This is a genomic window from Mucilaginibacter sp. 3215 (assembly GCF_050433785.1).
Classification (GTDB): domain Bacteria; phylum Bacteroidota; class Bacteroidia; order Sphingobacteriales; family Sphingobacteriaceae; genus Mucilaginibacter.
Genome location: NZ_JBNPWO010000004.1, coordinates 403,698 through 459,531, shown reverse-complemented (window position 1 = coordinate 459,531; position 55,834 = coordinate 403,698). Strand labels below are relative to the sequence as shown.

The 55,834-nt window shown below is 42.3% G+C and carries 66 protein-coding genes and 1 pseudogene (2 of these 67 only partly in view); 18 read left to right on the top strand and 49 right to left on the bottom strand.

What is annotated here, in order from left to right; all coding sequences use genetic code 11:
- Positions 1–834: the 5' end (the start) of a molecular chaperone DnaK gene (dnaK, locus tag ABIC84_RS10690; RefSeq protein WP_429263555.1), read on the bottom strand. Its footprint begins 1,062 nt before the window's first position; the window shows 834 of its 1,896 coding nt (coding positions 1–834); it begins with the start codon at positions 832–834; the stop codon falls past the left edge of the window.
- 260 nt (positions 835–1,094) lie between these two features.
- Between dnaK and ABIC84_RS10685 the strand changes: the two genes are divergently transcribed.
- The 4 genes and pseudogenes from ABIC84_RS10685 to ABIC84_RS10670 all read left to right on the top strand — a co-directional run bounded on the left by ABIC84_RS10685 (position 1,095) and on the right by ABIC84_RS10670 (position 2,821).
- Positions 1,095–1,385: a hypothetical protein gene (locus ABIC84_RS10685; protein ID WP_426584832.1), complete on the top strand. Its 291-nt coding sequence runs from the start codon at positions 1,095–1,097 to the stop codon at positions 1,383–1,385.
- Positions 1,386–1,481: 96 nt separating this feature from the next.
- Complete coding sequence (locus ABIC84_RS10680; RefSeq protein WP_426584830.1) at positions 1,482–1,688, top strand: DUF2683 family protein; 207 nt, start codon at positions 1,482–1,484, stop codon at positions 1,686–1,688.
- Positions 1,676–1,936, top strand: a pseudogene (locus ABIC84_RS10675) (Txe/YoeB family addiction module toxin). Before ABIC84_RS10680 ends, ABIC84_RS10675 begins: the two are co-directional and overlap by 13 nt.
- 390 nt (positions 1,937–2,326) lie before the next feature.
- Positions 2,327–2,821, top strand: coding sequence for a GNAT family N-acetyltransferase (locus tag ABIC84_RS10670; RefSeq protein ID WP_429263554.1), 495 nt, complete (start codon positions 2,327–2,329; stop codon positions 2,819–2,821).
- Positions 2,822–2,931: 110 nt separating this feature from the next.
- Here ABIC84_RS10670 and rplQ read toward each other — a convergent pair whose 3' ends face one another.
- The 29 genes from rplQ to rplC form a co-directional block, all read right to left on the bottom strand.
- The gene (gene rplQ, locus ABIC84_RS10665) at positions 2,932–3,483 is read right to left on the bottom strand and encodes a 50S ribosomal protein L17 (protein ID WP_429263553.1); all 552 of its coding nucleotides are present in this window, start codon (positions 3,481–3,483) and stop codon (positions 2,932–2,934) included.
- A 159-nt stretch (positions 3,484–3,642) separates the two neighbouring features.
- The gene (locus ABIC84_RS10660) at positions 3,643–4,635 is read right to left on the bottom strand and encodes a DNA-directed RNA polymerase subunit alpha (protein ID WP_321557256.1); all 993 of its coding nucleotides are present in this window, start codon (positions 4,633–4,635) and stop codon (positions 3,643–3,645) included.
- A gap of 178 nt (positions 4,636–4,813) precedes the next feature.
- Positions 4,814–5,422, bottom strand: a complete 609-nt coding sequence (rpsD, locus tag ABIC84_RS10655) for a 30S ribosomal protein S4 (RefSeq protein WP_091215997.1) — start codon at positions 5,420–5,422, stop codon at positions 4,814–4,816.
- 67 nt (positions 5,423–5,489) lie between these two features.
- Positions 5,490–5,879, bottom strand: a complete 390-nt coding sequence (gene rpsK / locus ABIC84_RS10650; protein ID WP_090529224.1) for a 30S ribosomal protein S11 — start codon at positions 5,877–5,879, stop codon at positions 5,490–5,492.
- Positions 5,880–6,014: 135 nt separating this feature from the next.
- Positions 6,015–6,392, bottom strand: a complete 378-nt coding sequence (rpsM, locus tag ABIC84_RS10645) for a 30S ribosomal protein S13 (protein WP_090529226.1) — start codon at positions 6,390–6,392, stop codon at positions 6,015–6,017.
- Between the two features lie 91 nt (positions 6,393–6,483).
- Complete coding sequence (gene ykgO / locus ABIC84_RS10640; RefSeq protein WP_022833269.1) at positions 6,484–6,600, bottom strand: type B 50S ribosomal protein L36; 117 nt, start codon at positions 6,598–6,600, stop codon at positions 6,484–6,486.
- Positions 6,601–6,604: 4 nt separating this feature from the next.
- Entirely contained in the window at positions 6,605–6,823 is a 219-nt protein-coding gene (gene infA, locus ABIC84_RS10635; RefSeq protein WP_022833270.1) for a translation initiation factor IF-1, read from the bottom strand.
- Positions 6,824–6,887: 64 nt separating this feature from the next.
- Positions 6,888–7,679 (bottom strand): type I methionyl aminopeptidase, encoded by a 792-nt coding sequence (map, locus tag ABIC84_RS10630; protein WP_112653531.1) that lies wholly within the window; start codon positions 7,677–7,679, stop codon positions 6,888–6,890.
- A 6-nt stretch (positions 7,680–7,685) separates the two neighbouring features.
- Positions 7,686–9,029, bottom strand: coding sequence for a preprotein translocase subunit SecY (secY, locus tag ABIC84_RS10625; RefSeq protein WP_274990025.1), 1,344 nt, complete (start codon positions 9,027–9,029; stop codon positions 7,686–7,688).
- Positions 9,030–9,034: 5 nt separating this feature from the next.
- Positions 9,035–9,481, bottom strand: a complete 447-nt coding sequence (rplO, locus tag ABIC84_RS10620; RefSeq protein WP_090529235.1) for a 50S ribosomal protein L15 — start codon at positions 9,479–9,481, stop codon at positions 9,035–9,037.
- 4 nt (positions 9,482–9,485) lie between these two features.
- The gene (gene rpmD, locus ABIC84_RS10615; RefSeq protein WP_022833274.1) at positions 9,486–9,665 is read right to left on the bottom strand and encodes a 50S ribosomal protein L30; all 180 of its coding nucleotides are present in this window, start codon (positions 9,663–9,665) and stop codon (positions 9,486–9,488) included.
- 6 nt (positions 9,666–9,671) lie between these two features.
- Positions 9,672–10,190, bottom strand: coding sequence for a 30S ribosomal protein S5 (gene rpsE / locus ABIC84_RS10610; RefSeq protein WP_090529238.1), 519 nt, complete (start codon positions 10,188–10,190; stop codon positions 9,672–9,674).
- Between the two features lie 12 nt (positions 10,191–10,202).
- Entirely contained in the window at positions 10,203–10,553 is a 351-nt protein-coding gene (gene rplR / locus ABIC84_RS10605) for a 50S ribosomal protein L18 (protein WP_090529241.1), read from the bottom strand.
- A gap of 5 nt (positions 10,554–10,558) precedes the next feature.
- A complete protein-coding gene (gene rplF, locus ABIC84_RS10600) occupies positions 10,559–11,116 on the bottom strand; it encodes a 50S ribosomal protein L6 (protein ID WP_426584817.1) in 558 nt (185 codons plus the stop codon).
- A gap of 18 nt (positions 11,117–11,134) precedes the next feature.
- Positions 11,135–11,533, bottom strand: a complete 399-nt coding sequence (rpsH, locus tag ABIC84_RS10595; RefSeq protein WP_090529247.1) for a 30S ribosomal protein S8 — start codon at positions 11,531–11,533, stop codon at positions 11,135–11,137.
- 148 nt (positions 11,534–11,681) lie between these two features.
- Positions 11,682–11,951 (bottom strand): 30S ribosomal protein S14, encoded by a 270-nt coding sequence (gene rpsN / locus ABIC84_RS10590; protein WP_090529250.1) that lies wholly within the window; start codon positions 11,949–11,951, stop codon positions 11,682–11,684.
- A complete protein-coding gene (rplE, locus tag ABIC84_RS10585) occupies positions 11,944–12,507 on the bottom strand; it encodes a 50S ribosomal protein L5 (protein ID WP_091215970.1) in 564 nt (187 codons plus the stop codon). The genes rpsN and rplE overlap by 8 nt, the downstream gene beginning before the upstream one ends.
- Positions 12,507–12,836 carry a 50S ribosomal protein L24 gene (gene rplX, locus ABIC84_RS10580; protein WP_090529257.1) on the bottom strand — a complete coding sequence of 110 codons (330 nt, stop codon included), beginning with the start codon at positions 12,834–12,836 and terminating at the stop codon, positions 12,507–12,509. Before rplX ends, rplE begins: the two co-directional genes overlap by 1 nt.
- Position 12,837: 1 nt before the next feature.
- The gene (gene rplN, locus ABIC84_RS10575) at positions 12,838–13,206 is read right to left on the bottom strand and encodes a 50S ribosomal protein L14 (RefSeq protein WP_090529260.1); all 369 of its coding nucleotides are present in this window, start codon (positions 13,204–13,206) and stop codon (positions 12,838–12,840) included.
- 1 nt (position 13,207) lies between these two features.
- Positions 13,208–13,462 (bottom strand): 30S ribosomal protein S17, encoded by a 255-nt coding sequence (rpsQ, locus tag ABIC84_RS10570; protein ID WP_091166929.1) that lies wholly within the window; start codon positions 13,460–13,462, stop codon positions 13,208–13,210.
- A 25-nt stretch (positions 13,463–13,487) separates the two neighbouring features.
- Positions 13,488–13,697, bottom strand: coding sequence for a 50S ribosomal protein L29 (gene rpmC, locus ABIC84_RS10565; RefSeq protein WP_090529266.1), 210 nt, complete (start codon positions 13,695–13,697; stop codon positions 13,488–13,490).
- Positions 13,698–13,821: 124 nt separating this feature from the next.
- Positions 13,822–14,244, bottom strand: a complete 423-nt coding sequence (gene rplP / locus ABIC84_RS10560) for a 50S ribosomal protein L16 (RefSeq protein WP_090529269.1) — start codon at positions 14,242–14,244, stop codon at positions 13,822–13,824.
- Between the two features lie 50 nt (positions 14,245–14,294).
- A complete protein-coding gene (rpsC, locus tag ABIC84_RS10555; protein WP_090529273.1) occupies positions 14,295–15,167 on the bottom strand; it encodes a 30S ribosomal protein S3 in 873 nt (290 codons plus the stop codon).
- Positions 15,168–15,173: 6 nt separating this feature from the next.
- Positions 15,174–15,602, bottom strand: coding sequence for a 50S ribosomal protein L22 (gene rplV / locus ABIC84_RS10550; protein ID WP_090529276.1), 429 nt, complete (start codon positions 15,600–15,602; stop codon positions 15,174–15,176).
- A gap of 6 nt (positions 15,603–15,608) precedes the next feature.
- On the bottom strand, positions 15,609–15,875 hold the full coding sequence (rpsS, locus tag ABIC84_RS10545; RefSeq protein WP_022832979.1) for a 30S ribosomal protein S19: 267 nt from the start codon (positions 15,873–15,875) through the stop codon (positions 15,609–15,611).
- The gene (gene rplB, locus ABIC84_RS10540; RefSeq protein ID WP_090529279.1) at positions 15,875–16,702 is read right to left on the bottom strand and encodes a 50S ribosomal protein L2; all 828 of its coding nucleotides are present in this window, start codon (positions 16,700–16,702) and stop codon (positions 15,875–15,877) included. Before rplB ends, rpsS begins: the two co-directional genes overlap by 1 nt.
- 8 nt (positions 16,703–16,710) lie before the next feature.
- On the bottom strand, positions 16,711–17,001 hold the full coding sequence (rplW, locus tag ABIC84_RS10535; RefSeq protein WP_090529282.1) for a 50S ribosomal protein L23: 291 nt from the start codon (positions 16,999–17,001) through the stop codon (positions 16,711–16,713).
- A 2-nt stretch (positions 17,002–17,003) separates the two neighbouring features.
- Positions 17,004–17,636, bottom strand: a complete 633-nt coding sequence (gene rplD, locus ABIC84_RS10530) for a 50S ribosomal protein L4 (RefSeq protein WP_090529285.1) — start codon at positions 17,634–17,636, stop codon at positions 17,004–17,006.
- A 1-nt stretch (position 17,637) separates the two neighbouring features.
- Positions 17,638–18,255, bottom strand: coding sequence for a 50S ribosomal protein L3 (gene rplC, locus ABIC84_RS10525; RefSeq protein WP_090529696.1), 618 nt, complete (start codon positions 18,253–18,255; stop codon positions 17,638–17,640).
- A 416-nt stretch (positions 18,256–18,671) separates the two neighbouring features.
- Between rplC and ABIC84_RS10520 the strand changes: the two genes are divergently transcribed.
- Positions 18,672–18,878, top strand: coding sequence for a hypothetical protein (locus ABIC84_RS10520; protein WP_426584810.1), 207 nt, complete (start codon positions 18,672–18,674; stop codon positions 18,876–18,878).
- 165 nt (positions 18,879–19,043) lie between these two features.
- Here ABIC84_RS10520 and ABIC84_RS10515 read toward each other — a convergent pair whose 3' ends face one another.
- The 4 genes from ABIC84_RS10515 to ABIC84_RS10500 all read right to left on the bottom strand — a co-directional run bounded on the left by ABIC84_RS10515 (position 19,044) and on the right by ABIC84_RS10500 (position 24,417).
- Positions 19,044–20,510, bottom strand: coding sequence for a hypothetical protein (locus tag ABIC84_RS10515; RefSeq protein WP_429263552.1), 1,467 nt, complete (start codon positions 20,508–20,510; stop codon positions 19,044–19,046).
- A gap of 115 nt (positions 20,511–20,625) precedes the next feature.
- Positions 20,626–22,338: a hypothetical protein gene (locus tag ABIC84_RS10510; protein WP_429263551.1), complete on the bottom strand. Its 1,713-nt coding sequence runs from the start codon at positions 22,336–22,338 to the stop codon at positions 20,626–20,628.
- 275 nt (positions 22,339–22,613) lie between these two features.
- Complete coding sequence (locus ABIC84_RS10505; RefSeq protein WP_426584802.1) at positions 22,614–23,033, bottom strand: OsmC family protein; 420 nt, start codon at positions 23,031–23,033, stop codon at positions 22,614–22,616.
- Positions 23,034–23,238: 205 nt separating this feature from the next.
- A complete protein-coding gene (locus ABIC84_RS10500; protein ID WP_429263550.1) occupies positions 23,239–24,417 on the bottom strand; it encodes a hypothetical protein in 1,179 nt (392 codons plus the stop codon).
- 255 nt (positions 24,418–24,672) lie between these two features.
- Between ABIC84_RS10500 and ABIC84_RS10495 the strand changes: the two genes are divergently transcribed.
- Positions 24,673–25,140: an SRPBCC family protein gene (locus ABIC84_RS10495; RefSeq protein WP_429263549.1), complete on the top strand. Its 468-nt coding sequence runs from the start codon at positions 24,673–24,675 to the stop codon at positions 25,138–25,140.
- Positions 25,141–25,372: 232 nt separating this feature from the next.
- Here the strand turns inward: ABIC84_RS10495 and ABIC84_RS10490 are convergent, their stop codons facing one another.
- Positions 25,373–26,647, bottom strand: a complete 1,275-nt coding sequence (locus ABIC84_RS10490) for an IPT/TIG domain-containing protein (protein WP_429263548.1) — start codon at positions 26,645–26,647, stop codon at positions 25,373–25,375.
- Positions 26,648–26,971: 324 nt separating this feature from the next.
- The gene (locus ABIC84_RS10485; protein ID WP_429263547.1) at positions 26,972–28,231 is read right to left on the bottom strand and encodes a prephenate dehydrogenase/arogenate dehydrogenase family protein; all 1,260 of its coding nucleotides are present in this window, start codon (positions 28,229–28,231) and stop codon (positions 26,972–26,974) included.
- 130 nt (positions 28,232–28,361) lie between these two features.
- On the opposite strand from ABIC84_RS10485, the gene ABIC84_RS10480 reads away from it, so the two are divergent.
- Both ABIC84_RS10480 and ABIC84_RS10475 read left to right on the top strand, forming a co-directional pair.
- On the top strand, positions 28,362–29,108 hold the full coding sequence (locus ABIC84_RS10480) for a hypothetical protein (RefSeq protein WP_429263546.1): 747 nt from the start codon (positions 28,362–28,364) through the stop codon (positions 29,106–29,108).
- 171 nt (positions 29,109–29,279) lie between these two features.
- Entirely contained in the window at positions 29,280–29,903 is a 624-nt protein-coding gene (locus ABIC84_RS10475; RefSeq protein WP_429263545.1) for an NUDIX hydrolase, read from the top strand.
- Between the two features lie 69 nt (positions 29,904–29,972).
- Here ABIC84_RS10475 and ABIC84_RS10470 read toward each other — a convergent pair whose 3' ends face one another.
- From ABIC84_RS10470 to ABIC84_RS10455, 4 genes are all read right to left on the bottom strand, one after another.
- Entirely contained in the window at positions 29,973–30,656 is a 684-nt protein-coding gene (locus tag ABIC84_RS10470; RefSeq protein WP_429263544.1) for a carboxypeptidase-like regulatory domain-containing protein, read from the bottom strand.
- Between the two features lie 210 nt (positions 30,657–30,866).
- The gene (locus ABIC84_RS10465) at positions 30,867–31,856 is read right to left on the bottom strand and encodes a LiaI-LiaF-like domain-containing protein (protein WP_426584782.1); all 990 of its coding nucleotides are present in this window, start codon (positions 31,854–31,856) and stop codon (positions 30,867–30,869) included.
- 4 nt (positions 31,857–31,860) lie between these two features.
- Complete coding sequence (locus ABIC84_RS10460; RefSeq protein WP_426584780.1) at positions 31,861–32,457, bottom strand: PspC domain-containing protein; 597 nt, start codon at positions 32,455–32,457, stop codon at positions 31,861–31,863.
- A gap of 34 nt (positions 32,458–32,491) precedes the next feature.
- Positions 32,492–33,196, bottom strand: coding sequence for an SDR family oxidoreductase (locus tag ABIC84_RS10455; protein ID WP_426584778.1), 705 nt, complete (start codon positions 33,194–33,196; stop codon positions 32,492–32,494).
- Between the two features lie 164 nt (positions 33,197–33,360).
- Here ABIC84_RS10455 and ABIC84_RS10450 point away from each other — a divergent pair, with 164 nt between their 5' ends.
- The 5 genes from ABIC84_RS10450 (at position 33,361) to ABIC84_RS10430 (ending at position 38,161) form a co-directional block, all read left to right on the top strand.
- Positions 33,361–34,092, top strand: coding sequence for an MlaE family ABC transporter permease (locus tag ABIC84_RS10450; protein ID WP_426584776.1), 732 nt, complete (start codon positions 33,361–33,363; stop codon positions 34,090–34,092).
- Positions 34,089–34,841, top strand: coding sequence for an ABC transporter ATP-binding protein (locus ABIC84_RS10445; RefSeq protein WP_426584774.1), 753 nt, complete (start codon positions 34,089–34,091; stop codon positions 34,839–34,841). The genes ABIC84_RS10450 and ABIC84_RS10445 overlap by 4 nt, the downstream gene beginning before the upstream one ends.
- A gap of 117 nt (positions 34,842–34,958) precedes the next feature.
- Complete coding sequence (locus ABIC84_RS10440; protein WP_429263543.1) at positions 34,959–35,849, top strand: class I SAM-dependent methyltransferase; 891 nt, start codon at positions 34,959–34,961, stop codon at positions 35,847–35,849.
- Between the two features lie 116 nt (positions 35,850–35,965).
- The gene (locus tag ABIC84_RS10435; protein WP_429263542.1) at positions 35,966–37,039 is read left to right on the top strand and encodes a hypothetical protein; all 1,074 of its coding nucleotides are present in this window, start codon (positions 35,966–35,968) and stop codon (positions 37,037–37,039) included.
- A gap of 156 nt (positions 37,040–37,195) precedes the next feature.
- Entirely contained in the window at positions 37,196–38,161 is a 966-nt protein-coding gene (locus tag ABIC84_RS10430; protein WP_429263541.1) for a Gfo/Idh/MocA family protein, read from the top strand.
- 94 nt (positions 38,162–38,255) lie between these two features.
- On the opposite strand, the gene ABIC84_RS10425 is transcribed toward ABIC84_RS10430, so the two are convergent.
- The 7 genes from ABIC84_RS10425 to ABIC84_RS10395 form a co-directional block, all read right to left on the bottom strand.
- Entirely contained in the window at positions 38,256–39,101 is an 846-nt protein-coding gene (locus tag ABIC84_RS10425) for a metallophosphoesterase family protein (protein ID WP_429263540.1), read from the bottom strand.
- A gap of 94 nt (positions 39,102–39,195) precedes the next feature.
- Positions 39,196–39,762 (bottom strand): cupin domain-containing protein, encoded by a 567-nt coding sequence (locus ABIC84_RS10420; RefSeq protein ID WP_429263539.1) that lies wholly within the window; start codon positions 39,760–39,762, stop codon positions 39,196–39,198.
- Between the two features lie 372 nt (positions 39,763–40,134).
- The gene (locus tag ABIC84_RS10415; RefSeq protein WP_429263538.1) at positions 40,135–40,956 is read right to left on the bottom strand and encodes a glycerophosphodiester phosphodiesterase family protein; all 822 of its coding nucleotides are present in this window, start codon (positions 40,954–40,956) and stop codon (positions 40,135–40,137) included.
- A 6-nt stretch (positions 40,957–40,962) separates the two neighbouring features.
- The gene (locus tag ABIC84_RS10410) at positions 40,963–42,057 is read right to left on the bottom strand and encodes an alkaline phosphatase family protein (RefSeq protein WP_429263537.1); all 1,095 of its coding nucleotides are present in this window, start codon (positions 42,055–42,057) and stop codon (positions 40,963–40,965) included.
- Positions 42,058–42,133: 76 nt separating this feature from the next.
- Complete coding sequence (locus tag ABIC84_RS10405) at positions 42,134–43,708, bottom strand: SusD/RagB family nutrient-binding outer membrane lipoprotein (RefSeq protein WP_429263536.1); 1,575 nt, start codon at positions 43,706–43,708, stop codon at positions 42,134–42,136.
- A 13-nt stretch (positions 43,709–43,721) separates the two neighbouring features.
- Positions 43,722–47,000: a SusC/RagA family TonB-linked outer membrane protein gene (locus ABIC84_RS10400; protein WP_429263535.1), complete on the bottom strand. Its 3,279-nt coding sequence runs from the start codon at positions 46,998–47,000 to the stop codon at positions 43,722–43,724.
- Between the two features lie 177 nt (positions 47,001–47,177).
- On the bottom strand, positions 47,178–47,762 hold the full coding sequence (locus ABIC84_RS10395; protein WP_188833425.1) for a phosphonate degradation HD-domain oxygenase: 585 nt from the start codon (positions 47,760–47,762) through the stop codon (positions 47,178–47,180).
- 298 nt (positions 47,763–48,060) lie between these two features.
- On the opposite strand from ABIC84_RS10395, the gene ABIC84_RS10390 reads away from it, so the two are divergent.
- Entirely contained in the window at positions 48,061–48,639 is a 579-nt protein-coding gene (locus tag ABIC84_RS10390) for a helix-turn-helix domain-containing protein (protein ID WP_429263534.1), read from the top strand.
- Positions 48,640–48,694: 55 nt separating this feature from the next.
- Here ABIC84_RS10390 and ABIC84_RS10385 read toward each other — a convergent pair whose 3' ends face one another.
- Positions 48,695–49,450 (bottom strand): helix-turn-helix domain-containing protein, encoded by a 756-nt coding sequence (locus ABIC84_RS10385; protein ID WP_429263533.1) that lies wholly within the window; start codon positions 49,448–49,450, stop codon positions 48,695–48,697.
- A gap of 102 nt (positions 49,451–49,552) precedes the next feature.
- Positions 49,553–50,524 (bottom strand): aldo/keto reductase, encoded by a 972-nt coding sequence (locus ABIC84_RS10380; protein WP_429263532.1) that lies wholly within the window; start codon positions 50,522–50,524, stop codon positions 49,553–49,555.
- A 234-nt stretch (positions 50,525–50,758) separates the two neighbouring features.
- Here ABIC84_RS10380 and ABIC84_RS10375 point away from each other — a divergent pair, with 234 nt between their 5' ends.
- The 4 genes from ABIC84_RS10375 to ABIC84_RS10360 all read left to right on the top strand — a co-directional run.
- Positions 50,759–51,445 carry an HAD hydrolase-like protein gene (locus tag ABIC84_RS10375; RefSeq protein WP_429263531.1) on the top strand — a complete coding sequence of 229 codons (687 nt, stop codon included), beginning with the start codon at positions 50,759–50,761 and terminating at the stop codon, positions 51,443–51,445.
- A 4-nt stretch (positions 51,446–51,449) separates the two neighbouring features.
- Positions 51,450–52,790 (top strand): DUF5690 family protein, encoded by a 1,341-nt coding sequence (locus ABIC84_RS10370; RefSeq protein ID WP_429263530.1) that lies wholly within the window; start codon positions 51,450–51,452, stop codon positions 52,788–52,790.
- A 49-nt stretch (positions 52,791–52,839) separates the two neighbouring features.
- Positions 52,840–54,012, top strand: a complete 1,173-nt coding sequence (locus tag ABIC84_RS10365; protein ID WP_429263529.1) for a TIGR03364 family FAD-dependent oxidoreductase — start codon at positions 52,840–52,842, stop codon at positions 54,010–54,012.
- A 164-nt stretch (positions 54,013–54,176) separates the two neighbouring features.
- On the top strand, positions 54,177–55,834 hold the 5' portion of the coding sequence (locus ABIC84_RS10360; protein WP_429263528.1) for a phosphocholine-specific phospholipase C. Its footprint extends 931 nt past the window's final position; 1,658 of the gene's 2,589 nt are visible here — the first part of the coding sequence; its start codon is at positions 54,177–54,179; the stop codon falls past the right edge of the window.

Below are 55,834 nucleotides of genomic sequence, written 5' to 3'. Positions count from 1 at the left end.
TGGCAGGTTAACTTCAGTTTGAGCAGAGCTTGATAACTCAATTTTAGCCTTCTCAGCCGATTCTTTTAAACGTTGTAAAGCCATTGGGTCTTTACGCAGGTCTAAACCTTCGTCGTTTTTAAACTCGTCGGCTAACCAGTCAATAATTACCTGATCAAAGTCGTCACCACCTAAGTGAGTATCACCATCGGTAGCTTTTACTTCAAATACACCGTCGCCTAATTCCAATACGGATACGTCATGAGTACCGCCACCGCAGTCAAACACAACTATCTTCATATCTTTATGAGCTTTATCAAAACCGTAAGCTAATGCAGCAGCAGTAGGTTCGTTAATGATACGGCGTACTTTTAAACCAGCAATTTCACCGGCTTCTTTAGTAGCCTGGCGCTGAGCATCGTTAAAGTAGGCAGGAACGGTAATAACCGCTTCGGTTACTTCAGTACCTAAGAAATCTTCGGCAGTTTTCTTCATTTTCTGAAGGATCATTGCAGAAATTTCTTGCGGGGTATATTTACGGTCGCCAATTTCAACACGTGGGGTGTTGTTGTCGCCTTTAACTACTTTATAAGGTACACGTGCTGCTTCACTTGTAACTTCACTAAACTGGTTACCCATAAAGCGTTTGATTGAAGAAATGGTTTTTGTAGGGTTAGTAATAGCCTGACGTTTTGCAGGATCACCAACTTTACGTTCGCCATTATCAATAAAAGCTACTACAGACGGCGTAGTACGTTTACCCTCGCTGTTAGCTATAACAACAGGCTCGTTACCTTCCATTACAGCAACGCAGGAGTTTGTTGTTCCTAAGTCGATTCCAATTATTTTAGACATATATGATTGTTTTTTCTTTTTGATTATTGTTTACTTACCACTGCTGTTTATCAATGCCTGTGCCAATATGCCAATGGCAGTAAAAATTGCCTGTAATTGTCAGTTCGTGAACAAGGCGACAGGATAACTTACTTTGTGATGACAGGTTGGCAGGACTGTTTGAGGTAAAAGGCGAAAGGTTAAAGGCAAAAGGTTATTATTTGGTTTGTTAATTGGCAGGATATCGACTAACTTGAAACTTCGAATCACAGGTATCAATCATGAAGTACATCAGGGAGGGCAATAATAAATTTGGAACAATATTATACACCATCGATGGCAGCTATGTGCGAAAAGGCCAGGGCAGGTTTGGCGATATTTTATATACCATAGATGGCAAAATAGTAAAAAAGGGTCAGGGAATGTTTGGCGATGTGGTTTGTAACCTTGACGATAACCTGATCAGGAAAGGCCGTACCCTTTTTGGCGATGTGTTGTATAATATCGAGGGACAGTTTGTACGGGAAGGCCGCAGCCGGTTTGGTGATATTAAGTTTTATATTGATGAGTGATGGAAGCGTTTACATAGCAAAGTTTTATTTTATCAATTAACTTTTTATTCAACAATCACTTTCAAAATTTGTATTTAATAAAGTGTAAATTTGTATATGGAGACATTGATTGTACTGCCGAAGGATAAAGAGCAGTTAGCTGCATTAAAAGCAATTATGAAAGCTCTTAAAGTTGATTACAAAACCGAAAAAGGTGAAAAAGCCTATAATAAGGATTTTGTAAAGAAAATGAAGCAAAGTGAAGATGATTTAAAGGCCGGTAGAACTACACAAATAACACCTGCCGATATATGGAACTTGTAATAACCGACACTGCTAAAGAAGATATTAGATTTTTCTTAAAAAGTGGCCAGAGTTCTATAGTAAAGAAAATTGAACGTCTACTCATTGCTATAAAAGAATCACCATTTATTGGTGTTGGCAAACCGGAGCCATTAAAACATGAATATTCGGGTAAATGATCAAGGCGAATTGATAACCAGCACCGCATCATCTACGAAGTGATAGACAATAGTATTATTATTTATTCCTTAAAAGGGCATTACGCCTAATCATTTAATTACGTTGCTATAATGTGTGATCATCAACTGCAAACTGTGTACTCAAAACTGCCAACCGATACGGGCGTTGCCTGCGGCCGGGCTATGCGCTCCTACTACACAGGGCATTAGCCACAGGCCGGTAGCCGCTCCTATCCCTAACGCACTTCTCGGTTTTATAAAATGCCATGGATTTTCAACTAAAATCCCTTATATTTATCCTAACAAAACAAACGCCTCTGTTACTTAACACCGTCAACAGGCTCATCACATTGCCTGGAATTGCTTAACAAACAGCCATAGCACACCGGCTGTACCTTCACTTTAAAAAAGCGAACTGGTTTCTTATTGTTATTTAATTCCAAACATTAAATGTTTTTTATCCAATCACAACGGTTAAAGATGATACCGTTAACACACGCGCAATTATTATTGCTTAAACAAAACCGCAATCTGCTGGAGCTATCATTAGGCTTAACACCTTCAGCTATGCTGATCGATCCGTTATATATCAAAGAAATTGATGATGCCTTTGACAGTTTCTGGCTGCCTAATACGCTCGCTTTCCCTGATAAATACCTATGGTATACCAGCTGGGAGATCGTTCTTAAAAGCACCAATACCGTTATTGGCGGCATGGGCTTTGCCGGCTATCCTAATGATTTAGGCGAAGCGGAGATTGGCTATATGATCGACGCCAACCAGCATAACAAAGGTTATGCTACAGAAGCTTTACAATTAATTTCACAATGGGCATTTATACATGAATTTGTGAAAGCTATCATAGTGCATACTTATGCAGATAACCTGCCATCGCGAAGGATATTGGAAAAGTGTGGTTTCACTTTGATGAATGATGTTGAATGCTTATTGACTTATAGTCTAAATCGCGAGTAACAGATTAGGGAATTGCCATGCTTTTACCTAAATCGGTAGTTAATTACATAAAAAAACGGCACCGATCATAGATCAGTGCCGTTTTTGGTATCTGTTAAACGAATAATTAATTATTCGCCTTTTTCAGCGTTTTCTTCGTTTTCAGAAGGTGCAGGTGCTTCAGCAGCCGGCTCTTCTTTAACGTCTTCAACTACTACAGCTTCTTCTGCGGCTACAGGAGCAGCAGTTTTAGCTTTTGCACCAGAACCACCACGACGACGGGTTGATTTCTTAGCAGGAGCAGCAGCGTCAGCACCGTAAACAGTGTTGTAATCAACAAGCTCGATGATTGCCATTTCAGCGTTATCGCCTAAACGGTTTTCTAACTTGATGATACGGGTGTAACCACCCGGACGGTTAGCAATTTTTTCAGCGATTTCGCGGAAAACGATTGATGTTGCGTCTTTATCCTGCAGGTAGCTGAATACTGTACGACGTGACTGCGTAGTATCGTTTTTTGATTTTGTTAAAAGTGGCTCAACATAACCGCGTAAAACTTTTGCTTTTGCTAATGTTGTAGTGATACGCTTGTGTAAAATAAGCGAAGATGCCATGTTAGCCAGCATCGCTTTGCGGTGGCTGGTAGTACGGCCTAAGTGATTGTTTTTGTTTCCGTGTCTCATTGTTTTATATATTTCACGTGCATACCGTTGGGCGATAGGCTCAAGCCCTCGGAATTATGCTTTCGCTTAATGTTTGCAACAAGAATCAAGAGTCAAGAAATCAAGATGCAAGATCTAAAATCTATCTTGCCTCTTGCTTCTCACAGTCTTGCTCCTCTATTATTCTTCGTCTAACTTAAATTTAGACAGGTTCATGCCAAAAGATAAACCTTTTGATTTAACCAGGTCCTGGATCTCAGTTAATGATTTTTTACCAAAGTTCCTGAATTTTAACATGTCAGCAACATCGTACGATACCAGATCAGCCAGGCTGCGGATATCAGCAGCTTTAAGGCAGTTAAGGGCACGTACAGAAAGGTCAAGATCTACCAGTTCGGTTTTAAGGATCTTGCGCATGTGCAGGATCTCTTCATCAACTTCTTTGGTTTCTTCTTTAGCCTGTGCTTCAAGCATCATGTTTTCATCACTGAACAGCATGAAGTGCTGGATCAGGATCTTAGCTGCTTCTTTCAAAGCATCTTCAGGATGGATTGAACCATCGGTAGCAATATCCAATACTAATTTTTCATAGTCGGTTTTTTGCTCAACACGATAGTTTTCGATGGTATATTTTACGTTTTTGATTGGCGTATAGATCGAATCTATAGCTATAACACCAACATTAGCGTCAGGATTTTTATTTTCCTCGCTTGGTACGTAACCACGGCCCTTGCCTACAGTAAGCTCAACTTCAAGCGTTACAGCAGGGTCCATGTTGCAAAGTACCAAATCAGGATTTAATACAGTAAAGTTATTAGAGAATTTGGTAATATCTCCTGCTCTAAATGCATCCTGGCCATTTACAATAACAAATATTTTCTCGCTGTCGCCAGATTCACCTGTTTTCTTAAAACGAACTTGTTTAAGGTTCAGGATGATCTCGGTTACGTCTTCAACAACACCTTTGATGGTCGAAAATTCATGAGTTACCCCCGAAAAACGTACGGAAGTAATTGCATAACCCTCAAGTGATGAAAGTAAGATACGACGCAGAGCATTACCAATGGTTACACCAAAGCCTGGTTCTAAGGGACGAAATTCAAACGTACCATCAAAATCATTTGCTTTTTGCATGATAACCTTGTCTGGTTTTTGAAATGCTAAAATTGCCATTTATATCCTTTATTTATTGTTTACTTGATAATTGATTTGAGATATGGGATTTGAGATGTGAGATTTCCTCTGCTGTTCAAACGCTTATTCAAATCTTTTGTTTGTGATTTGCATATATACGAAAACCAGAAATGAGATTTGAAAAAACTCTCAAATCTCACATCTGATATCTCATATCTTATTTAGAGTACAACTCGACGATCAGGTTTTCCTTGATATTTTCAGGGATCTCATCGCGGTTAGGATAGTTGAGGAATTTACCTGTAAGGTTGTTCGCATCCCACTCTAACCAGCTGTATTTGTTGATTCTTCTTCCGGCTACTGAAGTAGTGATAGCTTCTAATGATTTAGATTTTTCACGTACTGCAACCACGTCGCCTGCTTTCAATGCATAGGAAGCGATGTTTACAACAGCACCGTTAACAGTGATGTGCTTGTGGTTAACCAACTGACGTGCTGCTGAACGTGTAGGAGCAATGCCTAAACGGAAAACAGCGTTGTCTAAACGTGCTTCTAAGAATTTTAACAGGTTTTCGCCTGTGATACCTTCTTTAGCAGAAGCGCGGTGAAATAAGTTTTCGAACTGACGTTCCAATACACCATAGGTATATTTAACTTTTTGTTTCTCTTGCAACTGAGTTGAATACTCTGATTGCTTTCCACGGCGTTTTGAAGCGCCATGCTGGCCCGGTGGATAGTTTTTACGATCTAACGCTTTATCCGGACCGAAGATCGGCTCACGGAAACGACGGGCAATTTTGGATTTTGGTCCTGTATATCTGGCCATTTTTGTGTGTTCTTAAAGTATCATGCAGCCTGCAGCTGCCGAATCTTAGCTTTAAAAAATATGTTAATTAAACTCTTCTTCTTTTTGAAGGACGGCAACCGTTGTGTGGAAGCGGTGTAATATCTTTAATCGTAGTTACTTCGATACCTGCAGTTTGCAAAGTACGGATAGCCGACTCACGACCGGCACCAGGGCCTTTTACAAATACTTCAACTTTACGTAAACCTAAATCATAAGCAACTTTACCGCAATCGGCAGCAGCTTGTGAGGCAGCATAAGGGGTATTCTTCTTTGAACCTTTGAAACCCATTTTACCAGCTGATGACCATGAAACTGCCTGGCCTGTTTTGTTGGTAAGGGTGATGATGATGTTGTTGAAAGTAGCATTGATATGCGCTTCGCCAACAGGCTCAACAATCACAATGCGTTTTTTGGTTACTTTTTTAGCTTTAGCCATTTTTTAAATTTTTGAATTAATGAATTACTGAATTAACGAATAATCCGGACCCATTAATTATACTGTCAAAATGAGGTATTCCTGATGATCTTAAAAGCGACAACTACTCACCGCTTTCAGCTCACCAATCACTTACTACTTAGTAGCTTTTTTCTTGTTAGCAACTGTTTTACGTTTACCTTTACGGGTACGTGAGTTGTTTTTAGTACGCTGGCCACGTAATGGTAAACCTTTACGGTGACGTGTACCACGGTAACAACCAATATCCATCAAACGTTTAATGTTAAGCTGCACTTCTGAACGTAATGCACCTTCAACCTTAATTTGGTCGTTAATAATTCCGCGTATAGAAGATAACTGCTCATCGGTCCAGTCTTGTACTTTGATATTAAAATCAATACCAGCCTCAGTCAAAATTCTTTGAGCTGTTGAGCGGCCAATACCGAAAATGTAAGTAAGTCCGATTTCTCCTCTTTTATTCTTTGGTAAATCAATACCTGATATCCTTGCCATATTTCTTGTAATTTATTGAGTTATCGAATTATTGAACTATCGAATCGCTATCATCAGTAATTCAATCATTCTCCAATTCAGTAATTTTTTCTTAGCCCTGGCGTTGTTTAAACTTCGGGTTCTTTTTGTTAATAACGTAAAGTTTCCCGTTACGGCGGATGATCTTGCAATCAGCGCTGCGCTTTTTGATGGATGCTCTAACTTTCATCTTTTTATTTATATCTATAGGTTATTCTACCCTTTGTTAAATCATATGGACTCATTTCCAGTTTCACCCTGTCGCCAGGAAGAATTTTGATGTAGTGCATACGCATTTTGCCCGATATGTGCGCTATAATCTCATGACCATTTTCAAGTTCAACTCTGAACATTGCATTTGACAATGCCTCTCTAATTGTACCGTCTTGCTCAATCGAAGATTGTTTAGCCATATTTTGTTGATTATTACTTAATTATCCGCCCTAAAACCGGGATGCAAAATTAATAAAAAATTATTTAATTATTATTTTTTTCTTTTAAAACATTTTCTACGTAATCAAACGTCGATAAAATGTCTGGAGTACCTTTTCGTACCGCTACTGTATGCTCGTAATGTGCCGAAGGTTTCTTGTCAGATGTTGAAACTGTCCAGCCATCATCCCAAAACTTAACACCGGCACGGCCGGCATTGATCATGGGCTCAATGGCTATCACCATGCCTTCTTCCAGTTTGATACCGGCACCGCGTTTGCCATAGTTAGGTACTTCGGGTTTTTCGTGCAGTTTTAATCCCACACCATGGCCAACAAGTTCCTTTACTACACCAAAGCCGTTCTTTTCGGCATGCTCCTGTACCGCGTATCCTATATCACCTATACGCATCCCTACAACCGCTTTTTCAACACCCAGCTTTAAGCATTCCTGCGTAACACGCATCAGCTTTTTAACCTGGTCGTTAACCTCACCAATGGCAAAGGTATAAGCCGAGTCGCCGTAGTATTTATTTAAAACAACGCCGCAATCAACTGATACCAGGTCGCCCTCAGTTAAAACATGCGATCCGGGGAAGCCGTGTACAACCTGGTCATTCAGGGAGATACACAGTGAATAAGGAAATCCGTGATAGTTTAAAAAGGCAGGAACACCGCCGTTATCCCGTATAAAGGTTTCGGCAAGCTTATCCAGTTCAATTGTTTTAACACCCGGAGCAATAACCTTAGCTATTTCTCCGAGTGTTTTTGAAACAAGTAAAGAACTTTCTCTTATGAGTTCTATCTCTTCGACAGACTTATAATTGATTTTTGACATTGCTAATTAAATCGCTGTCGGACTGGTACCGGCAGCGGCAGGCATGGCTGTACGTCCCTTAATCCGTCCGGTTTTCATTAAACCATCATAATGGCGCATCAACAGGTGACTTTCTATCTGCTGTAATGTATCCAAAACAACACCTACCAGGATGATCAGCGAAGTACCGCCGAAGAACCTTGCGAATATTGGAGATACACCAACCAAACTGGCCAATGCCGGGATGATTGCTATAATAGCCAGGAATACTGATCCTGGTAAAGTGATCTTTGAAATTACGCCATCAATAAACTCAGCAGTAGTGCGGCCTGGTTTGATGCCCGGGATAAAGCCACCGTTCTTCTTCATATCATCGGCCATTTGGTTAGGATTAACCGTAATGGCGGTGTAGAAGTATGTGAACAGAATGATCAGGATCCCAAACAACAGGTTATGCTCCCATGAGTTATAGTTAGCTAAAGCTATCAATATACCGCTTGATGATACATTAGGAAAAAACTGCGATACGGTTTGCGGGATAAACATTAATGCCTGAGCAAATATGATTGGCATTACACCGGCAGCATTTACCTTTAAAGGTATGTACTGGCGTACGCCGCCATATTGTTTGTTCCCCACAATACGTTTAGCGTATTGTACCGAAATTTTTCGTGTTCCCTGTACTATCAGTATAGTAAACATTACCACACCAATAAGACCTACGATCTCCACAATGAAAGCAATTAAACCACCGGCACCGCCATTACGCGAAATGAACTCGGTTGTAAAAGCGCCTGGTAACTGGGCAATGATACCCACCATAATAATAAGTGAGATACCGTTACCGATACCTTTATCCGTGATCTTTTCCCCTAACCACATTACAAATAATGTACCCGCCGTTAATACAAAAGTATTAAGGAAGATGAAGGTGAAAGGATCGGCAATAGTCCTTGCATCGGCAGCAACCTGCGATTTAAGGTAACCTATAGCCTGTAAAAAGGTAATCCCTATTGTTAGATAACGGGTCCATTGATTAAGCTTGTTGCGACCGCTTTCACCTTCTTTTTGCAATTTGGTAAAATACGGAACGGCAATACCCAGCAGTTGCACCACAATTGAAGCCGAAATGTAAGGCATAACACCTAATGCGAAAATAGAGGAACGTGAAAACGATCCTCCTGCAAACATATTCAGCAATCCTACTAATCCTTCTGCTTTTTGGGTTGACGCTACCGCGGCGTTAACGCCTGGTAAAACCACGAATGAGCCTACACGATATATTAAAAGAAATAAGAGCGTGTTAATAATACGCACTCTCAGATCTTCGATTTTCCAGATATTGGATAATGTGGTGAAAAATTTCTTCATCGAAATTATAACTTAACTATGGTACCACCTGCAGCTTCAATAGCTTTTTGAGCTGTAGCAGTAAATGCATGTGCTTTAACTTCTAATTTGGCAGTAAGCTCACCACGGCCCAGGATTTTAACCAGGTCGTTACGTGATACCAAACCGTGCTCTTTCAAAGTATCAAAATCAACAGCAGTAAGTGAAAATTTCGTTACTAATTCCTGAAGTACGTCAAGGTTTACGCCTGTGTACTCAACACGGTTAGGGTTTTTAAAGCCCACCTTAGGCACACGGCGCTGTAAAGGCATCTGACCGCCTTCAAAGCCTACCTTGGTGCTGGTACCTGAACGTGAACCGGCGCCTTTGTGGCCACGGGTTGACGTACCGCCACGGCCAGAACCTGTACCACGGCCAATTCTTTTTCTATTTTTGGTTGAACCTTCTGCAGGTTTTAAATTACTTAAATTCATGATATTAAATATTTTCAACCGCTACCAGGTGGTTCACTTTCCTAACCATCCCAACTATAGCAGGTGTAGCCTCAACTTCCACACTGTGGTTAATTTTACGCAAGCCTAAAGCCTCGATTGTTTTTTTCTGGCGTTCCGTTCTGTCGATCACGCTCTTAATCTGTGTTATTTTGATCTTAGCCATGACTGATTATCCGTTAAATACTTTACCTAAACTAATTCCGCGCTGTTGTGCTACTGTATTTGCATCACGTAACTGGGCTAATGCCGATACGGTTGCTTTTACCACGTTGTGCGGGTTTGACGAACCTTTTGATTTTGCCAATACGTTGTGTACGCCAGCCGACTCTAATACGGCACGCATAGCACCACCTGCAATTACACCGGTACCGTTAGCTGCTGGTTTAATGAAAACAAAACCGCCGCTAAATTTACCAATTTGCTCATGAGGTACAGTTCCGTTAATGATTGGAACTTTTACCAGGTTCTTTTTAGCATCATCAATGCCTTTAGCAATAGCTTCAGTTACCTCTTTAGCTTTACCTAAACCGTAACCTACAACACCGTTTTCATCACCTACTACTACGATAGCAGAGAAGCTGAAAGTACGGCCGCCTTTGGTTACTTTGGCAACACGCTGTATGCTTACCAAGCGGTCTTTTAATTCGATCTCGCTTGTTTTTACTCTTTTTATGTTGATTGTTGACATTTCTCTGTTCGATTAAAAGTTTAAACCACCTTCACGTGCACCTTCGGCCAATGACTTAACACGGCCATGGTACAGGTAACCGTTCCTGTCGAAAACCACATCTTTAATCCCTGCAGCGATAGCTTTTGAAGCTACCAGTTTGCCTACAGCTACTGATTGATCTGATTTTGTACCTTCAGCGGCAAAATCTTTTGATAAAGATGATGCTGAAACTAAAGTTTTTCCGGTTACATCGTCAATGATCTGCGCATAAATACCTTTATTACTTCTAAATACTGACAGGCGGGGACGCTCTGTTGACCCTGAAAGGCGTTTCCTGATGCCTTTTTTAATCCTGTCTCTTCTTGATAGTTTAGCTCCCATGACGATTATTTTTTAGATGCTGATTTACCTGCTTTTCTTCTCAAAATCTCGCCCTGGAACTTGATACCTTTACCTTTGTATGGTTCTGGTGCACGTAATGAACGGATCTTAGCTGCTACCTGGCCAATTAACTGTTTGTCAATTGATTCAAGGATGATGGTTGGGTTTTTACCCTTATCAGCAGTGGTTGTAACTTTAATTTCTTGAGGTAATTCAAATACATAGTGGTGAGAGAAACCCAACACTAAATCTAATGTATTACCTGTATTGGTGGCACGGTAACCTACACCCACTAATTCCTGGGTTACTTTGTAACCTTCAGTTACACCTATTACCATGTTATTTAAAAGCGCGCGGTATAAACCGTGTAATGCTTTGTGACGCTTTTGTTCAGACGGACGTTGAACCAATAATTGACCGTCTTCCTGTGCAATGGTGATATCGCTATCAACCGCTTGCTGCAACTGGCCTTTAGGACCTTTAACAGTAACAACATTCTCTGCTGATACCGTAACGGTTACTCCTTGTGGCAGTGCTATCGGTGCTTTTCCTACTCTTGACATTGCTTTAAATTTCTTCGATTAATAAACGTAGCATAAAACCTCACCACCAACATTTTGCTGACGTGCTTCTTTATCAGACATAACGCCTTTAGAAGTAGACAGGATGGCGATACCTAAACCATTTAGTACACGTGGCATGTTTTCCATACCTGCGTATTTCCTTAAACCTGGTTTGCTGATGCGCGAAATGCTGCGGATAGCAGAAATTTTAGTTATCGGGTGGTATTTCAAAGCAACTTTGATAGTGCCCTGAGGACCATTATCCTCAAACTTGTAATTTGCAATGTAACCTTTGTCGAAAAGCACCTTAGTGATTTCCTTCTTCAGATTTGATGCAGGAATTTCAACAACCCGGTGGTTGGCTTTAATAGCATTCCTTACTCTTGTAAGATAATCTGCGATTGGATCTGTATTCATTTTATTGTGTTATGACGGTGGTTTCCTTCCCGTAACATCCGGGACGACCTTCCATCGGTTAATTCATTCATTTTAAGCTCAATGCATAAAGCAAAAAGCCTAAAGCTTTTATGCCTTACGCTTTTCGCATTTTGCTTTCAGCTTTTGCTTACCAGCTTGCTTTTTTCACTCCCGGGATCTTGCCTTCAAGAGCCATTTCACGGAATGTAACACGTGAGATGCCAAACTGACGCATATAACCACGAGGGCGGCCGGTTAATTTGCAACGGTTGTGCAGTTTTACCGGTGATGATGCTTTTGGTAATTTATCTAAAGCAGCGTAATCGCCGGCTTCTTTTAAAGCAGCTCTTTTTTCAGCGTATTTAGCTACTAATTTTGCGCGCTTTACTTCACGTGCTTTTACACCTTCTTTAGCCATTGCTATTTTGATTTTTAAATGGTAAACCAAATTGTTTCAACAACTCCAATGCTTCAACATCGTTTGTTGCGGAGGTTACAAAGGTAATATCCATACCTTGAATTTTATTGATTTTGTCAATATTTATCTCAGGGAAGATAATTTGCTCAGTAATACCTAATGTATAGTTGCCGCGGCCATCAAAACCTTTATCGTTGATGCCTTTGAAGTCACGGATACGTGGCAGGGCTACAGCGATTAAACGATCCAAAAACTCGTACATTGTGTTGTCACGCAGGGTAACACGTACGCCAACCGGCATATTTTTACGCAATTTAAAGTTTGAGATATCTTTTTTAGATTTTGAAGATACTGCTTGCTGACCAGTGATGGTAGTTAACTCGGTGATGGTGTTTTCGATCAATTTCTTGTCGGTAGTTGCACCACCTACACCCTGGTTAATGGCAATTTTCTCCAATTTAGGAACCTGCATTACGCTTTTGTACTGAAATTTATCTTTCAGCGCGGTGCGGATCTCTTCCTTGTATTTTGATTTTAATCTTGGTACGTAAGTCATTACTTAATTTCCTCCCCTGATTTTTTTGCTACCCTTACTAATTTGCCGGCGTCATTTTTTTGACGGCCAACACGGGTTGTATTACCTGTTTTAGGATCAACCAGCATTAGGTTTGAAATATGTATAGCAGCTTCTTGTTTAACAATTCCGCCGTTAGGGTTAGCAGCATTAGGTTTAGTATGTTTTGATACCATATTGGCACCTTCAACAATAGCCCTGTTCTTATCTACCAAAACCTCAACGATTTTGCCTTGTGATCCTTTTGAATCGCCGGCGATAACTTTAACCAGGTCGCCTTTTCGGATCTTTAATTTTACTTTCTTTTCCATGTTACAATACCTCCGGTGCTAATGATACAATTTTCATAAATTGTTTCTCGCGCAGTTCCCTTGCAACAGGGCCAAAGATACGTGTACCTCTTGGCTCGTCCTGGTTGTTTAACAACACAGCTGCGTTATCGTCGAAACGGATATATGAACCGTCTTTTCTGCGGATCTCTTTTTTAGTGCGTACAACTACGGCTTTTGATACGGTACCTTTTTTCACGTTACCTGATGGTAAAGCGCTTTTTACGGTAACCACAATTTTATCGCCGATTGATGCATACCTTTTACCGGTACCACCCAATACACGGATCACTAAAACTTCTTTAGCGCCGCTATTGTCGGCTACTGTTAATCTTGATTCCTGTTGTACCATCTTATTTAGCCCTTTCTAAAATTTCAACTAATCGCCAGTTTTTGGTTTTGCTCAGCGGGCGGGTTTCCATGATCAATACTGTATCGCCTACGCCACAAGTATTGGTTTCATCATGAGCCATAAATTTGGTAGTCTTTTTTACGAACTTACCGTAAATAGGGTGTTTCACCTTACGTTCAACGGCCACAACGATAGATTTCTCCATTTTGTTGCTAACTACGAGGCCGGTACGTGTTTTTCTTAAATTTCTTTCCAATTCCATTGTCTGAATGTTTAAAAAATTAATTCTTTTCAGAAGCGGCCGCCGCTTTACGTTTTGTTAATTCAGTATTTAACTGAGCAATTCCTTTGCGTACTTTGGTTATACGGGACGGGTTCTCAATAGCCGAAACTGCATGAGCAAATTTCAATTTGGTAAGGGTAGCCCTTTCCTCGCTGATCTTAGCAACAATCTCTTCAGTTGATAGGCCCAAAATTTCTGAGTTCTTCATTTTTCTTTGTTATTTGTTGTCTGTTGGTAAGTTTAAACGTTGTATTGTTTTTATTTGAATGGTGAAATTCGGCATCTAACTTCACAACATTAAAACTTTACAACTCTTCAACTAACTCCTCAATTTATGCTTCTACGTAATCCCTACGTACAATAAATTTAGTTTGCACCGGTAATTTCTGTGCTGCCAGGCGTAAAGCCTCTTTAGCAACTTCCAAAGGCACACCTTCGGCTTCAAAAATGATCCTTCCGGGGCGTACTACCGCAACCCAGTATTCAGGAGCACCTTTACCTTTACCCATACGTACCTCTGCAGGTTTCTTGGTTACAGGTTTGTCAGGGAATATCCTGATCCAAACCTGTCCTTCACGTTTCATAAAACGTGTTACAGCGATACGTGCAGCCTCGATCTGACGGCTGGTGATCCATGCCGCTTCGAGTGATTTAACACCAAAAGATCCGAATGAAAGTTCAGCACCACGGGTGGCTAAACCTTTCATCCTGCCTTTTTGCATCTTTCTGAACTTCGTTCTTTTTGGCTGTAGCATTTTCTTAAGCTTTTATATCGTTATTCGATATTTGTCTTGTACTTTAATTATTATCTCTTACCTGGGCCACCCGGACGGTTTCCACCTTGTCCACCCGGACGGTTTCCACCTTGTCCGCCTGGACGGTTACCACCGCCACGACGATCGCCACCTGGTTTCCTGTCGCCACGACGCTCACCGCCGCGCTCGCCGCCTCTTTCGTTACCACGGCCACCAAAGCCTGGTGCACCGCCCTCTGGCCTGCCACCTTTGCCGCTTGCGCTGCTGGTACCGCCAATGTTTGGAGAAAGATCGCGTTTGCCATAAACCTCGCCTTTGCAGATCCAAACTTTAACACCTATTTTACCATAGGTAGTTAATGCTTCTGCTAATGCGTAGTCGATGTCAGCACGGAAAGTGTGCAAAGGAATCCTGCCTTCTTTATATTGCTCGCTACGTGCCATCTCAGCGCCACCTAAACGGCCTGAAGTCATTACCTTGATACCTTCGGCACCCATACGCATGGTTGCAGCGATTGTGGTTTTCATGGCACGACGGAAAGAGATACGTGCTTCTAATTGTTTTGCAATGCCTTCTGCTACTAATTGTGCATCAAGCTCAGGGCGTTTGATCTCGAAAATGTTGATCTGAACTTCTTTCTTGGTAAGTTTTTTCAACTCTTCTTTGATCTTGTCAACTTCCTGACCGCCTTTACCGATCACAATACCCGGACGGGCAGTGTGGATAGTTACGGTAATGCGTTTTAAAGTACGCTCGATAACTACTTTAGATACACCACCTTTAGCAATACGAGCTGAAAGGTATTTGCGGATTTTTTCGTCTTCAACTAATTTATCGGAGTAGTTGTTGCCACCGAACCAGTTAGAATCCCAACCTCTGATGATTCCTAACCTGTTACCTATTGGATGTGCTTTCTGTCCCATTTCAAATTAATTGTTATCGTTTTTACTATCCACAACAAGTGTTACGTGGTTTGAGCGTTTGCGGATACGGTATCCCCTTCCTTGCGGAGCAGGGCGTAACCTTTTTAACTGACGGCCACCGCCTACAGATACTTCCTTAACAAAAAGGTTGCTGTCTTCAACACGTTTGCCTTCGTTTTTTGCTTCCCAGTTTTTGATAGCTGATAACAAAAGTTTCTCTACACGAATAGCAGCTTCTTTGTTAGTAAATTTCAATATGTATAACGCTTTCTCAACGTTTTCACCGCGGATCAAGTCAACCACCAAACGCATTTTGCGCGGTGAAGTTGGGCAGTCCTGTAACTTAGCAACAGAAGCGCCGCCTACAAGAGCTTTCGCAGCTTCTTTTTGTTGCCTGATCAGTACAGACTTTTTAATTTTTGTTGTTGCTTCCATTGCCTGTTATTTTTTCTTTTCTGCGTGTCCGCGGAATGTACGGGTTGGGGCAAACTCTCCCAGCTTGTGTCCAACCATGTTTTCTGTTACGTACACAGGGATAAACTTGTTACCGTTGTGTACTGCGAATGTATGACCAACGAAATCAGGAGAGATCATGGAACGACGTGACCATGTTTTTACAACTGATTTTTTATTTGCATCATTCAGTACCATAACTTTCTTATCTAAGTTATGATCGATGTAAGGTCCTTTTTTTATTGAACGAGCCATTATTTCTTCCTTCTTTCAATGATGTAACGATCCGATGTTTTCTTCTTGTCACGGGTTTTGTAGCCTTTAGCTAATAAACCTTTACGTGAACGTGGGTGACCACCTGAGGCACGGCCTTCACCACCACCCATAGGGTGATCTACCGGGTTCATAGCTACACCACGTACCCTTGGCCTGCGGCCTAACCAGCGTTTGCGGCCGGCTTTACCTAACACAGCGTTTGCTCTTTCGCCATTTGAAACGGTACCGATAGTTGCCAAACAAGTTGACAGGATCATGCGGGTTTCGCCTGAAGGCAATTTGATGATAGCATATTTGCCATCACGTGCTGATAATTGAGCGTAAGTACCGGCGCTGCGGGCAATTACACCACCCTGGCCAGGGTTTAACTCAATGTTGTGAATGATCGAACCAAGAGGGATATTCTTTAATGGTAAGGTATTACCTACTTCGGGAGCTGCTGTTTCGCCTGCTGTTACAATTGTACCAACTGTTAAGCCTTCCGGAGCAATCATGTACCTTTTCTCGCCATCAGCAAAGTGTAGCAGGGCTATACGTGCCGAACGGTTAGGATCGTACTCGATAGTTGCAACTTTTGCCGGGATATCAAACTTATTACGTTTAAAATCAATTAACCTGTATGCTTGTTTATGACCACCACCTAAGTAGCGCATAGTCATTTTACCGCTGTTGTTACGACCGCCTGATCTTTTGTTTGATGCTACAACCAACGATTTTTCAGGAACGTTTGTTGTGATATCTGAATTAGATACATCAACTCTGAAGCGGGTACCCGGGGTAACCGGTTTAAATCTCTTTACTGCCATTTCTATAATTATATATTGCTGTAAAAATCAATTACTTCTCCGTCCTTCAACGTAATGATCGCTTTTTTGTAAGTAGCTGAACGGCCCTGAACGGCGCCTGCCTTAGTATTGCGAGTTTTAAGTTTGCCGACGTATTTCATGGTGTTTACCGCCGTAACGTTTACACCGTACATTGCCTCAATGGCACTCTTGATCTGAATTTTGTTAGCCCTGTGATCAACTTTGAAAGCATAACGGTTAAGCTTGTCAGTTAACTGAGTAACTTTTTCAGTAAGTAGGGGTTGTTTTAAAATTTCCATAATTACTTAGCTAATGCTTCCTCCAAAGTTTTAACAGCACCTGTAGTTAACAACAGCTTGCCTGCGTTTAACACATCATAAGTGTTAAGCTGCTCAACTGAAATTACTTTGCTTTTCTTCAGGTTCCTGCTTGATAAATACACATTGTTATTTTCGGCAGATGCTACTACTAATAATGTTTTTTCATTAGTAACATTCAGATCGGCCTCCAATTTAATGTAGTTTTTAGTTTTGATGCTATCAAAGCTAAAATCCTCTAACACTAAAATATTGTTATCTTTTGCTTTGTATGATAAAGCTGATTTACGGGCCAGTGATTTAAGCTTTTTGTTTAATTTGAAGCTATAATCGCGTGGTTGCGGACCGAATACACGGCCACCACCGTTAAATAATGGTGATTTAATACCACCGGCACGGGCACCGCCTGTACCTTTTTGTTTGTATAATTTGCGGGTTGAACCTGCAATTTCATTACGCTGTTTTGATTTGTGTGTACCCTGACGCTGGTTAGCAAGAAATTGCTTAACATCAAGATAGATAGCGTGATCATTTGGCTCAATACCGAAAACCGACTCAGGAAGCTGCACCTTGGCACCTGTTTCTTTACCTGATACGTTTAATACGTTAACTTCCATCTTATTTATCCACTATTACGAATGAACCCTTAGCTCCGGGGATGGAACCTTTAACTACTAACAGATTCTGCTCCGCGAAAACCTTAACTACTTCAAGGTTTTGTATTTTAACACGGGCGTTTCCGGTTTGACCTGCCATGCGCATACCTTTAAATACACGTGATGGCCATGATGACGCACCCAAAGAACCTGGCGCACGTAAACGGTTGTGCTGACCGTGAGTTTGCATACCCACGCCGCCAAAACCATGACGTTTTACCACACCCTGAAAACCCTTACCTTTTGAGGTACCTACCACGTCAACAAAATCTCCCGCAGCAAAAATGTCGACAGTAACGGTGTCGCCTAATGCTTTTTGATCTTCGAAAGTTTTGAATTCAACCAGTTTACGCTTTGGAGCGCTACCGGCTTTCTGGAAGTGTCCTTTTAGAGGGGCAGAAGTGTTTTTTTCCTTTTTGTCGCCATACGCTAACTGAACAGCAGCGTATCCGTCTGTATCCACAGACTTAACTTGTGTTACCACGCAAGGGCCAGCTTCGATTACTGTGCAGGGAATGTTTTTCCCTGTTTCGTCGAAAATGCTGGTCATTCCTACTTTTTTACCAATAATTCCTGACATTTTTTTAATTGTTTTTGTGCCCATCGAAGCAGTAGGGCTTCGTTCAAGGCATATTTCTCCCCCGAAAGGGACGGCAAAGATAGAAACTTTGTATTAATTATCAAATAGTTAGTAAGTTATTTTTTTATAATTTTTGCATCCGCGTTTTAACATATGTTTGAAAGGTATTTGGCTAAGCATTAGCCGGTTTGATTTTTTGACTTTTCACAGCCATTTTGGAAGGTATGCTACCGCATCACCCGGTTGACGGCGTAAAACTGAAGATGGGCCGGAGAAATTTTTAAAGATTGGGGGGATTAAGGGGAAGGTTACTATAGCCCATATCCGCTATGCCGACTACAATAATTGCCATCCTAATGATCAGGGCTTAAATTTAATGATTGGAATTTCATAAATTTGAATTTTAACTTCAGATAATGGATACTTTACTTATAGAAGTAACTAATCAAAACGCATATAACCTGCTCAGGGAGCTTGAAAAGTTGCATTTGATCAAAGTTCTCAAAAAGACTTCCTCTCCTAAAATAAAGTTATCAGATAAATTTGCTGGCAAACTACCAATCGCTGATGCTGAAAAACTCCGGGAACACATTAAACAAAGCCGTAAAGAATGGGATATTTGATTGATAGCAACGCTATAATTGATTATCTGAGCGGCAATCTACCTGAAAAAGGTATGCTTTGGATGAATGATGTAATCAATGAAACTCCTGTTGTTTCCGAAAAATGAAATCTTCCTGCTGTCTCTATTAAGGCTTTTCTAAATATTCAGTTCTATTTTATCGCAACTATTTTTTTTGAACAAGTGCATTACCTTGCGCAAACAAACTAAAGCGCACACCGCCGCGGGTTTCAAAACTGCCTTTTTTTATTAATTGCCTGCTTTTCAACAGTTCAGAAAGTTCCTGGGGTTGATCTTCAACGGAATATGTAAGTACCCACAAACGCTTAACGGCATACGGACAATGCGTATTTAAAAGGCTATCCTTATAGATTACATCAAGCCGCCCATCTATACCACCTAAATCTTTATAGTATTTTACCGGTAAGCCTGTTAAGTTGCCGGTATAAAGGGCATCGCCTTTTTCAAATTTTTTATTGATGGCTTCAATCCCCCTTTTAATATCATCATGCTGCGTGTAAGGTGGCTGGTGTATAAATACAACCCTGGCCATTAATGCCGGAAGCAGTAAAAAGATAAAACCGACGGCTTTTCCAAATCTCAGATGAGATAGCCTGGTGACTAAGAACTCATAGCTAAATACGCACGTAATGACCAGGCCAGGGGTTAAGTACAAATATAAGCGGGTTTCAAATGGATATAATTTAAGTCCGGATAAAACAAGATGGACGCAAACCGGCAGTAATGTTAATATCATGAGATCGTATCTTCTGTACCTAACCAACAGTATGACACCCAGGCCGAATAATATCATAATACAGCTCCCGATAAGCTGCCCGAAGTAAAAAAGAAAATAAAAAATGCCGTGAAAGCGACCTGCCATCCACCCCCAAAACGACGAATCAAAGGGCATAAAAGCACCTGCATTTGACCAGTACCCAACCATTTTATGTTGCGTTGGATGGCTATAGATAAACACAAAATAATATAAAGCGAAGAAAACACCCCAACATAAATTGGTGATTATAAAATGCCTGTCCAGGGGCTTATTTTCCGATCTTGATTTATAAAACAGGTATACATCAACCGTGAGCAGGATAATTGGTGTGATGTTGGAGAGATATATGCAGATTAAGCCCAGTACCAAAAGCTTATAGTAAAACCCCTTTAATGCTTTCTCCTCAATCAACAGATAATAGAATATGGTGATTACCAGAAGATCGACAATATACTGCTTGGCCTCGCTTGAGTAATAAATTATAGTTTGATTAAAAACAACCAGGCTCAATCCTAAAATAATGCTGTAAATGCTTTTGAAAAGCCTGCTTAGGATCCGGGCAAACAGGGGCAGGAACGCCAAATAGCAGATAAGCGGAAATACCTTAAGTGCATAATCTGATTTGGGCACGAGAGATATAAATGCTTTTTGAATAAGCAGGAATAACACAGGCGCAACTCCATTGTAATCAAGGGGACGGAACAGACCAACAGCATTACGGTGTATTAAATTAAGGGTTAATACAGCTTCATCAAGCCATACGCCCCGGTCGCTTAAAAATTGAATCCCCGCTAATACTATTGCAATTATAAAAAGGGCGTATAAAACAAATCTTTGGGTTAGGTATCTGTTCACTTACATTCCGGGTTAAGGCTTTTAGATTTGAGCCTAATCTACAAAAGTATTTAGATTTTTCCCCGAAAGCTAACCAACAAAAACCGGCACCGCACCTGTCGCCCGGAACATTGCCCTAATTCATAACCACCGAACTCGCAGGCACCTCATCGGCATGCGAAAACGAGCGCGTGAAGCCCGCCTTGTAATAAGGCAACTTTTCGGCACGGTTTTGCGCCTTTAAACTTTGGTACATGCCCAGCATCGACCAGCCGTTACCCGGGTTACGTTCCAGGTCTTCGCGGAAAACTTTTTCGGCCTGCGGGTTATAATCGGTTTTGAGCAGGTAGGCACCCAGGAACTGCCGTGCCGGAATAGGCCACTCAGCAGGCTCCGAGTAAATCATGTTATCCTCTGTCTGCACTGCTTTTTTTAATGCCGCCATACCATCATCAAACTTATTGCGGCCGAGCAAAATAGCACCATCCAATATGTTTTCGGCAACAGTGGCGCCATCCAGTGCGATATTAAAAGGAATATGCCGCTGTTTTAAAGAGGCGTCATCAAGCCTGCCACGCAATAAAGCAAGCTGGGCCACGGCCGAATCCTGCCCGCCCGTATACAGAAATGCCATTCCGCGGGCAAAATGGTATAACACCCGCGCATAGGCCCAGTCGCGATTGGGGCCAACGCTGTCTTTGAGCAGTTCGTGCCATTTGCCAAGGCGCATCATGGTAAATACCGGCATCATGTACAGATATTGCGAATAAGTATCACCTGCCGAAGGTTTTACCGCATTGCGGCAGCGTTGGGCCGCTTCCATCCCCCGCTCGTACATAGCCCCGTTAAAGGCACAAAGTGTTTCGACAGCGTAAAAGTGAGAGTTTATTTTTGTGAGCTTTAAATTGGGCGCCAGGGCGGCATAATTAACAATACATTTGGCTGCTTTTTCATTAACGTCAACACCCTGAAAATACAAACCATTGCGCTGATAAACATGACTGGCCATATGCACCATATGCCCGATACCGGGGAACAACCTTTTTAATGCCCCTGCATTGGCCAGCGCGGCGCCGGGGTTACGCGAAGCCTCGGTTAAATGGATATAATAATGCAGCGCCGCCGGGTGCTCCGGATTGGTATTTAAAACGCCTTTGCACAAGGTAACCAGTTCGGCGGTCCAGGGTTTATCGGTACCGTCGGGCGCCCAAAAATCCCAGGGGTGAATGAGCATTACCGCGTCAATATACAGCATCTTAAGGTCGGCATCGGTTGGGTAGGCCTGCATCAGTTTCTTCAGATCCTGTGCATAAGCTTCATTGTCGCTTGCGTTGGTGCCGCCCTGCGGGTAACGAAGGTTCATCGCCGCTATCAACGCTTTTTCCTTTTCGGGAGCACTGCCGGCAACGGCGTTCATTTGTTTCAAAACAGCAGGCAAACCGGCAGGCGCAACATAAGGTCCGCCGGCGTTATAGTAAGGGCCCAGGCTTAAAGCCTGCCCCCAGTAAGTCATAGCGGCCGAGGGGTCAAAACGCGATGCTTCTTTGAACGAGGCAAATGCCTCCTTCATGTGGTAGCTGTAATACATAGTTAAGCCCTGGTTAAAGTAAAACCGGGCGCTATCGTTACCTGTAGCTATAGCATAGCTGTGATGTCCCCAGCCGGGTAAGCGCTGTATAAATTTGCCATTCCCCGCTGTATCTGCATCCTGCACTATCCCCGATCCGCACATTACCGGGATTACTGGTTTTGTTTTGCCCGATACTTTTAATTTTTTTCCCTGGAACGCAAATAAATAGGTAGCGAACAACACCACAGGGAACACAAATAACAGCGATACCTTTTTCATGTTCGACTTTTTTAAATGAGGACTATAATTGGCAGGTATGAAAACCTATACTAATATAAGGTATTATAGGCAGGAATGGATGAGGGAATTGAATTGGGTTGGATAGTATATTTTGTTGAGCCGAAGGCAGATAAATGTAAATTAAGAAGTAGCGGTGAAATTTATATTATTCCTAATCTCAACCAGTGAAGGGTATTAAAAATGACGGCATCCATCATAAAAACAAAGGACCGGCTTCACCGGTCCTCTGAATAGCATACCCAAGCAAAATTTACTTAAGCGTAAATTACATTCAGTGAAATAGGCACATTCAAAGCTTTGGAGATGATACAATTTGCTTTTGCACCTTCAGCAATTTCTTTAAACTGTTGCTCACTAAGACCTTCAATAACAGTAGCTTTCAGGTTTAAAGCTATAGCTGTTATACTTAATGCCTGCATATCCAGGTCAAGAATGGCATCGGTAGTCAGATCACCAGGGGTGTAACCGGCCTGTGTCAATGCTGCGCCAATCGCCATCGTAAAACAACCGGCGTGGGCCGCTGCAATCAGTTCTTCAGGGTTGGTACCTACGCCCTCGGCAAAACGGGTTTTGAAAGAATATTGTGTTTTATTTAATACGGTGCTTTGAGTAGTGATCTCGCCCTTACCATCCTGTAAGGTACCGTTCCAATGTGCATTTGCTGTACGTTTCATGATTTTGTTTTTTGTTGTTGTCTCTTCCGACAGAACAAAAGTACCGTTGTCAATCGCATGAAATTTTAACCTGGGTTAAAATTGGAATGGAGGATTATCAGGGGATTGTCAAGTGTTTTGAAGTGGCTTGTTGTTCAATTCATTTCACTCAATTATAGTGATGGTAATCAAACCATTACTTCTGTCGAAATTCAGCTCTATAAACTCAAGGCCTGTTTATCACGTCTTTCTCCCATTTTTCAAACATCCTCTTCTCAAAATTATCCAAACCTTTAATTCTGAATAACCCGAGCAGGAGTAAAAACAGCGTTGCTCCGATGGTAAATGATCCGCCAATCCATGCAAGCTTATTACCATTCCGTTTTTCAAACGATTCGTAAACAGGCGAAAGCATTGTTTGCTCTCCTTCAGCAACATCATCGCGCGAGTTTATGGCCGCCTCGTAGTTGGCTACCTCATTATCATTAGGTAAGCGGGCCAGGTATATAAATTTGTTTAACGGCTTGTATTTGAAAGCGGTGTCGCAATCTTTTGCAAACTGACTGAAATAGGAATTCTTTTCACTCGTGGATAAACTATTGCTGATGGTTTTGTGGTATTTAAAAACAAACCACGCGGCGGGCTCTATTTTGGGGATTATAGGCTTTATCTTAAATTTATAACTCCGGGTTACAACCGCTAACGCGCCGTATTTACCGGCATCCCCATATTTAGGCATTACCATAGTAGGATTGACATAACGCATCATCATTATCGAGTCGGCAGGTAATTTTTTTAAAAACAACATATTGCGCAGCGTATCATTAATGATCACCAGTGTTTTAGGGTTTACCCTGTTTCGCATGGCAGCTATCTTGCTGGTATCGGGAAAAACACGGTCAAAAACCGGCACCGCTGCATAAGCATCCATATTAAAATCTACGTTATTTTTACCGCTAACAGAAAGGATAACCTTAAAGTGGGCCATATGCTTGTTAGGATACTTCTGTTTAACGGTATAGTACTTAGTCTGCGGCACATAGTGTACCTCGCTTATGCTATCCAGACGGGTTAGCTTACCGGTAGCTGATTCAAGATAATTTTGCGCGATACAGATAGGTACAGCAAATGTAAAACCGCCTACCATTAACAAAATAGTTATTGGATCACGACTGGTTGCTTTATATGCCTTTAATTGCCTCAACTTAGGAAAAAGTAAAAGCTGTGGCAAAACAAGACCTACAATCCCGGGAATAAGAAAATCGGCGTCTTTATCTTTCAGCGTAAAAACATTAAACCTGATAAGCAGCAGCCAATGCAAAAAGGTATAAATAATTATGGTGCAAAGGCCTATAAAAACAAAGGGTAAAAAAATGTACTTAAACTTAGCTTTGAACTGGCGCATGTAAAGTTCAGGTTGTGATCAATAAGTTTTAAATATACTGAACGAAAAATCACAGGCAAAAAATTGTTCTGATTTATCAAACACTTGCGGTAGCGCCGCCGTGACACACACCTATACCCTCAAAATGAGGCAATAAAAAATTTTCAGAAAAAATTGCGTAACTCAGAAGTTACCTATACATTTACGTAACTTTAAAGTTACCCATTTTAACAAGGCCTGTTAAATAATGAATTATTCAACTTAAAGATCAAAAAAATGACAACTACAGATTTCACAACAACCTTATTGGTAAACCAAAGCCCTGAAGAAGTTTTTGATGCGTTAAAAAATGTCCGGGGATGGTGGTCAGGCTTGCATTCGGAAATATTTGAAGGCGAGTCGGAAAAACTTGGCGACGAGTTTTCATTCTTTGCCGGCGACGGGGCGCACTACACCAAACAAAAACTTGTTGAATTGGTCCCCAACAAAAAAATAGCCTGGCTGATTACCGATAGCAAGCTAACTTTTACACAAAACCAAACCGAATGGACCGGCACCAAACTTTGCTTTGACATTTCTGCCGAGGGCGATGCCACAAAAATTGTATTCACCCACGTTGGCCTGGTGCCGGAGTTTGAATGTTATCACGCCTGCGCACCGGCATGGACACAATACATCCAGGAGCGGTTGCTAAACTGGATAAATACAGCCACGGCAAGCAAAACAATGTCAGCGGCGCAGTAAGGACTTAATTTAATACTGCTTATTTCATAGCATCAGCTTTGCGCGAGCAGCAAGCGTGGCAAGCTGATGCTATACTTTAAATTACCGCGAATAAATTTTAAAAACTCTAGGCTCAATTACCAGCATGCCCGTTTTGTCCATAACATTACCTCTATTTATTGAATAACTATTGATGAACTGCCGTTCAGGCTACTTAATTGCAATTATATAAAACCAATCGTTTCACTCCAGCCTAATTAAAGGTGACCTTGCTTATTTTGTGTACCCCGGAGTTCACTATATAAAGATTTCCGGTAGAATCAAAGGCAAGCCCCAAAGGACGATTGGTAGTGGCTGTTCCAAGAGCGCCGTTAACAATGCCATTTGTTGTATTTCCGGAAATAAGGGTTATCGCCTGGCCTAATTTATTGAGCATCCTTATCCTGTAGAGATGGTTTTCAAAATCAGCATCGCTAAAAAATATATTACCTTCTGCGTCTGATACCAATGATTGAGGACCGAATATTTGTGCATTTGCTCCCTCGCCATCGGTAAGGCCAAATGTTCCATTACCGGCAACTGTACTAACTTCGCCCTCGGGAGTAATTTTACGGATTCGGAAATGATCGGCATCAACTATATAAACATTACCTGTTGGATCGGCAGTTCCTCTGGTCATAACACCAAACCTCGCAGCATTTCCTTTCCCGTCAACATATCCCTGCTCTCCGGTTTTACCACCTGCAATAATTGTAGCAACTCCTGCGGGAGTGACCTTAAACACACAACCGCCACTGCTTAGATAATACAAATTTCCTGCTGCATCAATAGGTAAATCAATTGACTGAGAACCTAATTTTGCAACGGCTCCAGCACCTTCTGCTAACCCTGTACTGGTAGCACTACCAGCTAAAACAGATACATTTTTTCCAGGCGATACTTTCAATATCGTGCCTGCAACTGGCATGTATAAATTGCCCTGTACGTCGGCAGCGAAACCGGTGAAATTACTCACAGAGGTATTAGTGTAATATACCTCTTGCGCACCCGGTTTTATTTCATACACGTTAGTACCGTCGGCACCAAACATACGTCCTGTGCCATCAAACTTAATTTGATCAATATTTATAGCTCCAAGAGATGCAAAATCAGTCATTGCTCCTGTTCTAACAGTAAAACCTGTAGCCGACGCCGCCTTTTTTCCGTTACTAAGTAATTCTATTTTACCGGTGGCTGCCGTTGCGGGTACCGTTGCTACAATTTGGGTTGTTGTTACCGAATTAATTTTGGCAGTAACACCGTTAAACGTAACAGTATTGTTAGCTATAGTGGTGTTAAAGTTTGTCCCTGTTATAGTTACCACGGTATTGGGTAAGCCTTTTGCAGGAGCAAATGCTGTTATGGTAACCGGCAATTCGGGATTAATGGGTGGCTTGGGTTGCGATTTTGAACAGGAGATGAGCAAAATTGAAAAAGCGGATATAACAACGAGGTTTGAAATTGCTTTTACCGGATAAAAATTGTGCATATATAGTTTATGATTGGTTTAGGTAACAAATGTAGCTATTTATTAACGGAGATAGATACAATCAAGTACTGACACCATCCTGTCAGTGTTCAATTTTTGAAAAACAGGTGTTCAACGTTTTATTGGCAAAATTCACAACTAATTGACTATCAGCATCAACCTGTTCAAAACAGCGAATAGATGATTTTACAGATTTTATAAACAACTGATTATCAACAACAATCAAATTACAAAAAACAACAAGTGTTCACACCTTAAAAAATTGAACACCTGCTAATCAAGCTTAAATCCGAAATCGAACATCTGAATTCCCAAATCAAAAAATTACTCCATCATCAACCTGCGGATCAGCTCCGCGCTCTGGGCTTTGCCCTCTTCAAGCCGGTGGCTAAAGAATGCCTGCGTATTATTAAAGTGTTTCTTATACCCCTCCATATCCCCATATCCAATAATAGCCGACCATTCCCTCACCGCCGAGTGAAACTCCAGGTCGTCGCCGCGGATGGTTTTATCGTATAGGGCTGTTTCCAGTGATTCTTCCAGCAGCTCTTCATTCTTGAAAAGGTATTCGGCAATGCCCAAACGCAGGCGGAAAGGCGGGGTTTGGCAAATGAGGTTATCGTAGGGGTTAACGCCAAGGTGGTACCAGGCATCAACCATACTTAAAATACTAAGGTGCGAGTTTGGCTTCTGATGATCGGCATGCTGCGAGAGCGAAAACTCCTTCATCACGGTATCATTAAGCATAATGGGCTTACGGCTTTCGTGGAAAACAAAGTCACGGGCGCGGTAAAGACGTTGTTTAAATGCATCGGCCTCCTCCCTGATCATCAGCTTAAACAACTCCGACTCCGATTCGGCATAGCGCTTCACCTGTTGGCGGGCATACGGGTTGAGGATGGCCAACCCGGCATAAACGTGGGCCTTATAACTGAAGATCCGGAGGGTGGTCAGGATCTTCACGTTATCTATCCCCCCAATATATGAAGCGTTTTCCCAGGGGAAAAACCCGGCAGATTTCCAGGCTGTGCCCATGCTCTCAAAACCAACGTGAGTAACGGCCTGGGTATCGGCCACAATGCGGTCGTGTTCGTGGTAATCGGCAATTTCAACTATGTTGCTGCCAATCGCCGTAAACAGGTCATACATGCGCTGGTAGGCATCGGGCGTTGAGCGGTGCGGGATCAGGATGAGGGTTTGCCCGGCGGGTTCAAACCCGGGGCCGTGCATCCCATGAAAGGTAACTATCTGGGCATCGGCAGGCAGGTGCTTTTCAAAGGTGGCAATTTCCGGAGACTTAACCGAAGTTTGTCCGGCCACAATGGCACCGTATTTGGTTGAAGGGCCATACTCAGCAACCACGCGCTCCATGCTATCGGCCTCAACCGAATAGATGATGAGGTCGTTGATGCGGGCAACATCGCTGCCGTGATCCATAACGGTGATGCCGTGGGGCGTAAGCTCTTCTTCAAGCTTTTCACGGTTGGCCGGCAGGTCGCAGCCCGAAACGGTGTAACCGGCCTTTGCGAAAGCCTTTGCGTAAAGGCGGCCCATATCGCCTAACCCAATAATACCTATATTCATGCCGCTAATATAACTATGAGTAGGTTAATTACGTACGAAAGCTTATTTTAGCCTCAAAAACGCAGGGTGTATATAATAAAAACCGTAAACATCCTGTTTTGTTAATAGCATATACCTAATTTTACATTTGATGAACAAGCATTTACTACTTACGATAACGGTTTTAATAGCGATGATAACGGGCAGTGTTGCGGCAACTTTTGCACAGGACAGCACCAGGAAAAAAACCGCTACCTTAAAGCCCAATGCTATTCCACCCATTGTAAGATCGAGCCCGGCAGCGCTTAAAAACCCGGCTGCAACGTCGCAGCAACCGGCTAAATCTGCTTATACCCTGCCCAAAATCAGTGCTGCTGCCGATTCGGCCCTGCAAAAAGATAAAAGCCTTAATGGCCAGTACAAATACCTGCTTAGCAAACTATACCATTATCAGCAACCATTAGTTGCCGCCCTGTGGAAAAACATGAAGGATACCCTGAACACCGAGCGCCGCCAGCTTAAAGAGGCCCGGGCCAAACTTGCCGAACAGGGTAAAAATGTTGAAAGCCTCAAATCTGACGCAAGCAATAAGGAACAAGCCCTCAACGAATCAAACGCCAAACGCGACGAGATCAGCCTGCTGGGAATTCCCTTCACCAAAGCAACGTACAACCTGGTAATGTGGGGCTTGGTTATTGTTTTTGGTGTAGTTGCCGTTATAGTGATAGCCCGCTCAGGTGCACATAGCCGCGAGGCTAAATACCGCATCAAACTTTACGAAGAGCTTGATGAGGAATACAAAGCCTTCAAGGCCAAAGCCAACGAAAAAGAAAAGAAACTTGCGCGCGAACTCCAAACCGAACGCAATAAGCTTGACGAGCTGTTAGGCAGAGGGTAATCTCTTTGATTTCGGAATTGGGATTTTCGATTTCGGATTTTCTATCGGCAACTGAACATTTATTGATTTTATTTGTCATCTTGAGCGATAGCGAAAGATCTTCTTCACTTTGCATAACTGCTATACAGGACGAAGAAGATGCTTCACCATGCCAAAATATTAACATCTACTATGCCCAACACCAACCTGCTTTCCCTTATAACCCAACTACGTTCCATTGCCGAAACAGGCCTGCTATACGCCAAAAACGAATACGATATCGAACGTTACAAGGAACTGCAACACCTGAGCACTCAAATGTTTGATGAGGTAAGCGATTACGGCGCCGAAACCATCAACCTATTGTTCCCTCAGGCTGCCGATTATCCTACCGCCAAGGTTGATTTACGGGGGATGCTGCTTTCGCCGGATAATAAGATCCTGCTGGCTAAAGAAAGCGGTGATGGAAAATGGTCGTTGCCCGGTGGATGGGGTGATATTGGCTATACACCCAAGGAAACCATTATTAAAGAATTTTGGGAAGAAACCGGCTTGCAGGTTACTGCCGACAGGCTGCTGGCCGTATTTGATAAAAAAATGCACCCACATCCTCCGCAGCCTTTTTATGTATATAAAATGGTTTTCTACTGTAAAGCTGTTACTACAGAGATCAACAAAGGATTTGATGTGTTGGATGTTCAATATTTTGATATTGACAACCTGCCGCCACTATCTGAAGACCGGATCCTGAAAAGCCAGATCGAACTGCTTTACCAAAAGATCATTACTAACGATATCAGCGTTTGGGCAGATTGATTAATGCTAACTGCGCCAACTCATATCTAACCCAAACTGCTACTGCAACTGTCGCTGCTACTAAAAAAACTACTCTTTCAAATCAGGCAGCGTACGTTTATCAGCCGGCAGTGCCAGATACTTTTTGTACGAATCATTGATATAAACCGCCATGGAAGGGCCGTTGTTGTTTTTGACAAACTCGTATGAAGGCCTGTAAATGGTCATGAAATTCTCCAGATCCTGTCCGCGCAGCGGGATAATGCTTTGTACGTAAGTCATGGTAAACACTTCGTCAACATGGCGTTCTTCTTCCTCGTGTTTAAAGTACTTTTTAAGGCGGCGGGCATCTTTTGCCTCCTTGCTAAACCATGATGTAGGTGATAGCGGATAAACTTTAGCGCGGGTATACACTTCCGGATATTCTTTGTGGGCGTCAAATGTTTCGCGTTTGGCGCTGATATTAACCTGCCTTAAGGCTATGGTTTGGGCAACCATCTCTATTTTCTTGTTGGTAAAATCGGTTACATATAACGTATCCGACACGTATCCCGGAGAACTAAAAATCAGGGTGTGCCCCGTTTCAGTGCGGATGCTGAAATTACCTTTACTATCGGTAAGTGTCATTTGCCTGTTTTGGTTGTCGCGCACAAAAACATCGCTCATTTTATTGTTTTTGCCCGACTCAACAACAGTGCCTTTTACAGTGGTTTGAGCATTTACGGTACAAGCCCAAAATAGCAACGCAGATAATATAAGGTATGGGTATTTCATAGCAGATTATTTGTGCTGTAAATTAAACTTATTTTTTGTTCCAAAGGTTTTCAATTTAACACTTTTTCGCCCTTTTGTTATCTTAAATGACAAAACCCTGAATCAGCATTGCAATATGGTACAAAAAAAACGCTCCATCAAATTGACGGAGCGGCTGGCAATTCATTATTGTTGTATTATGTCCCGGTATCTTTTTACTCAGGATTTAGGTTAATATCGGTTTACTTTAAAATCAGAGATCCCTCCACTCATGTGTATCAGGATCCTGCTTTTTGCGGCATCAAAGCCATCGGTTTCGTAGTCGTTACCATCCTTTTTACTGAAACCCTCAAATTCGTTTGATGAGAGGCCGGTATTGGATGTGATACGGCAGGCAGCGCCTTTTGGAACGCTTATGGTAACCTCAGATGCACCGGTTGAAACTTCCACATTTGTGGTGCCAACAGGAGCCCCGAGCTTCACATCAAATGACGCTGCTCCACCTTTTAAAGATAGGGTTTTTATTTTGAATTTTGAAAGATCAAAATTTAAATCTGTTGCACCCGTAGTAATGTCAATATCCCACACCGGATTTGTGTTTAATTTAATATCGGCCCTGTTGTTTTTCTTGTCGTTTGAATCAAAATGGAAACCCTTATTATTCTTTAAATTAAGGTTAAGCACATACACCGAATCATTTTTACTATGGTTAAAAGTGTACTTACCGTAAAGTTCCTGCGTTTGGGCGCTGAATAAATCGGCAGTACTATCACTTAAGTTATATATGGTACCGCCACCACTGATATTAAGGCGGGCATGTTTAATACCGGCATTATACTCCTCTTTAAAGGTTTTATCACCGCCTATTTTAACAACTCCCTGATCGGTATTCGTTGTATCGCTATCATCGTTGTCATTATCGTCATTATTATAATCGTCGCTATGAAAAGTCCAGGCATTTGGCCAAAAATGGTAGCGTTTACCAAAGTTGCCAAATACCAGCAATGCAAAGCAACCTATTACTACCGCAAGCTTTAAGATGGTAGCCAGCGGCGATCGGTTTCCGGCAAACACTAAACTGATACCTCCCATAATTAAAAATATAGGCCACAGATACAGGATGTTCATCCAGTCGAAATTTATTACGTGGAAGTTATCCAGCAGGAATACCACTCCCAACAATACCAGGATCGCGCCCGGAACAAGTTTATCGCTTCTCATGATTTTATATAGTTGGAGGTGTATCTTTAGTTTCTGTTTCTTCCTTAGCAGGTTCGGCTTCCGGGGCATCAGCTACCTCATTAGCATGCCAGCTTTGTTTTTCCCAGGGCTGTTTCTTTACTCCCGAAACTATAAGCGCAATACCTGCGCCTACCAGCATTACGGGCCAAAGGTTTTCAAAATCCCAATCAGGCATCAGGTCGAGCTCATTAAGCAGGAATACCGAACCTAAGAGGATCATGGCCACGCCAAATATCAGCCCAACGGTTGAAGCTTGTTTTTTGGGCGGATGTACAAACGGGGGATTAAATGGCTGGCTGCCAAATTTAGGATCGTAAAATGGCCCCGATTGCTGCCCGCTTGCAAAAGGGTTATCCTGTGGCGGTACCCTGTAATCAACACCGGGATTAAAGCTGTAACCTTTTTTTGGCAGCACTATCCACAATACTATATATATGGGTAAGCTGAAGCCTTTTAAAATAAGGGTCACCAAAAATATCGCCCTGATAACTGCTACGTCCGTGCCGAAATGCTCGGCAAGGCCCGCGCAAACACCGCCTATTACCTTTCGGTGTTCATCGCGATGAAGTTTCTTTTCCATAATTTATGTTCGCTTTATGTTTAAAGTTGATTTATCATAACTGGCCCGGAGCGGGTTTGATGATGATTTCGTCGACATTGGCGCCGGTGCTCATCTTGTAAATATTGATGATTGCCGATGCTATGTCTTCGGGCAGCACCATGGTATTGGGGTCAACCACCGCGTCTTTCCATGAATCCGTTAACGTTGATCCGGGAATTACGGCGGTAACTTTTACACCATGCTCCTGCATCTCGAGCCTCATTACTTTTGTTAGACCTAACAACGCATACTTTGTTACACTATAACTACCGGCTTGGGGCACAGGATTTATAGCGGCTACCGAGCATATATTAAAAAAGTGCCCTTTACGTGCCTTTGCCATGGTTTTACCGAAATAACGGTACAACTCATAGCCCGGCATCAGGTTAGTATTCATCTGGATTGGAAGGGTATCTTCAGTATCATCCAATATGCTTGAAGGAATAAACGTCCCCAAATTATTAACCACAACATCAATGAAGCCAAGTTCGGCTTCAGCGGCAGCGGCAAACTTCAATAGTTCGGTTTTCTTGCTGCCATCAGCTTTCATAGCAAAAACCTTTACCCCTGCATCAACCTGTTCAAGTTCATCTTTAAAATTTAATAATTCTTGCTCATTCCGCGAACAAATTGCCACGTTTAATCCTTCATTAGCAAAAGCAATTGCAATTGAGCGGCCCATGCCTTTGGTTGAACCGGTGATGAGTACGTTTTTCATATTGTTTAAATTAATTTTTATAGTTAGTGAAGCTTTATGCCCGCAATTTACGTAAGCATAATAATTGATACAGTTAAAATTGAATTTAAATGACTTGTTTTAACACCTGACCATTTAGGCTTAAAGGTAAAAAGCGTATTTTTAACCGATTTTTATAAGAACAAATGTTTGAAAGTTTAGGAAGATACATACTCTTACTGCGTTTAAGTTTCAGAAAGCCCGAAAAGTTCAGTGTATACTGGGCCGAAGTAATGCGCGAAATGGTATCAGTAGGCATCGGATCATTGGGTATCATCTCAATCATATCTATATTTATTGGAGCAGCAACTACTATTCAGGTAGCCTTCCAGCTATCAAGTCCGCTGGTGCCTCTTAGTATAGCGGGTAAAATAGCGCGTGACTCCACTATTCTTGAATTTAGTCCAACCATATCAGCGCTTGTATTGGCCGGGCGTGTTGGTTCAAGTATCGCGTCTCAAATTGGTACTATGCGGGTTACCGAGCAAATTGATGCCCTCGAAATTATGGGCGTAAACGCGCCGGGATACCTGATATCGCCCAAGATCATTGCGGGCATGAGTATGGTGCCATTACTGGTTATTGCTTCAATAACTTTAGGCATTACAGGGGGGTATATTGCCTGCGTTGCTTCCGGAGACATTACGCCTGCCGATTATATTGTAGGGGTACGTGATGGGTTTGATGGCTTAACGGTAAGAGTAGCACTTGTTAAAGCAATTGTTTTTGGCTTTATCATTGCTTCTATTTGTGCTTACCAGGGTTTTTACACATCAGGCGGTGCACTTGAGGTTGGCCAGTCGGCTACAAAGGGTGTAGTTTTTAGTTGTGTGATGATCTTATTTGCCGACCTTGTTATCACCCGTTTAATGCTATGATCGAAATTAAAGACATTAATAAAACCTTTGGCGAAAATCACGTTCTTAAAGGAATCAGTTCAGTTTTCCACGAAGGCAAAAACAACCTGATCATAGGCGGTTCCGGATCAGGCAAAACAACATTATTAAAATGTATTGTTGGCCTGCATGAACCATCCAAAGGCGAGGTTTTTTTTGATAATGAAAATTTCACCCAAATGGATTTTGAACAACGTGTACCTATCCGCACAAGTATTGGTATGCTTTTTCAAAATTCGGCCCTGTTTGATTCCATGACAGTGGAAGAGAACATCATGTTCCCGTTAAATTTGTTCACCAACAGATCAAAGGCCGAAAAGCTTGAACGGGCCAACTTTTGTTTAGAGCGGGTTAACCTCGCTGGCAAAAACAAACTTTATCCGGCTGAACTATCAGGCGGTATGAAAAAGCGCGTTGGCATTGCCCGCGCCATTTCCATGCAGCCTAAATATCTTTTTGTGGATGAACCAAACTCCGGTCTCGATCCTAAAACTTCGATATTAATTGATGAACTGATAGCCGAGCTTACTCTGGAGTACAGCATAACTACCGTTGTGGTAACCCACGATATGAACTCGGTAATGGGTATTGGCGATCATATTGTTTTTTTACACCAGGGTCAAAAATGGTGGGAAGGCAGCAACAAGGAAATTGCCCATACCGATAATAAGGAACTTAACGACTTTGTATTTGCCAGCAAATTTATGCAGGCGGCGAAGGAAAAGTTGTAATAAGTCTGTAGCCTAAAGTTTAAAGTCAAACAATAAGATATCATTATATTTGCCGCACCTTTTAAGTTGAGATCCAAACTTTCGACTTAATACTCAAGACTTTTGACTTAAAATAAAATGATCCAATTACTTACCCCAACGCACTGGAAAGATTACGAGCTGATTGATTGCGGCGATTTTGAAAAGCTGGAACGCTTTGGGAACACTATACTTATCCGCCCCGAACCACAGGCGGTTTGGAACAAAACCCTGCCCGCTTCTGAGTGGCAGCGTTTGCACCATATCAAGTTTAAAGGCCGTTCGGCAACTACAGGCGAATGGTTGAAAAAAGATCCTAAAACTCCCGATCGCTGGCATATCCAATATAAAAACAAGGAAGCAGCCATTAAGTTCAGGCTGGGATTAACCTCATTTAAACATGTGGGCATCTTCCCGGAGCAGGCCGTAAACTGGGATTATATCAGCCAAAATGTAAAACGCTTTAAAACCCCCGAGCCAAAAGTACTTAACCTGTTTGCCTACACAGGCGGCGCTTCCTTAATTGCAAGGGCAGCAGGTGCCGATACTACCCACGTTGATTCTATAAAGCAAGTAGTAACCTGGGCCAATGAAAACCAGGAGATCTCGGGTTTGAAAGATATTAGATGGGTTGTTGAGGATGCTTTGAAATTTGTAAAACGCGAATTGAAACGCGGTAAAAAATATAACGGTATCATACTTGATCCGCCGGCATATGGCAATGGCCCCAACGGCGAAAAGTGGAAACTGGAAGATAACATCACCGAAATGATGCGTGATGTAACTCAACTGCTAGACCCTGAAGAGCACTTCCTCATCCTGAATACTTACTCCCTTGGCTTCTCATCTGTAATAGTTGAAAACCTTATTAAAAGCTCATTCCCACAGGTGCAAAACCTCGAAATTGGCGAGCTTTATCTGCAGGCTACGGCAGGGCCAAAACTGCCTTTAGGGGTTTTTGGAAAGTTTCATAAAATTAAAAGTAATTAATTTCCAATATCTATCTTTGGCGGCGACCGAACCAACACAATTGCTGCTTTATAAGTGGCTGGGAATTAAAATAAACACACCTTACATACACCTGCATTATATTGAACGTTAAAAAAATGAAACTAAAAACGCTTGTACTATCCGCTACGTTTATGGCATCGGCAGCTTTGCTTTTAAATAGCTGCTCACAAAATGGCAGTAATGCCAAAACCGACGGTAAAAAAACCGCTGTTGCAGTTAAAGGTGATTCGGCCCAGGCTGAAACAGCAGATACCTTAAGCGTTAAAAAATCTACCTACCCTCCTATCGACAAAAAGCTGTACGACTCGTTGATGAAATTCAACGCGCATGGCGATACAACCGGCAGATGGCCTGTTAAAAATACCCCGTACCCGATAGGCGGCGCCATTTTACCATTTAAACGTGTAGTTGCTTTTTACGGAAACCTGTATTCGAAAAGAATGGGTATTTTGGGCGAATTGCCGCCAAATGAAATGTTGGCCAAGCTTAAAGGCGAAGTAAAACACTGGGAAAAGGCAGATCCTAAAACTCCGGTACAGCCTGCACTGCACTATATTGCTGTAGTTGCCCAGGGCGATGGCGGTAAAGACGGCAAATTCCGTTACCGTATGCCATTTAAGCAAATTGACAGCGTATTGGTGCTGGCTAAAAAAGCCCATGCTATTGTATTTTTAGATGTACAGGTAGCCTTAAGCAACATCCGTGCAGAATTACCGCTGCTTGAAAAATACCTGGAATTACCGCAGGTACATTTTGGTATGGACCCTGAGTTTTCGATGAAAGACGGAACCCATCCGGGTAAAAAGATCGGCACTTATGATGCTGATGATATCAACTACGTATCAGACTACCTAACCAAAATTGTTAAGAAAAACGGCTTACCGCCAAAAATCCTGATAGTTCACCGCTTTACTAAAAAGATGGTGACCAACTATAAAAATATCAAGCTGCACCCCGAGATCCAATTGGTAATGGATATGGACGGTTGGGGCGAACCAGACCTTAAAACCGGCACGTACCGCTATTTTATTAACCAGGAGCCGGTTCAGTTTACAGGCTTTAAATTGTTTTACAAAAACGATATCAAAAAACCACCTCACCACATGTTAACACCAGAGGAGGTTTTATCGAGATACAAACCATACCCGATTTATATCCAGTATCAATAAGTCGGAAGTCTTAAGTCGAGAGCCTTAAGTTCCAAGTCAGAAGTCCTGAGTAAGTAATAAAATTTATTTACCCGGGACTTTTGCATTTAAAACTATATACTTGAAAAATCAATTTTTGACTTAGAACTCCGGACTTAAGACTTCAGACTAAGAACTATGATAAAATGGGGTGTTATTGGATGCGGACGTATTGCCCACAGGTTTATGCAGGGCTTCTCAGTTGTTGATGGCGTTGAACTTACAGCATCCTATTCGCGCAGGCCTGAAACTGTTGACGCTTTTGTTGCGCAATATGGCGGTATTGCTTGCCGAAGTATTAATGAATTGCTTGCGAGCGATATTGACGCTGTTTATATAGCTACCTTGCCTGATAGCCATGCCGCTTACAGCATTGCCGCACTTAAAGCGGGCAAGCATGTGCTTTGTGAAAAACCGGTTACTGTTAATCTTTCCGAACTGGACGAGGTGCTTGCTGTTGCTAAACAAACCGGCTTGCTTTTTATGGAAGGAATGAAACCACCCTTCTACCCTTTATACGGCAAATTAAAAGAACATATTGCTAATGATCCTATAGGCCCTGTTGGCTATGTACGCGCCGGATCGGCCGTGGCCGATTGCCCGCCCGACCATCCGAATTACAACCTCGACCTTGTGGGCGGCAGCCTCATGGGGATTGCTATTTATGAGGCTTTTCTAGCCCTCGACTGGCTTGGCCCCATGCAGGACATCCAAACCATGGGCAGGTTTGGCGAAACCGGGATCGACATGTTTGCCATTTTTCAAACGCTTCATCAAAATGGATACGCGCAATTATATTGTGGTTTTGATATGCATGGCAAAGGCGACGCATTGATAGTAGGTACGCTGGGGCATATTACCATCCACAAAAACTGGTGGAACCCGGCAAAGGCAACTATCAGCTACCTTGATGGCCGCATAGTAGAATTGAATGAACCATTCATTGCCGGAGGGCTAAATTATGAGATCATCCATTTTTATGAACTCATAAAGCAGGGCAAAACCGAAAGCTCGATACTGCCGCATGAACTATCAAGACAAATGATTGATATGATAGATCGGGCCAGGACGCAAATAGGGTTAAAATACCCGGTGGAAAAGTAAAATCTATAATAAACTTTGCTGGCGCAAGTTTTGCGCGATAGCCTGAGCACGGCGAACTCGTGCCTTCTACGTTATGTATCGTCCTAAAAAAAGTTTACAGTTTAGCCGAGTTTAGCACCGGGTTCTGACTCGCGTTTACCTGGTAGGTATAGATAGCATTCTGCTCATCAACTTCAACTATGCGGTAGCCTTTGTATTCAGTACCCCAGTCGCCGCCTATGTGCGAATCGAAAAAATGTGGGAGTTTATCCGTGTAACGCACACCATCCAGTAAGTGATCGTGGCCATGAAACACCGCTTTTATGTTAGGGTACGAATGAAGCAATTGGATGGTTTCCGGGCAATCAACAAATACATCATTCTTAACCCATTTGGTAGGCGGGATATGCAGTATCACAAAAACAATTCTTTTGTCGGCAAATTTATCTAACGACACCTTGAGGAAAGCATTATTAGGGCAGGTATAAACACCTTTGGTATCGGCAGTGTGGGCCAATACAAAACCTATATCGCCAAACTCTACCGTGTATTTATCTTCATAACCAAAAGCATTCTTCCAAACTGTGGCATCCGCAAAATCATGATTGCCGGGAATAGTATGGTAGGGGACATTTAATTTATCAAGGTATTTAGTTTTGATCTCAGGGAGCAAGTCGGGGCGGTTGTGTACCAGGTCGCCGTTAACAATCACAAAATCAAGGTGATTTTTGCTATGATCTTCGTTAAGCCATTTAACCATGTTGCCGGTGTGCAACATAAAATCCGTTTTCGGCTGTCCATAATGAATGTCAGAAGCTAAAGCAAATCTTAATTTTAGTTTGGCTTTGGTGGCACGGCTATACCCGTTATTTTCAGCGGCAAAACTATTGACAGCAGGTAAAAGACTTAAAGCGGCAACGCCTGTTAAGGCAGTGCCAAAAAATTCGCGGCGCGAGGTCATAGGCTATTATTTTACGGCAAAGGTAGGCTTGGGGTGTTAAATGAAGGTTAAGAAAACACCTAATTTGACGTGTCTTGTACATACCGTGAGAAGTTTACTCCAGTTTTAACGGCGGACCTACTATTTGCATATCATGGTCGTTAAAAATTTTGGCGAGTTCCTGTTTTGTTGGTTCATGATCTAATGCTTGCATTGGTACAAAAAAATCTTCAAGCTTACCAGCAGGTTGAAACGTAACCGTCATTTTTCCTTTTTCAGATACTTGTGTCCATGCATGTGGTACATTTCGGGGTAAAAAAACACTATCGCCTGCACTCAAATGGAACTTATCTTCACCAACCTGGAAGTAGTAGGCGCCATCTAAAACATAAAATATTTCGTCTTGCAAGGGATGCACATGCAATGGAGTACCGCGGCCTTGCGACAAACTTGTTTGTTCAAAAATAGCCAGGTCGCCGTCGGTATCACTGCCAGATACTTTCACATCCATTATATTTGAATTGACCCCTTTTAATTTAATATGCCCATGTATACGGCCTTCTCCCGCACCTATTTTAAATCCTTTGTTTACCCGCATAAATCTCTTTACACCTGTAGAAAAGGATGTTAAAGGCATTGCAGCAAAAGCTAACATAGCAGTAATGAAATTATTTCTTTTCATGGCAAAGCGGTTTTACATTGGTTTATAAAAAGAGGTTCGTTAATATCCTACCTAATTGATATAAAAGTAGTTATAATTATTCAGTTACGCTAATCCCCAAGTATTCTTACGTAATTGGGGTGCCGCTTTAGTTGATATATATATATTCCGAGGGCTTTAATATTGCCTGCAACCTTTACTGGTTAGATGGGCATACCGAAAGGTCGCGGCGCAAGGTCATAGGATATTATTTCATGTGCAAACGTTGCCCTGTGATGGTGATTGACAGTTAAGAAGCTATCTGAATCAGAATTTCAGAATGCTTGAATTTTCAGAATTAAACACATCACATTCCGGACATTCTTAAATTCTGAAAATTCTGATTCAGACAATTTACCTCAACCCCTTTTCTTTTAAAAACTTCACCAATGCTGCCGGATGATCCGTTTGTAAACCTTTCAAACCAACCGCAAGGGCCTCGTTCCAATCTGCCGGGCCTTCACCTGCACTTTGGATATCAGGCCAAACCGGAATGTGATATTCACCGGCCAAGGCAACCATATCGGCGGTGTATTGATTGTATGATCCGTCAAGGATATCAGGGTGATACTGATCGATAAAGCTTTTCATTCCGGCAGTATTTTTAACACTATCGGGCAGGCTCAGCATCAGCGGCATTTTTGAGGCAGCTTTGCGCCAGCCTGTAAATTGAGCGGCGCTGTTAATATAAACCAATACCTGTTTTTCCATGCCATATTCTTTGATCATCTGATAGGCCTGTTCAGGATCGGCAGCTTTAAAATCAAGATAGATACCTATCCGGTTTTTGCATATTTGCAGGATCTGCTTAAAGGTTGGGATCCGGTACACCTCTTTGCTCGCGGTATCCTTGCTCTTCACCTTTAACTGCAATAGCTCTGCAAGTGTAAAATCCTTCAGTTGGCCTTTCCCATCAGTCATGCGGTTGATACTGCCGTCATGCATACTTACCAGTTCACCATCTTTGGTAGTACGCAGGTCTATCTCTACATAATCAGCCTCATTTTTTATTGCCTCCTTATACGCTTCAAGCGTGTTCTCCGGATAAATGACGTGATCGCCACGGTGGGCAGCGACTATAAACTCATGCCTTGAAACAGGAGCCGGGTTGGCCTGCCACCCATCACCGGGTAGCAGCCATAGTAAACCCAAAATTGTTAATAGTTGAAAACGCATCGTTATTTATTTTTTACCTGTAACACTACTTATCGCATCCCCCACCTCATGACCTGCCGCGGCTTTAAAATCAAAGCCTAATAAATTGGCAATGGTTTGAGCCAGTTGCTTATGATAAGTTGTTTCACCTTGTTTCATTTCTCCTGTTGCCGGGGTACCCGGGCCGATTACCGCAAACCAGGTTTGCTCTGAATGCAACACGTCCGACCCATGGTCATGCCATTTTTTCATTGGCTCATCACCCCTGCCGTGGTCGCAGGTGATGATCAGGGTAGTTTTATTTTTATAAGCAGGCTCTGATTGGATATAATCCCAAAGTTGTTTTATAAAGCCATCTTCCTGTTTAATACGGTCAAGGTAAAACTTATAATTGCCTGCATGGGCCATATCATCCGGTTCATCAAATGATACATATAATGCCCGCGGCTTGTATTGCATCATATAGTTTTTGGCAAACTCAAACGTCAGAAAATCGATCCGGGTTGAATCGCTGATATAACGGGGCGCTTCCAACTGCAGTTCATTCAGGTGTTTCAGGCGATCGTTCATACCCGGAGTTTCTAAAGCCATAAAGCCCGCGTTAACTAAAATACCTGCACGTTTCGGGCTCAGGATCTGTGAAAAGCGTTCCCATGAAGCAAATGCAGCCACTTTGTTTTCAAAACCTTTTTGCTTATTCAGAAATTCAAGCACATTCATATTAGGATTATAAATACCATCGTTGGTATTCATCCGCTTATCGGGGAAACCTGTAAATATTTCGTTATATCCCGGATATGAAAAATGGTATGGGTTGGCAACTTCATCCTTACTGCCCAGATCGCGGTTTCCATACAGTTGTCCTTTTTCAACTACCGTGTTCCAAAAAAAAGGCATCAGCAGTTTTCGACGATCGGCTGCGGCCTCCGTCCAGAAATTTTTACGCACATCATTCTTATCATGCGTATCATTTGAGTTGATAATGGCCGAATCGGCACCACGGAAAACTTCCTGCCAGCGTAAACCATCGATAGTGACGATAACTACGTTTTGGGTTTTATGCTGGGCGCTTAAGGCCGAAAATGACAATACGAATAATACAAATAAGATAACTTTTTTCATGGCTTTTGTATTTAATGATAAAGGCCCCTGATTAGCGGGGCCTTCATGCAGATTAATTAAAACGTATAAGCTGAGGTTATTTAAGTATATACATAACACCGTTAATATCATCGTTACCGCCATACTGACTGGCTAACGCTTTGTTATAATTATCGGCATTTGAAGTACGCTCTGATTGCGGATATTGGAAACGGGTTGCTATACGACCACCGTTACCAGTACCTGGCCCTGTTGTAAAGGTTGGTATACCGGTACGACGGTATGTAAAATATGATTCCAAACCCGAGTGACGGAATAACGCCAGGTATTTTTGCTGCAATATTTTAGTTAAACCAGTTGCACCTGTAGTATATTTAACACTGCTTTGCGCATAGTAGGTAGCCCAATCAACGTTGATGGTGTAAGTATCGTAGTTAGATAAAGCAGCTACGTTGGTTGAACCAGGGCGGTAAAAATAAGCGGTGAAAGTACCTGTACCAACTGGGATACTGTAGAAAGCAAACGAAGCCTGTATTCCTTTGATATAATAGTCTTCCGCATTGCCTGTAGCCCAACCTCTGTTAATACCTTCGGCTATGTTAAACATCAGTTCAGGGTAGCCTATTTGTATAGAAGGTTCGCCCGTATAAGTTGAGTAATAACGTTTCCTGTTAAGGAAAGAATATTTCTGCAAGCCTGCATTGTTATACATTACACCTAAATCCAGGCCCGGATCAGCACCTATAAATGATGAAAATGCAGTGGGACTTTCTTTCAGGTTATCAACATTGTACCGCGCAGGCTCAGCCGTTACAAATACGCGCGGATCTTTTAAGCTTGTTAACAAACCGATGTAAGTAGCCGAGGTGTTTTTACGTGAACCACTCTGACCAAAGTTATCAGGTGTTTGCGGATAATAGTTAGTTGGCGAAACAAAGGTGTATTGCAGGTTGTCGGTTGCACTGGTCATTAATGGGTATTTTGTTGGATTACCCAAAATGGTAGCGAATTGATTTACAACATCAATATCAGCAGTTTTTTTGCTTAACTGTACAAGCAACCTGATCCTGAATGTGTTTACCACTTTTTGCCACGCAGTTAAGCTATTACTCAGGTAGATATCACCGGCAAGCGTATTGTCGCCTGAGGCAATTAATGTGGTAAGATCAGCATTGGCGCTCTCCAGCCAGCTTAATGACTGGGTCATTACTGTTTTTTGAGTGTCATAAGCAGGAGTTAGATTAGTTAAACCCTGTAAAGCTTGAGTCATTGGAATATCACCTTCTTCCATACTCATTTTGCTGAAAAAATAAGCTCTGAAAAATTTGCCTAAGGCGCTATATGGGTTAACTGCTTTGGCTCCGCCTTTAACAGCCTGGTCTTCCATAGCCACAACATTTTTCAAGGCGTTGTAATAATTGTCGCCGCTGCCAAAATCATAACGGTTATTTCCGTAGTAATCGTAGTTATTAATATAGTATTGCGAATAAGTTTCGTCGGAGCCATCAGGCATATCGACCATGCTGTTTAAAATGCCATTGAAAAGCAACGACGCAGGCACAGCATTAGGTACGTTAGGGTTAACGGTTAACTCCTGGAAGCTTTTTTTGCAACCCGTTACCGTTAGTATCATAAATACCGGCAATAAGCAAATTAAAAATATCTTTTTCATATCCGTCTGTTAATTAGAATGATAAATTCAGGGTAAATCCGTAGCTACGAATTGTTGGTGATTGCAATACGGTTTGCGCCTGGGCACCGTTGTATTGGTCAAGATCCACGTCTTTAAAGCGTTTGTCACCGTAGAAGTACAATAAGTTACGGCCATAAAGTGATGCAGATATTTTCTGTATAAAGCTTTTCTGCAACCAGGCTTTAGGAAAATCAAAGCCAAAGCTAACTTCACGCAATTTGCTAAAGGTTTTGCTCATCAGGTTTGATTCGTCAACACCGTAATATTTACTAACATAATCCTGTACAAAGGCAGTTTGCTTGTTAGGAGCATATTGCAGAGCGTTGTAATTTAACACTGCACCTGTTTTTGAATCGTAGTTGATAGCGGTACCGTTAGATACTACCACTCCCTGGCCAACGTAAGTACCGTTGTAGCCAGTTACGCCAAAGTTTTTCCAATCCTGGTAACGCGCATCGCCAAGGGCGCCGGTAGCTGTTTCGATGTTTGCACCGCCACGCATGGTTTTGTTGTGCATGTAATCAATAATTACACCACCAACCGAACCGTCAAACTGGAAACCCATGGTAAAGTTTTTGTACCGTAATTTGTTAGATACAGCCCAGGTGTATTTAGCATTCTCGTTACCCAGGTATTGAGCAACCGGTTTAACTAAAGGCTTACCGGCAGCATCGTTGATGACCTGGCCATCAGGAGTCCTTACAAATGCCGATCCGTATAACTTATCGGTACGGTCGCCAACTTTAAAGAAGGTATTGTAAGTATTCTGACCGGCAGGTAATTCTTTGTATACCTCTTTATTTGTGGCAACGTTTACTAACACATTCCAGGTAAATCCACCCAGGTTTTTGATAGGAGTACCTTCGATAGTTCCTTCATAACCTGACCTTTTAGTTTTCAGGGCGTTTAGATAAAGGATGCTGTAACCTGAAGCGGTAGAAATTGGGTTAGCTAAAATTCGCGGACCGTCAATGTACTGGAAAGCTGTAGCGCTTAAACCTAAACGGTTTTGCAGGAATTTAATATCAAAACCTTCTTCGTAGTTAACACGGGTTGATGTTTTGATGTTATTGATGTATAAATAGTTGGTTGCGTAACCAGCAGTTGTATTATTGTATGGTTTGCTGGTTGAATAGGATGTATTTAAAGAATAATCCGGTCCGTTATATGGCGAAGTATAAGTTGAACCATATCCCAGCGGATTGTTAAATAACGAAGCACCTGTGCTACCACCAAACGCAGTGATTGAGCTGAATGGAGCAGGACCTATAGTTGAGCTTGAAGCATCTGCTTTTACGTTAGCATATGAACCACGCGCTTTCAAAAATGAAATGAACTCCGGCAACTTAATATAATCAGAAATTACTGTAGCCAAAGAAGCACTTGGATAAGTGTAAGTTGTAGCGTTTTGGAAAGCGCTTGACCTGTCACGACGGTAAGTACCAGATAAGGTAGCATATTTACCAAATGACATATCCAATGAAGCATAAATACTAAATACTCTCTCTGATGCGTTGAAGCTGGTTGCCTGAATAGGGTTTTTTGAGTTGCTGAACGCATAAACCTCAGGTACGTTCAAATAATCTGTTGATGTCCAGCTTGAGTTATATGACATCTCACGTAAGTTAGAACCAACTAAACCCGACAGATTTAAGAATTTCTTGATAGTGTAGTTATAGTTCAGGATCAACTCCGTGTTGTTATCAAATAAGTTCCTGCGGTCTTCGCGGTAGTCTCCCTGGTTACCTTCACGACCGTAAGGGTGAGCACTAAAAGGAAGTTTTTCTGTACGTAACAGGTCATAGGTATCAATTTGTGAACGTAACCTCAAATTCAAGTTATCATTGAATTTATAAGTGGCACCTAAATAACCATAAACGTCATTTTTGTAATGACCACGGGTCCACTCTTTTGTTAACAGGTATGGGTTATGGTAACGTTGATATTCGGCAAATACTGATTGAACACCAACTTTACCGGGCTGCCAGATTCCTTTGATATCAGGTGCCTCGATATTCCAGTCGGCGCCCGTCCAAACCGCTATATTATAGATGATACTGTTAGGGCCATACTGAACATCAGGGAAATTATCAGTTGACTGCCTGTTGAAATCTATATTACCTTCAAAAGTTAATTTAGGGATTGGGGTAAACGAAGCGTAAAGGTTAGCGTTAGCTATATTCAAATATTGTGAAGGAATATAACTTGTTTGATGTTGCTGCGACACCGAGAAACGGGTTACATAATTATCGCCAACAGCGCCAATAGAAACGTTATTGTTAGTTTGGCTACCAACTTGCAAAAAGCGCTTCAGGTTGTCTTTACCTCGGGCAACCCACGGTGTTCCCTGGCGAACGCCATTAACAACAGGGCTGTCATACTGGGGAATAAGCTGTCCGTTAAAGTAAGGACCCCAAACGTCGTAGTCGCCGTCTACACCACCAGGTGCACCGCCTTTACCATCAACAAACTGGTAAAAAGTATTTTCGCCCGGACCAAATGAACTTTGTATACGAGGAAATGCAAGGAAACCTGTGTTTAATACCGTGCTGCTGTTTATATCAATGGTTAAGCCTTTCTTGTTTTTAGCACCATTTTTGGTGGTGATCAAAATGGCACCAAACTGTGCGCGGCTGCCATACAGAGCTGCGGCGGCCGGGCCTTTCAATACTGTATATGTTTCAATATCATCAGGACTGATGTTATAAGTATCTGTATTAATAGGGAAACCATCAACAACATATAATGACACCTGGTTACCCCTGATCAATACGTTAGGGTTACCCAATAACTCGGCCGATGGGCCTACGGATACACCTGCAACTTTACCAATTAAACCTGTAACAGGGTTAGGATCGCGAGCAGTGGTCAACGCGTCGCCTTGCACTGTTTGAATTGCATAGCCAACTCGCCTGGTTTCTTTTTTGATACCAAGAGCTGTTACAACAACCTCATTAAGGGATTTATTATCGCCGGTAAGGCTTACATTTATAATTGGTTTATCACCTACAACAACGGATTGCGAGGTATAACCAATAAAAGAAAAAACAAGGGTTTGACCTGCGCTGGCATTTATTATAAAACGGCCATCAATATCGGTAACAGTGCCTTTATTTTGTTCTTTAATTCTTACACTTACGCCCGGCAGGGGCAAGTGTTTGTCATCGGTAACAGTACCGCTTATTTTGGTTTGTCCGAATAAAATAGATGGAGCTACGCAAAATAACAAAACCGTTATTACGGTTTTTAATCTCTGGTAAATCTTGTTCATCTGCTAAAGTTTAAGGGTGAAACAGTCAAATTTTTCATGCAGCAATACTAAACTTTGTTTATTATTAGTAAACCAATTTAGTATTAAGCTATACTTAACTTGATGTTCACCCTGTGTTAAGCAGGTGATTTTTGTAACAGGCAGATTATATATTAATCACAAAAACTTAATATGATATTATTCGTTTACCACCTGCAGATGCGCCAGGGCAATAGCTTTTAAATGATCAAGGTTATTTACGGGTACATACATTTCCTTGGCCATGTCGTCCCAGTAGCGCAGTCTGATGATAAGCTCGGCATCCTGGTTTAGTTCAAATTCGGCTGCTTCATCAGCAGTCATCACACCTCCTTGAAACTCAAGGGTAGCTTTACTGGCATCCGACAAACGGTTATAATATTCGGGGTATTTATAGGTAAGATATCTTTTGGCAATTACATGGCCCTGCACTAGGTTAGCAACCCTTTCAGAAAACCCACGCTCTAACAGGTAGTCGGCACCCAGGCGCTCATGGTCAACATTGCCCATGCCATCCATACTTCCGGCTTCTTCAGCATCAGCGCAAAGATGCCCTATATCATGAAAAAACGCGGCAAGTACAACCTCATCGTCATAGCCCTCAGCCTCCGCAAGCGAAGCTGCCTGCGACATATGCTCCAGTTGAGAAACAGGCTCCCCTATATAATCGGCATCGCCAAATTTTTCGTATAAAGAAAACACTTCATCAACCACAGCTTTCGGATTATATTGAGATGGTGCCATGCAATTAAAATTTTTAGGTGCAAATAAACAGCATGCAGGTTAGGTAATTATTAAATATTCATGAAATATATCAATCAGAACCGATATTTAACATTAAATTTTAATACAACAGGGCCGCTTATATTGTTAAGACAGACAATTTCAAAACGCACGTATTGTTTATTGAAACTTAACAACTACAACAATATTATATAAATATCCGTTAACATTTACACTATACTGTTCAAAGCGTAACAAAAAAATCATTTTGGATAAATAGCCTGATTAATTACTTTGCGCACCAAATAACCTGCTATAGATGGAAGAAGACATACTGATACAGATCAGTAACCGGATAAAAGAACGCCGCCGTGAAAAGAATATAACCGTACAGGAACTTGCCATAAGGGCCAACGTAAGCAAAGGCCTGATATCCCAAATTGAAAACAGCCGTACCATTCCATCGCTCATTGTATTGATAGATATTATTAAAGCACTGGAGATAGATTTGAACGAGTTTTTTAAAGATATGCGTTCAAAAAGCGATCATCTCCCGGTTTTAGTAAAGCGCAAACACGAATACGATCATTTTGAAAAAGAACATGCCGATGGTTTTCATTATCAGCGCATTTTCACCCAATCAATAAGCCAAAGTACTGTTGATATCGTAATATTGGAGCTTGACCCCGATGCCTCCCGTCCGCTTGTGGAAACAGAAGCGTTTGAATATAAATATATCCTGTCGGGCCAGATAGCCTACCAGTTTGATGACGACACCATAACCCTTAACCAGGGCGATAGTATGCTTTTTGATGGCCGCATCCCCCATACCCCAAAAAACATGGGGAGCACCATGGCCAGTATGTTGGTGGTATACTTTTTTGAAGAGAAGAAGTAGTTTTGTTTCAGAGGCTATAACAAAATCCAGTCATTATCAACAGAAAAAACTCCGGTTAGTGCGCCCACTCTGTAGGTGCTTTGCCAAATTCTTTTTTAAACGAATGCGAAAAATGGGCCAGGCTTTCAAACCCTAAGTCGAGGTAAATTTCAGATGGTTTACGGTTTTTATTTTCGATGAGGTGGCGCGCCTCCTCAAGCCGCCTGGTTTGCAACCAGTGCCGGGGCGAAGTATCAAAAGTTTTTTGGAAATCACGTTTAAATCCTGCAAGGCTCCGACCGGTAAGTTGCGCGAATTTCTCGATAGGTACGTTAAAATGAAAATTGCTGAGCATAAATTTTTCCAGGTCGATTTTATGAGGCTCCGAAAAATCGAACAAAAAATCTTTAAGCTCGGGCATGGTATACAGTAACAACTGTACGGCCTCCCTTACCTTTAACATGCCCAGGTGTTTGGTTATTTTTTCGTTGGGATGGTGCACATAAGGAATCACAGATTGAAAGAAGCCCCGTAAAAATTCATTTTCGGGGATCCTGATATTGGGCTGACCGGTGTATTTCCGTCCCGGCTCTATCTGCTCTTCCAGGGCAAACTGCCGCAGCATATCTTCTTTAAGGCAAATGATGATAGTTTGATAGTCACCGCCATCAACGGGCATTTTGACGAGTTCGCCCAATTGATTTTTACGGATCAGCATCATTTCGCCGCCCTTCATCGAAATTTTTTGATTTGCGGTTTCGATGCTGAATTGCCCTGAAACCTGTAATACCAGGGTGCTATGCTCAAAAAAACCTACCTTTTCCTTTCTCATCCCTGAGAAAAAAGAATAAAAGATAACGCCTGGAATTATTTCGGTTGGATTGGTCACTATGTAAATATATAAAATAGAAGGGGCTTACGCAGCCCCGTCCATTTATCGTTGCAGGTATGTACTACCTAATATCGCTCCCTGGGCAAAAGCTGTGTTAAGTGTGCTCATCTCGTCAGCACTAAATTCAATTTGCATAGCCTGTATATTTTCGGGCAGGCGCGATCTGCGGCTCATGCTCACCAGCGGCATAATGTTATCACCCTGGGCGTTTACCCATGCAATGGCAAGTTGGGTAGGTGTGTAGCCTTTGTCGCCGGCCATTTGCTTTAATACTTCAACTTTTTCAAGGTTCTTCACCAGGTTTTCTCCCTGGAAACGTGAAAAGTGATTATGATAGCTATCTGCCGGAAGCGGAGCTTTCATATCCCCTGTAAGTAACCCTTCGGCAGTGTTGGCAAATGCTACTACCCCAATACCCAGTTCTTTAGCAGTAGGCAGCAGATCGTTTTCAATTTGCCTGTCGGCTAATGAGTAGCCAATTTCCAGGGCTGTTACCGGGTGTACGCTGTTGGCCTTGCGTAATTGCTCCGCAGTAATTTCAGATACACCAAGGTGGCGTACTTTACCTTCCTTGATCAGGTCGGCAACGGTACCTATTACATCCTCTACCGGTACGCTGTTATCCAGGCGGCAAGGCTGATACAGGTCGATGGTGTCGATGCCTAATCGCACCAGCGAATAATTGATAAAGTTTTTAATAGCTATCGGGCGAAGGTCTAAGCCAAGCCATTGCCCATTATAAAAAATAGCGCCAAATTTAACACTGATGAACGCTTCGTCCCGGCGGCCTTTGATGGCCTTGCCTACCAACAGCTCATTATGACCGGCGCCATAAAAATCGCCGGTGTTTAAAAAGTTGATGCCACTATCTAAAGCTGTCTGTATAGTAGCGATACTTTCATTTTCATCATTGGCCTTGCTGCCCCAAACTGATGACATGCGCATACAGCCCAGGCCCAGTTTTGAAACCAGCGGGCCGTTTTTGCCCAAATTTATTTTTGTTATGTTCTCCATAGTTGATATTTTAATTAAAAACAAAGATCAGGTATCTTGTTCATGGGTAAATTTCTTGCACGGCTCAATTTACTTGTCTGTATGGCTCAAATTTTTACGATAACTCTTTGTAAAACTCGCACACAAACTATGGGAACAAAATCGACTATTTACTACCTTAACCAAACCTTAACACTAACTTAGTTTAATTTTAATAAAATAAGTTTAGTATTGCTAAACATTATAAATGTTGTTATGAGCATAAAATTAGTGGTATTTGACATAGCCGGCACCACGGTTAAAGACGATCATGAAGTTAGCAAAGCTTTCAGGGCTGCCATGCAAAAGTCCGGTTATGAAGTTGGACTGGAAAAAATAGATCCGCTGATGGGATATGAAAAAACCCTCGCTATCCGCAAAATGCTTACTGAACACGAGACTGGTCAATCAGTTATTACGGACGAGCTGGTAACCACTATCCACAAAGAATTTGTGCATCAAATGATTAACTTTTACCAGTTTGAGCCGGGTATTGAACCCCTTCCAAACGTAGAGGAAACATTTGCTAAACTGCATGAGCAAGGCGTCAAAGTTGGTATCAACACTGGTTTTTCGCGCGATATTGCAGATACCATTGTAAACCGCCTGCAATGGCGCGAAAAAGGCCTGATAGACTACGTTGTTGGCTCAGACGAAGTTGAACTTGGTCGCCCGCATCCTTTTATGATCCGAAAAATGATGCTTGAGGCCGGCATAACAGACGCACTTGAAGTTGCTAAAGTAGGCGACACCGAGGTTGACGTACGCGAAGGTCAAAACGCGGGTTGCAAATATTCCATAGGCGTAACTACCGGCATTTTTACCCGCGCCGAGCTCGAAACTTATAATCCTGCCCATATTATTGATGATATTGCACAAGTAGTTGAGATCATAAACCAATAGTATAATGAGGCTGATTGAAAGTTTACGTGCAAAAGTAGCCCAATTGCCTTATACACTGATTTCAGTTTTGGCAGCGGTTTCAGCCTTCGGAACGTATACATCCATGTATGCCTTTCGTAAGGCATTTGCAGCGGCAACTTTCACAGGTCATGAGTATTTTCATGTTGATTATAAAGTTTGGCTGGTTATAGCTCAGGTTATAGGCTATATGAGCAGCAAATTTTACGGCATAAAATTTATAGCCGAAGTTAACAGCAAAACCCGCGCCCGTTATATTTTAACCCTTATCGGGATTGCCTGGGCGGCGCTGCTGGCCTTTGCTTTTGTACCGGCCCCATGGAATATCGTGTTTCTTTTTATCAACGGTTTTCCGCTGGGCCTTATCTGGGGCCTGGTTTTCGGTTACCTGGAAGGCCGCCGCTCAACCGAATTCATGGCATCGGTATTATCTATCAGCCTCATTTTTGCATCGGGCTTTGTAAAAACAACCGGGCGTACTTTAATAAGCAGCTTTCATGTAAATGAATACTACATGCCTTTTTTAACCGGGGCTGTATTTGCAATACCACTGCTGTTCTTTGTGGGTTGTATGGAGCTTATCCCCGCCCCTACCACCGAAGACAAAAGTTTACGCTCCGAGCGCGCGCCAATGAACGCCGCCGAGCGTAAGCAATTCGTGATCCGTTTTTTACCAGGTATTATCCTCACCCTCATCGTTTACGTATTGCTCACTATTATGCGCGATGTGCGCGATAACTTTGAGGTGGAGATCTGGGCCAGCCTGGGCATTAAGGATAACAGCATTTTTACTACTACGGATATAAAAATTTCGCTGGTGGTATTAGTAGCCATGAGTTTACTTATCCTGGTGCGCAAAAACCTGCGTGCTTTTAGCATCATCCATTTAATGATCATTGCAGGCTGCGTACTGGTGGGTATATCATCCGTCATGTTTACCTTTAAAATGATAAACCCAACCTTATGGATGACCTGTGTTGGCCTGGGGCTGTACATGGGTTATGTGCCCTACAATGCCATATTTTTTGAGCGGATGATAGCATCGTTCCACTATAAAAGCAACGTTGGCTTTATCATGTACATTGCCGATTCAATGGGCTACCTTGGCAGTGTAAGCGTTTTGCTGGTAAAAGAACTTGGTCGCCCCTCAATAAGCTGGGGAACCTTTTTTCAGGAAGGCGCAATGACGGTAGCCATTGTTGGCGGAATTTGCGGAATTTTATCGCTCATTTACTTTTTGCAAAGCGCTGCCCGTGATAAAAAAAAGATAATTGCGGACGAAACTGATGAACAAATAAACTTTCAAGCCATAAGTCCGCAGTCATGAGTCTAAATTAAAAAATGACCAATGGCTCAATGACCTAATGAATAATATAATGAGCGAAAACAATAACTCAAAAAACTCCCCCTTCAGGGGGCAGGGGGGCACTGCAATAATCATAGGCGCAGGCATTGTAGGTTTGGCTACGGCCCGCGCTTTGGCCATTCGCGGCTATAAGGTAACGGTATTTGAGCGCAATGAACGCGCGGTGGGTGCTTCCATCCGTAACTTTGGTATGGTATGGCCGATAGGCCAGGCTACCGGTCCGATGTTTGAACGCGCCATGCTATCAAAAAACATCTGGAAAACAGTTTGTACCGAAGCTAACATCTGGCATAATGAGGTTGGTTCATTACACCTTGCTTACCATGATGATGAGCTGCAGGTTATTGAAGAATATGTAGATGTAAACAAGCAATACCGCGATTGCGCTGTGCTAACTCCTGGTGAAGCTGTTTCAAAATCACCTGCCATTAATACTGATGGCTTAAAAGGCGCTTTGTGGAGCGGCGAGGAAATGATTGTTGAATCGCGGGTAGCAATCGGGCAGGTGGCAGCTTACCTTGCAGAAAAATTTGGTGTTGATTTTCACTGGAATACAGCTATCAGCCGTATCCAACACCCCAAAGTTAGTTCGGGCAACCAAAGCTGGGAAGCCGACGAGATCTATGTTTGCAGCGGCGCCGATTTTGAAACTTTATATCCGGAGCTATTCGCACAAACGCAGATCACCAAATGCAAGCTGCAGATGATGCGTTTAGTTACCCAGCCTGATGAATGGCGCATAGGCCCATCGCTATGTGGTGGCTTGTCTATGATCCATTACCCAGGTTTCCAGGCGGCAGCTTCATTGCCTGCTTTGCGCAAACGCTATGAAGAACAGTATGCTACCCACCTGAAATGGGGCATCCATGTTATGGTATCACAAAACGGCAGCGGCGAGCTTACTATAGGCGATTCGCACGAATATGGTTTGGTTCATGACCCGTTTGATAAGGAATTTATTAATAATTTGATAATTGAATACTTACATACATTCGCCAATTTTAAAGATTGGAAAATGCTGCAGTCATGGCACGGCATCTATCCTAAAATGACCAACGGCGCGTATGAGCTTATTGTTGATATTGAGCCCGGGGTAACCCTCATCAATGGCCTCGGCGGTAACGGCATGACCCTGTCGTTTGGCTTGTGCGAGCAGGAGATCGCCAAGCGGAAGGACGGTTAGTTTTTTAGACCATAGTCCATGGTCGATAGTCCATGGATTGAAAAAACTGCATATCTTGGTTTTTCAATAAGCCAACCATGGCTTATTGGCTATAACTATTGACAAAAACAATAACCAGGTCTATGAACTTTCGACCATAGACTAAAAACAAAAAACCATGGTCTATGGACTATCGACCATGGACTAAAAATAAAACTATGTCTGATTCAAGGAGAGATTTTCTTAAAAAAGCAGCCCTATTAACCGGTGCAGCCGGCCTCGCCAGCATTTTACCCGAATCTATTCAAAAAGCAATGGCCATTAACCCGGCACCGGGCAGCACCTACCTGGATGCTGAGCACATCGTGATCCTGATGCAGGAAAACCGCTCGTTCGATCATACTTACGGGATGCTTAAAGGGGTACGCGGTTACAACGACCCGCGCGCTATCGATCTGCCTAACAAAAACAAGGTTTGGCTGCAATCAAATAAAAAAGGCGAAACTTATGCTCCATTCCACCTTGATATCAAAAATACCAAAGCAACCTGGATGAGCTCATTGCCGCATTCATGGAGCAACCAGGTTAATGCACGTAACGATGGCAAGTTTGATCAATGGCTTAACGTTAAACGCAACGGCATTAAGGAATATTCTAACATGCCTTTAACCATGGGTTTCCACAACCGCGAGGATATCCCGTTTTACTATGCACTTGCCGATGCCTTTACCGTTTGCGATCAAAACTTTTGCTCATCCCTGACAGGTACAAACCCAAACCGGTTGTATTTCTGGAGTGGTACTATCCGTGCCGAACAGCATGAAAACTCCCTTGCACACGTTTGGAACGATGATATGGATTATGGTACCCTGAACTGGGCTACCTTCCCCGAGCGATTGGAAGATCATAATATATCATGGAAACATTACCAAAATGAAATTGCCATTGATACCGGCTTACAGGGTGAAGAAGATCCATGGTTATCAAACTTCCAGGATAATCCACTGGAGTTTTTTGGTCAGTACAATATTAAACTGTACGATAAACATATCGCCCACCTGCAAAAAAGATCAACAGCTTTACCTGATGAGATCGCAGCCCTTGAAAAACAAATTGCTGCCTTGCCTGCCGGCGATGCTCATATCGATCATTTACAAAAGCAGCTTAAACAAAAACAACGCGACCTGGAGAACACCAAAAAAGACATGGCGAGCCTTGATCCTGGTAAATTTTCCAATCTTTCGCAGCGCGAAAAAAATCTGCACCAGAAAGGTTTTGTAACCAATACCAATGATCCGCATTACCGTACTTTAAGTCCATTGAAATATAATGATGATGGCACCGAGCGTGAAGTTTTAGTACCTAAAGGCGACGTTTTGCACCAGTTCCGTGCGGATGTTAAAAGCGGTCAGTTACCAACCGTAAGCTGGCTGTCGGCCCCTGAGCATTTTTCTGACCACCCAAGCTCGGCCTGGTACGGTGCATGGTACGTATCTGAAGTGCTGGATATTCTTACCCAAAACCCTGAAGTTTGGAAAAAGACCGTCTTTATTTTAGCTTATGATGAAAATGACGGTTACTTTGACCACGTCCCTCCTTTCACCGCGCCTAATCCGCATAAACCGGGCACCGGCAAGGTATCAGAAGGTATCGACCCAAGCGTTGAATTCGTTACTTTAGAACAGGAAAAAGCACGCAACAACTTCCCGGAAGTATTTGATCGTGAAAGCCCGATCGGTTTAGGCTTCCGTGTGCCGTTGGTAATTGCTTCACCATGGAGCCGCGGCGGCTGGGTTAACTCCGAAGTGTTTGACCATACTTCAACTCTGCAATTTTTAGAAAA

Coding starts and splice junctions, on each gene's coding strand:
- ABIC84_RS10685 (WP_426584832.1), top strand. CDS start 1,095: ATGAAGTACATCAGGGAGGGCAATAATAAATTTGGAACAATATTATAC.
- ABIC84_RS10680 (WP_426584830.1), top strand. CDS start 1,482: ATGGAGACATTGATTGTACTGCCGAAGGATAAAGAGCAGTTAGCTGCA.
- ABIC84_RS10670 (WP_429263554.1), top strand. CDS start 2,327: ATGATACCGTTAACACACGCGCAATTATTATTGCTTAAACAAAACCGC.
- rplQ (WP_429263553.1), bottom strand. CDS start 3,483: ATGAGACACGGAAACAAAAACAATCACTTAGGCCGTACTACCAGCCAC.
- ABIC84_RS10660 (WP_321557256.1), bottom strand. CDS start 4,635: ATGGCAATTTTAGCATTTCAAAAACCAGACAAGGTTATCATGCAAAAA.
- rpsD (WP_091215997.1), bottom strand. CDS start 5,422: ATGGCCAGATATACAGGACCAAAATCCAAAATTGCCCGTCGTTTCCGT.
- rpsK (WP_090529224.1), bottom strand. CDS start 5,879: ATGGCTAAAGCTAAAAAAGTAACCAAAAAACGCATTGTGATTGTTGAG.
- rpsM (WP_090529226.1), bottom strand. CDS start 6,392: ATGGCAAGGATATCAGGTATTGATTTACCAAAGAATAAAAGAGGAGAA.
- ykgO (WP_022833269.1), bottom strand. CDS start 6,600: ATGAAAGTTAGAGCATCCATCAAAAAGCGCAGCGCTGATTGCAAGATC.
- infA (WP_022833270.1), bottom strand. CDS start 6,823: ATGGCTAAACAATCTTCGATTGAGCAAGACGGTACAATTAGAGAGGCA.
- map (WP_112653531.1), bottom strand. CDS start 7,679: ATGTCAAAAATCAATTATAAGTCTGTCGAAGAGATAGAACTCATAAGA.
- secY (WP_274990025.1), bottom strand. CDS start 9,029: ATGAAGAAATTTTTCACCACATTATCCAATATCTGGAAAATCGAAGAT.
- rplO (WP_090529235.1), bottom strand. CDS start 9,481: ATGAATTTAAGTAATTTAAAACCTGCAGAAGGTTCAACCAAAAATAGA.
- rpmD (WP_022833274.1), bottom strand. CDS start 9,665: ATGGCTAAGATCAAAATAACACAGATTAAGAGCGTGATCGACAGAACG.
- rpsE (WP_090529238.1), bottom strand. CDS start 10,190: ATGTCAACAATCAACATAAAAAGAGTAAAAACAAGCGAGATCGAATTA.
- rplR (WP_090529241.1), bottom strand. CDS start 10,553: ATGGGAGCTAAACTATCAAGAAGAGACAGGATTAAAAAAGGCATCAGG.
- rplF (WP_426584817.1), bottom strand. CDS start 11,116: ATGTCAAGAGTAGGAAAAGCACCGATAGCACTGCCACAAGGAGTAACC.
- rpsH (WP_090529247.1), bottom strand. CDS start 11,533: ATGAATACAGATCCAATCGCAGATTATCTTACAAGAGTAAGGAATGCT.
- rpsN (WP_090529250.1), bottom strand. CDS start 11,951: ATGGCTAAAGAAGGTGTAAAAGCACGTGAAGTAAAGCGCGCAAAATTA.
- rplE (WP_091215970.1), bottom strand. CDS start 12,507: ATGACTTACGTACCAAGATTAAAATCAAAATACAAGGAAGAGATCCGC.
- rplX (WP_090529257.1), bottom strand. CDS start 12,836: ATGGAAAAGAAAGTAAAATTAAAGATCCGAAAAGGCGACCTGGTTAAA.
- rplN (WP_090529260.1), bottom strand. CDS start 13,206: ATGGTACAACAGGAATCAAGATTAACAGTAGCCGACAATAGCGGCGCT.
- rpmC (WP_090529266.1), bottom strand. CDS start 13,697: ATGAAGAACTCAGAAATTTTGGGCCTATCAACTGAAGAGATTGTTGCT.
- rplP (WP_090529269.1), bottom strand. CDS start 14,244: ATGCTACAGCCAAAAAGAACGAAGTTCAGAAAGATGCAAAAAGGCAGG.
- rpsC (WP_090529273.1), bottom strand. CDS start 15,167: ATGGGACAGAAAGCACATCCAATAGGTAACAGGTTAGGAATCATCAGA.
- rplV (WP_090529276.1), bottom strand. CDS start 15,602: ATGGAAGCAACAACAAAAATTAAAAAGTCTGTACTGATCAGGCAACAA.
- rpsS (WP_022832979.1), bottom strand. CDS start 15,875: ATGGCTCGTTCAATAAAAAAAGGACCTTACATCGATCATAACTTAGAT.
- rplB (WP_090529279.1), bottom strand. CDS start 16,702: ATGGCAGTAAAGAGATTTAAACCGGTTACCCCGGGTACCCGCTTCAGA.
- rplW (WP_090529282.1), bottom strand. CDS start 17,001: ATGGAAATTTTAAAACAACCCCTACTTACTGAAAAAGTTACTCAGTTA.
- rplD (WP_090529285.1), bottom strand. CDS start 17,636: ATGGAAGTTAACGTATTAAACGTATCAGGTAAAGAAACAGGTGCCAAG.
- rplC (WP_090529696.1), bottom strand. CDS start 18,255: ATGTCAGGAATTATTGGTAAAAAAGTAGGAATGACCAGCATTTTCGAC.
- ABIC84_RS10520 (WP_426584810.1), top strand. CDS start 18,672: ATGGATACTTTACTTATAGAAGTAACTAATCAAAACGCATATAACCTG.
- ABIC84_RS10510 (WP_429263551.1), bottom strand. CDS start 22,338: ATGAAAAAGGTATCGCTGTTATTTGTGTTCCCTGTGGTGTTGTTCGCT.
- ABIC84_RS10505 (WP_426584802.1), bottom strand. CDS start 23,033: ATGAAACGTACAGCAAATGCACATTGGAACGGTACCTTACAGGATGGT.
- ABIC84_RS10500 (WP_429263550.1), bottom strand. CDS start 24,417: ATGCGCCAGTTCAAAGCTAAGTTTAAGTACATTTTTTTACCCTTTGTT.
- ABIC84_RS10495 (WP_429263549.1), top strand. CDS start 24,673: ATGACAACTACAGATTTCACAACAACCTTATTGGTAAACCAAAGCCCT.
- ABIC84_RS10490 (WP_429263548.1), bottom strand. CDS start 26,647: ATGCACAATTTTTATCCGGTAAAAGCAATTTCAAACCTCGTTGTTATA.
- ABIC84_RS10485 (WP_429263547.1), bottom strand. CDS start 28,231: ATGAATATAGGTATTATTGGGTTAGGCGATATGGGCCGCCTTTACGCA.
- ABIC84_RS10480 (WP_429263546.1), top strand. CDS start 28,362: ATGAACAAGCATTTACTACTTACGATAACGGTTTTAATAGCGATGATA.
- ABIC84_RS10475 (WP_429263545.1), top strand. CDS start 29,280: ATGCCCAACACCAACCTGCTTTCCCTTATAACCCAACTACGTTCCATT.
- ABIC84_RS10470 (WP_429263544.1), bottom strand. CDS start 30,656: ATGAAATACCCATACCTTATATTATCTGCGTTGCTATTTTGGGCTTGT.
- ABIC84_RS10465 (WP_426584782.1), bottom strand. CDS start 31,856: ATGAGAAGCGATAAACTTGTTCCGGGCGCGATCCTGGTATTGTTGGGA.
- ABIC84_RS10460 (WP_426584780.1), bottom strand. CDS start 32,457: ATGGAAAAGAAACTTCATCGCGATGAACACCGAAAGGTAATAGGCGGT.
- ABIC84_RS10455 (WP_426584778.1), bottom strand. CDS start 33,196: ATGAAAAACGTACTCATCACCGGTTCAACCAAAGGCATGGGCCGCTCA.
- ABIC84_RS10450 (WP_426584776.1), top strand. CDS start 33,361: ATGTTTGAAAGTTTAGGAAGATACATACTCTTACTGCGTTTAAGTTTC.
- ABIC84_RS10445 (WP_426584774.1), top strand. CDS start 34,089: ATGATCGAAATTAAAGACATTAATAAAACCTTTGGCGAAAATCACGTT.
- ABIC84_RS10440 (WP_429263543.1), top strand. CDS start 34,959: ATGATCCAATTACTTACCCCAACGCACTGGAAAGATTACGAGCTGATT.
- ABIC84_RS10435 (WP_429263542.1), top strand. CDS start 35,966: ATGAAACTAAAAACGCTTGTACTATCCGCTACGTTTATGGCATCGGCA.
- ABIC84_RS10430 (WP_429263541.1), top strand. CDS start 37,196: ATGATAAAATGGGGTGTTATTGGATGCGGACGTATTGCCCACAGGTTT.
- ABIC84_RS10425 (WP_429263540.1), bottom strand. CDS start 39,101: ATGACCTCGCGCCGCGAATTTTTTGGCACTGCCTTAACAGGCGTTGCC.
- ABIC84_RS10420 (WP_429263539.1), bottom strand. CDS start 39,762: ATGAAAAGAAATAATTTCATTACTGCTATGTTAGCTTTTGCTGCAATG.
- ABIC84_RS10415 (WP_429263538.1), bottom strand. CDS start 40,956: ATGCGTTTTCAACTATTAACAATTTTGGGTTTACTATGGCTGCTACCC.
- ABIC84_RS10410 (WP_429263537.1), bottom strand. CDS start 42,057: ATGAAAAAAGTTATCTTATTTGTATTATTCGTATTGTCATTTTCGGCC.
- ABIC84_RS10405 (WP_429263536.1), bottom strand. CDS start 43,708: ATGAAAAAGATATTTTTAATTTGCTTATTGCCGGTATTTATGATACTA.
- ABIC84_RS10400 (WP_429263535.1), bottom strand. CDS start 47,000: ATGAACAAGATTTACCAGAGATTAAAAACCGTAATAACGGTTTTGTTA.
- ABIC84_RS10395 (WP_188833425.1), bottom strand. CDS start 47,762: ATGGCACCATCTCAATATAATCCGAAAGCTGTGGTTGATGAAGTGTTT.
- ABIC84_RS10390 (WP_429263534.1), top strand. CDS start 48,061: ATGGAAGAAGACATACTGATACAGATCAGTAACCGGATAAAAGAACGC.
- ABIC84_RS10385 (WP_429263533.1), bottom strand. CDS start 49,450: ATGAGAAAGGAAAAGGTAGGTTTTTTTGAGCATAGCACCCTGGTATTA.
- ABIC84_RS10380 (WP_429263532.1), bottom strand. CDS start 50,524: ATGGAGAACATAACAAAAATAAATTTGGGCAAAAACGGCCCGCTGGTT.
- ABIC84_RS10375 (WP_429263531.1), top strand. CDS start 50,759: ATGAGCATAAAATTAGTGGTATTTGACATAGCCGGCACCACGGTTAAA.
- ABIC84_RS10370 (WP_429263530.1), top strand. CDS start 51,450: ATGAGGCTGATTGAAAGTTTACGTGCAAAAGTAGCCCAATTGCCTTAT.
- ABIC84_RS10365 (WP_429263529.1), top strand. CDS start 52,840: ATGAGCGAAAACAATAACTCAAAAAACTCCCCCTTCAGGGGGCAGGGG.